Raw genomic sequence first — 45,726 nt, 5'->3', positions numbered from 1 at the left:
ACCCCATATGAATATGTCTGCAAAATATGGTCCGAGCAGCCAAAACGGTTTATCAGAGAACCGCACCATCAAAACGAGGGACTAAACACCTAGATGCCTTGCTGAGAGCGGTCCAGCGGTTCGCGGGAGAACCCCTCAAGTTGCCGAAGGTTGACCCAACCGTTCGAAGCATCAATCTTGCTGAGCAAGCAGATGGTTCGATGAAATTGTCGCTTGTCCGCCCGATCCGGTCGCTCAGCTTCTCGTTCACGCTCACGCTGGAGAGTTGACCATCGACACGCAGGGTCGCGGGAAAGTCGACATAAGGCGCCCCTTCCGGTCTGTTGGCTCGATTGGGACGGCAGCTTTGTGCGACGAGCGACCGAACGTTTAAAGATAATTCGGCGACTTTACATACCTTCGCATGGATACCGGCCTTCGCCGGTATGACGAGAGTGGGGTAAGCGGCGGCGATTTAATAAAAATCGTCACCCCGGCGCAGGCCGGGGTCCATGCGACCTGCCCGGTTATAGAAACGGATAAAGATCACTCCATTCCGGGTTCGCTTCATTGATGAGCCGCAGCTTCCAAGCGCGGTTCCATTCTTTCAGCGCCTTTTCACGGGCGATCGCTTCGCGAAAATCGTCGTGCTCTTCGTACCAGACGAGCATTTTCACATTATACCGCTTTGTGAAGCCGGGGACGTGGCCTTCGCGGTGTTCGTGCACGCGCCGCGCGAGATCGTTCGTGACGCCGATATAGAGCGTGCCGCCCTTGCGGCTCGCCATGATATACACCCAGCCGCGTGGCTTCACGGGCGTATGGGCCCCGGCCTTCGCCGGGGTGACGGTGGGGAGGTTGGCGTCCTTCCGGCGAAGCGATCGCGCATTGGCGCTTTGGCCTGCCGGGGTGACGGTGGGGAGGTTGGCGTCCCTCTGGCGAAGCGGTCGCGCATTGGCGCTTCGGCGCGCCGGAGCGGCGGCGGGGCGTGTTTCGCCCTCCCCCTCACCCCGTCCAAACCTCGCGGAACAGCCGGTCGAAATTGCCTCCGATCACCTTTTCAATCACACGCGCGGGGTATTTCGCGCGGTCCATTTCGGCGGCGATGATTTCGATGCGGCGGGCGCTGTTGAGATCGGGGACGGCGATCGGCCCGTCGGCCTCTCCCGGGGCGCCGATGCCCGCCTTCCGCCGCGCCTCTGCGGTCTGGCGGACGATGTCCATATAGGCGGGGGAGATGTCGACGGGGGTGATGCTCTGGTCGGTGCCGATGCCGACGTGATCCTCTCCGCACAGGCGAATCGCGTGGGTGAGGTGCTTCATGAACAGCGCGCGCGAGGCCGAGACGGGATCGCGGCCGAGGAAGGGCATCAGATAGATGCCGACCACGCCGCCGGTTTCCGCCACGGCGCGGAGCGCGGCGTCGGGCTGGTTGCGCTGGCTCGCATAGATCGCGCGGGCGCCGGTGTGCGAGCAGGTGATCGGCTTCGATGAGGCCGCAGCGGCGTCCATCACCGTCTGCGGCGTGCCGTGGCCGGTATCGACGAGGATGCCGAGGCTGTTCATGCGCGCCACCGCCTCCCGCCCGAGCGCGGTGAGGCCTTCAGTGTCGGGCAGCGAACCGCCCGCCGCGAGCGGATTGCGATCGTTATAGGTGAGCTGCATGATGCGCACCCACAGCCCCTCGAACGTCTCGATGAGGCTGAGATCCTCGCCGATCATCCCCATGCCCTGAAAGCCGAAAATGATGCCGAGCTTGCCCTGCGCCTTCGCCGCGGCGAGGTCCGCATGGCGCTTCACGAGCAGGAAATGATCGGGGTGCGCCTCGATATGGCGGAGCCACTTCGCGATTTCCTTCACCGTGCCTTCGAAACCGCCGGGCTTGCCCACGGTGAGGTTGACCGCAGTGATGCCCGAAGCGCGTACGTTCGCCAGCTTTTCGGGCGTGAGCACGCCGGGCGGCGGATAGGGCACGTTCCATGTGTCCGGCGAGGCGAGCGCATCGATGACGATCGCGTTCTTGTAGAGCGCGGCGACAGACGGCGGGATGGTGTCGGCGGCAGTGGCGGCGGTGGCGGGGCCGACGCCCGCGAGCGCGGTGAGGCCGAGGCCCGCCGCGCCGGCTCCGAAGGCGCGGCGGCTGATCTCGCTTGTGTCGGTCATGTCCTCGTCTCCGTGTTCTGGGTTGGTGGGGCGGTGCCGAGGGACTCTGCCGCGTGTGAGGGACCGCCCCTCCCCAACCCCTCCCCTGAAGAGGAGGGGCTTTTCAGGGGTTAGCGTTTTGCGACGGCGTGGACGACGTCGACGTAGAACTTCTCCGCCTCCGTGATGCCCGCGACCTTCGTGCCGGGCTTGGGATCGATCACGATGAATTCGTTCGGCGCATGCGCGCCCGCGCCGTAGCCGATGCCCGCCGAGACGATCGGCATCTTCAGGATATCGGTGAACACATAATAGGGCGCGCTACCCGCCAGGCGCGGCATGACGCTGGGCGTGATGCCGTATTTCCGGTACGTGCCGATCACCGCCTGCACCAGCGGTTCCTTCACCGAAGACTGCGCGGGCGGATAGCCCGACAGGCGCGTGAGCTTGATGTCGGTGAAGCCCTTGGCGTCCAGATGCGCGCGGATCAGACGCTCCGACTCGTCGGGCGTCTGGTTCGGCACGAGGCGGGAATCGAACTTCGCGGTGAACTTGTGCGGCAGGATGGTCTTCGTGCCCGGCCCCGAATAACCGCCCCAGATGCCGTCCATATTGAGCGTGGTGTTGAACAGATACTGCGTGATCGCCTCGCGGCCGGTCATGCCGCCGATCCACTTGTCGACGCCGAGCGACTTCTGCATCGCCGCCTCGTTCGCCTCCCACGCCGGGAGGACGCCGTTGATAAGCTCCTGCTCCTCCTGGTTCGGCTGGCGGATCGAATCGTAGAAGCCGGGCACGGTGATGACATTGCCGTCGGGCGAGGTGAGGCTCGCGATCGCCTGCGCGAGACGGAGGCCCGGCGCATCGACGATGGCTTTGAGCGAGCTGTGGATCTCGGCCGTCCTGGGGCCGCCCTGCGCGCCGCCCTGCGCCTCAAGCTCGAAATAGATGTTGCCCTTGACGCCGAGCGACATCTGAACGCCGCCCGCGAGCGTCTGCCCCATCATCGGGAACAGAACGCCGCCGTTCGCCTGCTTCAGACGGTCCGCATATTTGGCGATGAGATCGGGATAATGCGGCGAGCCGAGCTCCTCCTCGCCCTCGGCCAGCAGCATGATGTTCACGGGCAGCTTGCCCTCGGCCTTGATGATGGCTTCGAGCGCGTTGAGGAAGATGCGCTGCGGGCCCTTCTGGTTGGTCGCGCCGCGCGCCATGAGGACGCGGCCGAGCGCGTGATCCTCGAGGATGGTGCCCGCGAAGGCATCGACGTTCCAGCCCACCGGCTCAATCGGCTGCACGTCGTACATCATGTAGACCGCGATCGTGGTCTTCGCGCCCGCGTCGTAATAGCCCCAGACGCCGGGGTGGCGCTTGGTGGGGACAAGCTCCGCCTCCTTGAAGCCGAGCGCCTTCAGGTCTGCGGCCAGCATCTGCGCCATCTCGCTCACGCCGTCGTTCTCCGCGCTGATCGAGCGCTGACGCACCCAGCGCTGCACGTTCTCGATATGCGCGGCCTTGTTGGCATCGATGTAGGCGTAGGCGGCGGCGTGCTTGCCTTTGTAGGGCGCGACCTTGGCGGCGTCGTAGGCCTTCTCCGTGGTGAAGGGAAACTCGGGGCGCTTCACCTCCTGCGCGGTGGCGGAGACGGCGACGGCAGAGAGGGCGGCGGCGAGGAGAAGAGACTTCATGGGGGAAACTCCTTGTTATTCTGCAGAGGCGGCGATGGGCGCCGGGACGGGGGGATCGATGTCGGTGAGGCCGAGTTGCTTCCAGTTGACGATCGCATTGTAGAGCATGCGGAACTCGCCGAGGTTCTGCCAGCGCCACACGGGGTTCGTGGCGAACATCAGGATGCGGCCCTGCCCCTGCGGGATGTTGAGGATCGCGGCGCGGTCCTTCACCCCATCGGCGCCGCGCATGAAGCCGCTCAGCACGCCGTCCTTGCCGCCGGGGAACTGCATCATCACGCGGCCCTTCAGCCGGTCCGGCACGCCGAAGAGCGCGTTCGTCGCCCAGCGCACGGGCATCTCGGCCTCGTCGTAGCCATAGAACACGGGGTTCTTCGGCTGCAGCACCTTCGCCTTCACGATCGGGCCGGGCGCGTAGAAATCGCCCGGCGCGGACGCCGACACGATGTCGTTCACGAGGCCGAACTCGACCGGCACGGCGCTCGCGTCGCCCGTGGTGATGAGCGTGCCGCCCGCCTCCACGAACTTGCGAAGCTCGACCAGACCTTCCAGCCCCATGCCGCCGCGCACGTCTTCGGAAGACCCGTAGTCGCCGAGGAAACGGAAGCGCTCCGTCTTCGTGTAGGGCAGCGGCTTGCCCTTCATCGGGATATCGAAAACGATGTCTTTCGCGCTGCGCCCCTGAGTCGGCAGGATGATGACGTCGTATTTGTCGCGCAGATTGCCCGCGCGGACCTGCTCCTTGAAGATGAGATCGTAGGCGACTTCGTGCTGATCGAAGGCATAGCGCACCCAGCCGACGCGCTGGCTCGATCCCCATGTGCTGAACATGGCGGTGCGCGGCAGAACACTCTCGTGCGCGGCGGGCTTGCCGCCCACAGCGAAGGCTTCGAGACCGAGCGCTTCGACGGCGGGCTTGAGCACGTCATAGGCGCCGCCCTCGACGAGCAGCGAACCGGCCGGAACCGTCTTGCCGCCCGACTTGAATTCAGTCTCGACGACGCGGACCTTCGCATCTTTCAAACGGTAGCGCAGCGTGGTCAGCGCGACCGATCCGTGGTCCAGAACGGCATAGGTGCCGGCGCCCGGCCCGGAAATGCGCCCGCGCGGCGCGACACGGTCGATCGGCGTGGTCGGGATATCGAGCGCGGCCTTGTCGGCAACCTCGACGATATCGACATGCGTCATCATCCCCATCGTCCACGCGGCGTCATCGTAGGTGCCGAGCTTTTCGTCGGGATAATTGTCCTGCTTGCGGAGCAGGATCTTCGCGAGACGGCCGTAGGGCTGATCGAGCTTCACGACGAGCGAGCCCGCCGGATAGCTGCCTTCCTTCACCTTGACGGCGCGATCGGCGCGGCCGACCTCTATGCCCTGCAGGCGCAGCAGGTTCGCCACGAAGGCCACCCGCGTCTCGTCCTTCTGCGCGCCCGGAATGATGTAGGCGTGGGGCGCCTTCGTCTTTCCGTTCTCGATGGAATTGGCGCTTTTCTTGTAGAAGTTTTCAAGAATGACATCGGGATGCTTGGCGGCGAGATCGAGCGCGGTCAGAACGCCGGTCTGCATGTAGTTGGTGTTGTTGCGCATCGACCACACCACCTCCTTGTAGGGAGGGTTGGGGCGATACCAATCCCGCTTCGTCCAGTCGCCGCCGCGCACGGAGGTCTGCACTTCGGGCGCGACATGGCGCAGCATGGTGGTCGCGCCGCCGTTGCCGAAGGTTTCGTACATGCGCAGCAGGCCGTTGTGGTTCGACGACATGAAGGCGAGATAGCCGGGAGTCCACGCATCGACGAAGCCGTGCGTCCACACGCCGGGCATCCCGTATTTGGTGAGCTGCGCCATCTCGTAGTTCGCGAACCAGGGCAATTCCCCGAACAGGATCGGATCGAGATCGGGGTTCTGCGGCGCCTGCCCGCTGTAGGTGTAGAGGAACGGCACCGATTCATGCAGCTCGTGCATCACGGGCGGATGCCATTCGAGATAATAGTTCATCAGATGGCGCGCGCTGACATCGGAAAAGTTAATGTCGCGGTTGTTGTCGTGATAGATGTACTTGCCCCAATAGGGCGGACCGCCGGGCTTGTTGCGGTCGTCGGTCTCGTCGATGAGATTGCGGTAGTACCAATCGACGTAGCGATCGCGGCCGTCCGCTTCCAGAACGGGGCTGAGCGCGACGACGAGGTTGTCGCGGATACCGCGGATCATGTCGCCGTCGTCGGTGAGCAGGCGGTAGGCAAGTTCCATCAGCATCTCGGGCGGGCCGGTCTCGGCGCTGTGGAGGCCTGCAGACACGTGATAGATCGGCCGGGTCGCGGCGATCACGCCCGGCGCGTCGGCAGCCGGAAGGCGGCGGGGATCGGCCAGTAGCGCGAGATTCTGCTTGTAGGTCTCGAGCTTCGCCAGATTCTCCTCCGAGGAGATCATCACGACGATATTGGGGCGCCCCTCCTCGCTTTTGCCGATTTCGAGGATCTTGACGCGCGGCGACGCGGCGGCGAGCGCGCGGTAATAGCCGATGATCTGGTCGTAATAATGCAACACCCTGGGCGCACCGATATGATTGCCCAGATGCTGTTTCGGGGACGGAATTGTTGCCGAAACCGGCAGGTGATCCACAAGCGGACTGCTGAATTCCGGCTTCGTGGTCCACGCCTTCACCGATTTCGCGAAGTCCGCATCCATCGGCTGCGCCGCCGCCGCAGTGCCGAGTAGCGCCGCAACCGCGATGCTGAAAGACATCTTAAGCATATCTACCCCCATTTTTACGCCACGCCGCCGATACGCATACGGCAACTGCTGAAGCGCCGCATCTTCCGTTCAACACCTGATGCACAATAGCATCAGGATTTCATCATTTTATCGAAACGCGCAACAATCATCTTGCCACACGCGTGAGCCCGACTCAGAAGAGCATTCAGCAGCAGCGAAGTCCACAACTTCACTGTCAAAAAGCATAGGACCATTGCCTGAACGGGGGCACGGCCGAAACAGGGGGTTGCCAGAACAGACTCAAGAAGGACCGCAATGCCGGTCCGATCGATGCCATTCATCCGCATGACCGCAGCCGGAAGCCAACAGGCCGGCGCGTAAACAGGAGAGAAAACGTGAACAGGACTTTCGGAACATCCATTCTTCTCGCCGCCACCGCGCTTGCCGGTGTGAGCACCGCCGCCGTCGCCCAGGAATCGACCGGCGACGAAATCATCATCACCGCGCTGAAGCGCGACACCAACCTGCAGGACACGCCGATTTCGATCTCCGCGATCACCGGCGATTCGATTGCGAATTCGGGCGTGCAGAGCATCGCCGACCTGAATTCGAGCGTGCCCAGCCTGTCGTTCGTCGACGGCGGCCCCTCGCAGCGCCGTGTCGTGATCCGCGGCATCCAGGCCTCGGGCGAGCCGACGGTCGGCACCTATTACGATGAAACCCCGGTGACGGGCGTGATGGGCGCAGGCAACGACGCCGGCGGCTCCACGCCGGAGCTTCGCCTGTTCGACGTCGAGCGTGTCGAAGTGCTGCGCGGCCCGCAGGGCACGCTGTACGGTTCGGGTTCGATGGGCGGCACGCTGCGCGTGATCTACCGCAAGCCCGGCAACGAATTCGAAGGGGCGGTGGATACCAGCCTTTCCGCAACGCAGAACGGCGGCGCCAACTTCGAAGGCAGCGCCATGCTGAACGTGCCGATCGTGCAGGACAAGGTCGCCGTGCGCGCCACCGGCTTCTATCGCAACGCAGACGGCTACATCGACAACACGACGCTCGGCATCAAGGACATCAACGAGCAGAAGAACTACGGCGGACGCCTGCTTCTCCGTCTGACGCCGACCGAAGCGCTCACCATCGATGCCGCCGCCTACATCAACCGTTCGCGCACGGATACGCCGTCGTGGACGCTCTCGTCGGGCAAGTATAATTCGGACGCGCTGACGCGCCAGCCGATGCGCGACGACGTGGAACTGTACAGCCTCACCGCCAACTATGATTTCGGCGGCGTGGTGCTGACGGCGGCCGGTTCCTACATGGAACGCGACCTTTCCACGGTGAGCGACGTGTCGCGGTTCATCCGTTCGACGCGGACGGCCGCAGGTTGCGGCGCCCGCCTCAACGGCGGCGCGGCAAACCCCTGCACCGGCCAGCAGCTGACGGACTATTACGCACTCGTCGACGGCCAGTCGTCCTCCGCGCTGTTCCCGCAGCAGACCATGGAAGCCTGGACCGCCGAGCTGCGCCTCAGCTCCGACGGCTCGGGACCGTTCAACTGGACCGTGGGCGGCTTCTTCTCCGACCGCGACGTTCATGTCGAAAACCCGCAGGTGAACACGGACCCGGTGACGGGCGCGGTCATCTATCCGCTGCAGATCGCGACGTCGCGCTACATCAACGACAGCCTTCGTCAGGTCGCGGTGTTCGGACAGTTCTCGTATGACGTGACCGACCGCCTGAACCTGACGGTGGGCGGCCGCTATTTCCGTTACGACAAGGATATCAACGGCGAGACGACGCTCGGCTCGATCCTGGTCGGCGCGGTGGTGCGCCCGCTCTCGTTCGTGGACTCGAGCGAGGACGGCACGGCGTTCAAGTTCAACGCATCCTACAAGATCACCGACGACGTTCTCTTCTACGCCGAAGCCTCGCAGGGTTTCCGCCCCGGCGGCGCGAACCAGGTGATCGGCCTTGCGCAGGAACTGACGCCCTACCAGTCGGACAGCCTGTGGAACTATGAGGCGGGCCTGAAGACGACGTTGCTCGATCGCAAGCTCACGCTCAACGTGGACGTGTTCCAGATCGACTGGTCGGACATGCAGATCACCACGCGTACGCCCAACGGCGCATTCGCCTACATCGGCAACGCGGGCTCGGCGCGCATCCGCGGTCTCGAGCTGGAAGGCTCGCTGCGTCCGGTTGACGGCCTTTCGATCTCGGGCAACCTCGCCTACCTCGACGCCAAGCTGACCGAAGACCAGCCGAACGCCGGAACCGCCGTTGCGCCCGCCGCCGGTTTCGACGGCGACCGCATCCCGTTCGTGCCGAAGTTCACGGCCGGACTTTCGATGCAGTATGTGTGGGGCATGACGGAAAGCCTGAACGGCTTCTTCCGCGTCGACGCCAACCATGTCGGCGGTTCGTGGTCGGACTTCCGCCCGGCCTATATCTACACGCGTTACATCGACGACTACGAGCTGGCGAACGTGCGCGTGGGCATCGAGGAAGCCGACAACGCCTGGGGCGTCTATGTGTTCGTGAACAACCTGTTCAACGACACGGCGATCACACGCTCCACCTCCAGCGCGATCGCGCAGAACCGGACGCTGGTGAACAGCGCCGCGCCGCGCACCATCGGCCTGAACCTGCGCACCAAGTTCTAAACGAACGGGTCTGCAAAAATTCGGGCGGCAACCCTTCGGGGATGCCGCCCTTTTTTTGTCTTCGTAACCCTGAACTTGTTTCAGCACCGTCGTATGGATGCTGAAACGAGTTCAGCATGACGAAGAGGTGCGCCGGCCTATGCCGTGGCGAGCAGGGTTTCGATCGGCTGGAATTCCTCGTCGAGCCCGAACATGCGAGGGCCGAGGACTTCGAGGCTTTCCGGGCGGCGCAGCATCGGATCGGCGCTGTAGCCGAGCACCTTCACGCGCTGGCCGTAGGTGAGCATTTCGCCCGTCAGCGGCTCGCCGGATTCGCGATCGAGGATGCTGATGAGGTCGGGGACGATCGTGATCGTCTTGCCGTTCAAACGGCAGACGAGGAATTCGTTCTGAATCTCCACGACGCATTCATCGGTTGAATCCTGAAGGCCGGTCATCGTCACGCGGCCGAAGTGCCAGCCGTCGCGCGTGTCGTGCGTCACGTCGGTGATCTTGCCGTCGAAAAGGATGCGCGCGGTGCGATTGTCCCAGCTGTTGAGATAATCGATCAGGCTTTCGAAGATGTCGCGCGACTCCTCGCGCGCGGTGCGGATGGCGCGGCCGATTTCCAGCGTCTGCGTGATCGTGCGCTGGACGGCGAAGGATTTCGCCTGCTTGCCCGTCATCGGATACAGCGCGCCGAACGACATGGCGCCCATCGCGCCGGTGACGACGCGGCACAGGTCTTCGGCCATGCGATCGTCGACCGCTTCGATGGTGACGACATTGCCGGAATCATCCATCACGATGCCCGGTGTCGCCTTGCAGCCGTAGATGCTGAACGTCGTCATCTCGATGTGCGGCACGGCGCGGCCGACACCATCCGCATCGAGCACGGGAATGCCGCTGATCGCGCCGAGCGCGAGCGGGAACATCGAATTCGCGCCGCCGATTTCCGCGCTGATGAGCGCATCGACGCGGCGGCCGTAAAACGCCTCCGCGCGCGCGAGAATGCGGTGCAGCGTCTTTTCGCTGACGAGATGCTCGACGATCACCGAGGGTGCGCCGATGCCCGCGATGGAGAGCACGAAGGCGTCGTCCGGAATCTCGTCGCACGAGAGAACCTTCGGGTAGCGGCCGTTCTTGATCTGCGCGCGGACGAACAGTTCGCCCACATAGGGATCGCCGCCGCCGCCGGTGCCGAGCAGCACGGCGCCGCGCGCCATATCCTGAATGTCCTGAACGCTATCGACAATGAACATGATATGCCTTTCGAAAAAGCGTGGGATCAGGCGAGCGCCGCAAGCGGGCCGACAGCGCGGACCCTGATCTGGACAGAGCCGGATTTCATGTGCGTCATCGGCAGTTCGACGATCTCGACGATTTCGACTTCGCCTTCGAGCGCGCCTGCCGCGATCGCTGCGTCGGTGGCTTCCTTGCGCGCCTGTTCGAGCGCGGCCTCACGGCCCATCGCGCCGACATCATAGAGCTTGTCGACGCGACCGCTGACGAGCGCAATCGCGGCGCCGACCGCGTTCGCAACCTCGGCGTGCGCGGGCCTCAGCACCTCCGACGTGCCCTTCAGCGCGCGCGAAACGAGAATGCTGCCGCCGCCCACGAGCACGAGCGGAAGCGCGTGGTTGCTCGTCTTGATCTGGTCGATGGCGTCTTCGATCTGCCGGTGCAGATTGTCGAGCGCGGCCTCGACGGTTTCATCGGGAAGATGCGCGACCTTCGCGGGATCGCCGATTTCCGCCTGCCCGGCGCGCACGGCGATATCGCTCGCGGTCAGCGTTTCGCCGCCGAAGATGAGACCTTCCTCGGCAAGTCGGAAGCCCACGGAGTCGGGGCCGACCGTCCAGCCGCCCTCGCCCCTGCGGACGAGGCTGCCGCCGCCGATGCCGATCGAGAGCACGTCGGGCATTCGGAAATTGGTGCGGACGCCGCCGATGTAATTCGCCGCCGTCGTCTCGCGCGGGAAGCCGCGCAGCAGGAAGCCGATATCCGTCGTGGTGCCGCCGATGTCGGCGACGACGGCCTCGTCGAGCCCGGTGAGGAACGCCGCGCCGCGAATGCTGTTCGTGGGGCCGGCCGAGCAGGTGAGGATCGGAAACGCCGACGCGGTTTCGGTGGTGATGAGCGTGCCGTCGTTCTGGCTGATGTAGATCGGCGCGTTGATTTCAAGGTCGGCGATGGCTGTTTGCAGCGAGCCGATGACCTTTTCCGAAAGTTCGGCAAGCGTCGCGTTGATGACGGCGGCGTTCTCGCGATCGATGAGGCCGAGCCCGCCGACCTTCGAGGAAATCGTGATGCGCGCATCGGGCATGACCGACTGCACGACGGCGGCGGCTTTCTCTTCGATGTCCGGGCGGATCGGCGCGAAGTTCGCGGAGATGGCGACCGCCTTCAGGCCCTTGGAGCGGGCATCCTCGGCCGCTGCGCGCAGCGCATCTTCGTCGAGCGGCGCATAATCCTTGCCCGTGTAGAGCGCGCCGCCGCCGACCATGTAGATATGCGAGCCCGTGACCTCGACGAGATCGTCCGGCCAGCCCGCGAGCGGCGGGACGCCGTCCGCCTTGGGGAGCGAAACACGGAAGATGGCGACGGGCGCAAGCCCCTTGCGCTGAACGAAGGCGTTCACGAACTGCGTCGTGCCGATCATCACCGCCTCGATCGAAGCGCGGTGTTCGGGCGCCTTGTCGAGGATCATGCGCACGGCATTGACGACACCGCTGCGCACGTCCGCCGTCGTGAAGCTCTTGGCCGTCGCCAGCACCTCGCGCCCCCGCATCAGCACCGCATCGGTGTTGGTGCCGCCGACGTCGATGCCCAGCCTGTATCCGCTGCCGCTCATGTCAACCTTTCAAGATGGAATTGGGCGGCGGGCGCGCACGGCGCCCGCCGACACCGTCAGAACTTCAGCTTGGCTTCCACGCCGTAGGTACGCGGCGTGCCGGGATAGCCGATGGCGACATCGAGGCCCGAATATTTCGGCTGGAAGAATTCCGAATAGTACTTCTCTTTGAAGATGTTCCGCGCATAGGCGTAGAGGCCGTAGTTGCCGAACTCGACGCCGATACGGGTGTTGAGAAGGTCATACGGATTCTGCACCGATGCGTTGTCCGCATCCCAGTATTTCTTGCCGATGTGCTGGTATTCGATGCGAACGAAGCCCTCGACATTCTCGCTGAGATCGGCGCGGTACTGGAGCGAGCTGTTGATCGAAATCGGCACCGTACGGGGCGACTTGTTGCCGACGTCCGACGCGAACAGGCTGCGCTTGATTTCGCTGTCCGTCGTGCCGACGCCGACACTCCAGTCCAGACCCGGGGCGAGCTTCGCCATCGCCTCGATCTCGAAGCCCTTGATCTGGACCTTGTCGATCGTGTCGATGACCTGCGACGCGGTTGCGGCCTCCACATAGAAGTACTGATAGTTCTTCACGTTGGTGAGATAGGCGGCGCCGTTCAGCGTCAGCTTGCGATCGAACCACTGCGTCTTGAAACCGATCTCGAAGTTGTCGAGCGTTTCGGCATCGAACTCGGTGACGCCGACGTTGGGCGCATTGAGACCGCCCGAACGGAAGCCCGTGCTGTACGTCGCATAGGCAAGGCGCCCGTCTTCCGGCTTCCAGGTCAGCGTGACCTTGGGCTGCGCGCGGTCGAACGAGATCTTGCGGATCGCTCCGGTCACGACATTGGTCTGCTCGCGCTCGTCCTTGTCGTAGCGGATACCGCCCGTCAGCGTCAGCGTGGGGCTGAGATCATAATCGACCTGCGCGAACGCCGCGTAGGCGTTGTTGTCGTTCGTCTCGTTGTTGTTGGCGATGAGCAGCGCCGGATTGTCGAACTGATCGGTGCCGTCGAGATCGATGAAGCCGCGCGTCACCAGACCGCGATCCGTGTGCAGATAATAGACCCCCGCCAGCCAGCGGAACGCCTGATCGCTCGCCGAGACGAGGCGCAGTTCCTGGCTGAACGTCTTGATCTTCGCGTTCTGGCCCTGACCGGCCTGGAAGCCGAGACCGAAGATGCCGCCGGGCGAATCCACCGGGTTGCGGAAATCGAGATCGGCGCGGTTGGTCTGCTTGAAATTCGAATACGCGCTGATGCCGGTGAGCGTCGCGAAGCCGAAATCATAGTCGAACTTGCCCGTGAGATCGACGCTGTCGCCCTTCGCGTAGGCCGGGAAGTTGAACTGCGGGTTCACGAAGTCGCGCGGGATGCCGGAGAACACCGCCGCATAGCTGTTGGAGCCGCCGCGGAACTTGCCGTATTCGGCGCGCAGATCGAAGGTCAGCAGATCGGTCGGCTTCAGGATCATGCGGCCGCGAATCGAATAATCGTGATCGATGTAATCGACGTTATCGCCGCGGAAATCATTCTTGATGAGGCCGTCAGACGAAGTGTAGCTGCCCGATACGCGCAGCAAGACCTTATCCTCCACAAGCGCGCCAGAGATGCCTGCGGACGCATCGAACGTGTCGCCGTTGGCATAGCCCATGTTCACGAAGCCTTCGAGCTCGTTGCTCGGCGCCTTCGTCACCACGTTGATCGCGCCGCCGACCGCGTTGCGGCCGTAAAGCGCGCCCTGAGGGCCTTTCAGCACCTCGATGCGCTCGATGTCGAACAATGTGACGCCGAGCTGCTTCTGGTTCGTCTGCGGCACGCCGTCGAGCACGAACGCGATGGGCGGATCGGCGTTGTTGATCTGCGTGAGCCCGCGCATGGTGATGAAGTTGCTGCGGTACGTGTCGCCGCGATCGTAGGTGATGTTGGGCACCTGCGCGATGATGTCTGCGGTGGACTTGATGCCCGCATCCTCGACAGCCTGGGCTGTGAACGCCGTGACCTGGATCGGCACGTTGCGGAGCGGCTCGGCGCGCTGCTGCGCCGTGATGATGATTTCGTCGCTGTCGGCGACGTCCTGAGCCAGTGCGGCACCCGGCAGAATTGCCAGCGCCGCCGAGGCCAGAAAGACTGTTCTCAGGTTGCGGTTCGTCATTACCCTTACCCCTTTTTTTCGGTTTCCCTGCCTTTCCATAATCGCGCGGGCAGCAAGGCGGTGCGAGTGCCGAGACGGGTAGTAGGGAGCGCTGTCGGGTGGCAGCGGCGGCCTATTTTTCCTGTGCGCGCGCCACCGCACCCTTGCGGCTGGAAACGCCCAGCTTGGCGTAAACCTTTTTCAGGTGAAACTTGATCGTGTTCTCGGTGAGCCCGAGCCGCCGGGCGATCAGCTTGTTCGAAGCCCCGTCGGCGAGATGCGCGACGATTTCCGATTCCCGCTCGTTCAGCGCGTCGGGCGACAGATATTGCGGCTTGGCCTTCAGCGCCCGGAGGATGGTTTCCGCGTGCTGCTGCTCAAGCGGGGGCGCCGCCCCGAGGATCCGCTCGACAACGACGCGGACGGGACTTCCTTCCTCGACGAAGGGAGACAGGATTTCCTCCGCAAAGGCGTGGTGCACCGCCGCCGCCATCGCCTCGTCCGCGCCGGCCTCGTCGCCGAGACGATCACGCACGAGCGCGAGCAGAACATATCCCTTCACCATCGTGACGAGACGTTCCCCCGTGCGCCCTTCCTCGATCATCGTGCGGGCGCCGTCCCCCGCCGCAGCCACGCGCCCGCGCGCAAGATCAACAAGCACGCGTGCCTGCAAGACAAGGTCGCGCGTCCGCCAGGGCACATGATCCGCATCGACCGGAAGCGTGCGCGCAATGGCTTCGGCGCCGTCGATCCCGCCGCCGCGCAGCCGGTAGATCGCCTCCAGCGCCTTGAGCAGATCCCCGACACAGAGCAAGCCCTGATTATCGAGCCGCGTCCGCAATTCGGCAATCAGCCGAAGCGCAGCCGGAAGCCCGCTGCGGCGCCACGCGACATCGGCGATCACCGGCCAGGAAATCGCATATTGATCGTACCAGGCCTCGCCCGCGCCGAACTGATCGAAGGCGACGCGCACGAGATCCGCCGCGCTTTCGCGGTAGTGCCGCAGATAATCGATCGCCGCGATCGCCATGCGCGCGGTCGCCGTGACCGTTGGTTCTATACCGCCCGTGCCCCGGCGGCGAAGCGTGGCCGCCGCAAATTCGGACGCCGCCCTGAGCGACCCGTGCGCGAAGGCGACAAGCACGTCGTGCGTCATCAGATGCTGTTCGGCAAAAGGCAGGATCCCGAGCGCCTGATACGTGTCTCGCGTTCGGATCACCGATTGGCGCGCCGCGTGCAGATCGCCCCGCATCTGGTACATCACGATCATCGTGTTTTCGCACCAGGCCCAGAAAAGCGGCGCGTCCGGTGCGAGCGCCCGAACCGCTTCCACCTCTGCTTCACGTGTAGGTTTGGTGCCGTTGATGTAGCATTCGAACAGCAGATCGAGCGCGCGGCCTTCGAGTTCGAGTTGCTTGCCGCAGCCGCTGGGATCATCGAGGAAGCCGCCGGTGCTCTGCCCGATCCGGTGCAGCCAGTTGCTCGCCTCTCCGAAATGCCCTGCCTTGAAGTGCGCGAGCGCCGCCATCAGTTGCAGGCGCGGCAGGGCTTCGAGAACCTCGGGCGGCGTTTCGCGCAGGATCGCGCGAAGCTCGCCCGCGCCGTAAGCGAGAAAGATCGAAATGAACGGGATGCCGCCAAGCGTTTCCACCATTGTCGCGCGGTCGCCGGCAAGATCGTAGTGACGCACGGACGCCGCGTAGCGCTGCTGCCGCCAAAGCCAGTCCGCCGCGCGCCTGTGCAGCCGTGCGGCATGATCGGGGCTGCGACTGAGGCGCGCCTGCGCATAATCCGACAGCAGCGGATGCAGCCGCCACGCCGGTTCGCCTTCGTATTCCGTGCGCTGCACGAGCGTCGGCAATTCCGCCTCCACCTCTTCGAGCAGCGCCGCGCTGTCGCGCCGATCGCGCACATGATCGGCGAGGCTGGCCTCGACATAGTCGAACGGCGCGAGGTCGGTGAGCAGCGTCTGGAAATGCTCCGGGAGCATTCCGAACACCTGCTCGGCGAGATAATCGGCGACTTCATCGACCTGACCGCTGAAACGCGGCATGCGCACGGAATCGCCCATCCGGCCGCGCCAGAGGCGATACAGCTGGACGGCGACGGGCCAGCCTTCGGTCTGCTCGGCGATCGCGGCGAGTTCGGGTGCGTCGGCGGGCAGACCGAGCGCTGCGGCGAGTTCCGCGTCGCTCAGCCGAAGCTCGGCGGGATCGATGATGCGGACGATGCCCTGCGTGCGCAGCACCGAGACGGCAAGCGACGGCTTGCGCCGCGTCGCCAGCACGAGGTGGACCCGGTCCGGCAGCGCGTCCGCCATTTCCTCGACCAGCCGCGCCACGCCCGGATGATCCACGCGGTCGAAATCGTCGATGATGAGAACGATCGGGCGCGGATCGCGATCGAGCTGCAGCAGGATCGCATCGAGCATGATCGCGAGCGGGCTGTCCCCGGTTTTGGGGCGCATGGCGTCGCCCATCTCGATCCCGGCGGCGGAGAGCGCGCGGGCGATCATCTCCAGAAACACATCGGGTTCGCGATCGAGATCGGACGCGGTGTACCACGCCGCCGCGATGCCCTGCGCGCTGAGGCGGTGCCACCACTGGCCGAGCGCCGTGCTCTTGCCGTAACCGCGCGGGCCCACGACGATCGTGAGCTTGCCGGCGCGCGCGACATCGAGCGAGCGCAGCACGAGCGCGCGCTCGGCAAGGTGCGCGCGCTGAACCGGCGGTCGAAGGCGGCGGCGGCTTGCCCGTTCGCGCGCGCCGGTCGGTTCCGTCTCGCGAGGTTCCACCACTTCGTTCAAACGCGGTCCCTTAAGTATGATCTTTTCCGGTTCCCATCAGCAGCGCGCCGAGCAGGCAGACACCGCCCGCGACAAGCCCGAACGCCGTCCAGTCGGCCCCCGCCACCAGCGGCGCCGCAAACACCGGACCGATCGCACTGCCGAGCATGAGAAACGCGGGCGCCGCACCTGCGTGCCGGGCATCGCCCAGCGCACCGGCGCGCGCTATCACATACGGCAAACCAAAGCCCGGCAGCAACACCAGCAGCGCAGACGCCGCAGCGAACAGCCACAGACCCTGCGTATGCGCGATGAGCAGGGCATCCGCCGCCAGGACCAGGCTGAACCCGAGCACGGGCACGCGCAGCCCTGCCCGATCCCCAAGCAGCCTGGAAAGCACGGGGCCGACCATCATCACGAAGGCGCACACCGCCATGATGCGCCCGACCAGCTGCATATCGAAGCCCTTTGCGGCGCCGAGCGAGAAGAGCGAGTTCCACGCCATGCTCTGCCCCACGAAGACCGCCGCGAGGCCGATGAGCATCCAGACAGCGCGCGGGATCGGCCGAAAACCCGCAGCGGCGCGCCCGACCTCTCCATAAAGACCCGCAGCCATCGCGATGAACGCAGCGAGCACCGTTGCCGCGACCGCGCCGAAAATCGCCGCCGCGCCCACGATTTCGACAAGCGGCGGCAGCGCAAGGTAGAAAAGCGCCGCAAAGCAGGCGAGGCCGATCTGCATCGTGGCGAGCGTCTTCTGCGCATCGGCCCGCTGCGCAGCGAGTGCGGTCGCGGTGGCCAGTATCACGCCGGTCGCGAGGCCCGAAAGCAGGCGCCCGGCGACGAACGCCGCGTCCGGGCCGAGCATGGCGAAGAGGTTTCCCGCGACCGCCACGCCCGCCGCGCCGAGACACAGCGGCCGCGCGCCGATACGCCCGCCCATCGCGGCAGCGCCGAGCGTGCCGATCCCCACGAGTGCGATCTCGCCGGAGGCCACGACTCCGGCGATCGCGCCGCGCGCCTGCGACGCGGCAAGCCAGAGCGGGATCGCCGTCGTTCCCGAGAAGCCCGCGATATTCCCCGCGACGAGGCTGAAGACCGCGCTGTGTTGCCGAGGTTCAGGCAATGGCGTTCCTGCGGATACGGCCGTCGGCGACGATGAGCGCGAGCCGTTCGTGCTGTTCGAGAATGGTGACATCGTCGAGCGGATTGCCGTCGACAAGCAGCAGATCGGCAAACGCGCCGGGCGCGATCGTGCCGAGCCTGCCTTCCATGTTCAGCAGCGCGGCGTTGACCGAGGTTGCCGAACGCAGGATTTCGAGGGAACTCATCACCTCGCGGCGGAGCGCGAACTCCCGCGACTGGCGGTCCATCACCGCGCCCAGCAGATCGGTGCCGAAGCCGATTCTGGCGCCCGCCGCGCGCAGGCGATCGAGCGACGTCAAGGCGAGATCGCCGACCTCTCCCACCTTGGCCAGCGCCGCAGCGGGCAGGCCCATCGACGGACCCACGGCGCGGATCGCATCGATGATGGCGAGCGTGGGAACCGCGAAGGCATCGTGCTCGACGATCGCGGCGACGCCGTCCGCCTCCAGCATCGTCGCGTGCTCGATGGAGCGAACGCCGCTCTTCACGCAGCGGATGGCGGCGGCATTGGTGTGCGCGTGCGCCATCACATAGGCGCGGCGGGTCGCGGCCTCCTCCACCGCGACGCGGATTTCCTCGTCGCAGAACTGATCCATCCAGATCGGGTCGCTGGGCGAGAGAACGCCGCCCGAGACGAACAGCTTGATCTGGTGCGCGCCGCGCCGGAGCTGTTCGCGCACCATCTTGCGCATCTCGTCCGGCCCGTCGACGACGACCGACATCGATCCGCAATAGGCGCAGGCGCAGCCTTCGAAGTGGCTCGGCTCCCGCATGTCGCCGTGCCCGCCCGTCTGGCTGAGCGCGAGACCGGGGTAAAACAGGCGCGGCCCGTTGATGAGCCCCTTCGCGAGGCCCGCCGCCAGCACATGATCGCCGCCCGCCGCGTCGCGGACGGTGGTGAAGCCGCGCTGCAGGGCGTCTTCCATGATCCGGCGCGCGTGAAGCGCACGGAGGCCGGGCGGCATCTTGTCGACGACGGCGGGATTGGCCTCGGCGCCGTAGCAGTGGAAATGCGCGTCGATGAGGCCGGGCATCGCGAAACGGCCGCCGCCGTCAATGCGCTGCGCGTCCGAGCCGGTGACGGGCGTGTCGGAGACTTCGCGGATGGTGTTTCCCTCCACGACGATCGACAGGCCCTCGGCCAGCGCATCGGTCCGGCCGTCGAAGACGGTCACGTTCTCTATGATAAATGTCATGCGTGCAGGTTCCCGTATCTTGCCCGCCGCCGCAAAGGCCGCAGCGGGTAGCGAAGGCGCAATCGGGGTGGCGGATCAATCCAGCGCGATCACCACGTCGGACGCGGGGCGCGCGCAGCAGAGCAGGATGCGTCCCGCCGCAAGCGGTATGGCCGGGGACGGCGAATGCTCCACGCTGCCCGACACCAGCGTGCTTTCGCACGCGCCGCAGCTTCCCGAACGGCAGCCGAAGCCGGGCGCGAGACCGGCGGTTTCGGCGAGTTCCAGAAGGCTCGGGTTGGCGCTCTCCGTCCACTGCGCGATGACACCGCCGAAATCCACGCGCGCCTGCGCAATCACCGGTTCGGGCTGGGCTGCGGGAACGAACGATTCCGAACGAATCTGCCCCGGCGGAACGCCCATCGCGGTCAGCGCATCGCGGACCATCGCCTCGAACGGCGCGGGGCCGCAGACGTAAACGTCGCTGTAAATCCCCGGCAGCTCGATCTCGCGGCCGAAAGGCGATGTCGTGTAGGCGGGCGCGAGAATTTCGCGCAGCCGCTCGGCGCCGAGCCGCCCCGCTTCATGCCCGGCATCGCTTTCGCGCGGCGCGGAGTAAAAGACATGGGCAAGCGCGGCATCCTTCGCCGCCGCTGCGAAAACATGGGTTTCGCCGCTACGCGCCTGATGAATCCAGACGAGCGGGGGCGGGCTATCCCGCCGCGCCCGGTGCGCCTTCAGCATGGCCAGCATCGGCGTGACGCCGATACCGGCGCTGATGAGCACGACCCGCATGAAGCCGTCGCGCTTCAACGTGAAGCGCCCCGACGGGGGCCGCAGCCAGACCGTTCCGCCGCGCGCGCCGATCTCGTGAAGCCGCGCCGACCCCGTCCCGCCCGCGAGGCGCTTCACGGTGAGGCGGTAATGGTCCGGCGCGTCGTCGTGGTCCGACAGCGTCCAGCTGCGAACCGGCGCATCGTCGGCATCGCCGAGGCGCACGGTGACGAACTGCCCGGCAAGCGGCGGTGCGAGCGGAGCATCGCCCAGCGGCGTGAGCGCGAAGGAGGAGACATCGCGCGCTTCCTCGCGCAGCACCGCAACGCGGAACGGCCGCCATCCGCTCCAGCGGCCGGTCTTGAGCCTCGCCGCGTCCTCGAGCCCGGCGATGCGCTTGGCGAGCATCCCGCGCGCCTGCGCGCCTGCGCGCCGAGCCACGGATTGGCGAGCGCTTCGCGCAGCGCCTCCGGGGCGGCGTCCCGCGCCACCAGAAGCCGGGAGAGATCGCCCACCGTCATCGCCGCCGGATCCGGCGATTCGAGCGTCGCGGCGGTTCCCGCGCCGATCCGTCCGGGCGTTTCCACCGCCAGATAGAAGCCGACCTGGCCGCTTTCGATCATCGGCCCCAGCACGCTGTCGGGCTGGCCGAGCCGCCACGCGAACTTGAAGCACGGAATGCGCGGCGAGGTGACGCGAAACACGACGTCGCCCATACGAACGATATCGCCGAGGCGCAGGCTGTTCTCGTCGAAGCCGTTGACGACGATGTTCTCGCCGAAGCGGCACCAGTCCCACTCGGCCCGGTCGACGCCGAAGCGCTCCGCCCACATGTCGTAGTGCTCTGCGGGCGCGGCGAGGACAGCCTCGGTGTGAACCGCCGTCTCGTTGCCGTCCGGCCCCCCGGCCCCGAACCAGAGCCCGCCCTGCGCAGGGCTGCGCACGATCGAGGTGAAGGTCTGCCCTCCCCTCACATCATGCCACGCCGGTTTCGCCGCGCTTACCGCGACCACTCTCCGCTCTATCCCCATATCTGAGAGGATAGCGCGCGCGCTGCGCGCAACAACGGGCATGGAGGGTGATATCGGCCCTGTTTGGGTAGCGGACTAGAGCGGGCAGCGTGATTTCTGAATCACGCTGCCCGCTCTATATCTTTGTTGACGCATCGTTTGTTGCGGAAAACCGGTTCCCACTTTTCCGCACGATGCTCTAGCCGGCGCCGTCGGCAAGATCCATGAAGCGGCGCGCCGCTTCGCGCTCCTCCGCGTCCTCGAAAGCATCGAGATCGGGCGCATCGCCCAGCATGTGCATCAGCGCCCAGAGCGCAAAGCGGTGCCCGGCGTTCGTTTCGAGCCCGAAATCGACGTGCATGCGGTCAAGCCCCGCTTCCAGAGCCGACGGGCTCATCGCGTCGATCTCGGCGCTGCCGAAATAGCGGAACAGAAGGTCGTGAAAATCCATACGCCGAGCGTCAGCGCGACGGCTTGCCGGGCGGGCGCGGGCGGCGCGGCTGTCCCGGACGGGGCGCCCCGCGCGGCGCGGAAGGCGCGGGTTGCTGCGGACGACGCGGTGGCGGCGCGAGATCGGGGTTGAAGACGGTGTAGCCTTCCTTCTGTAACCGCGTGAACGATGCGCGCACGCTCGCCAGAATCGAAGCCTGCAGCCCCTGCGGCAGATCATCGAAGGTGGTGTTCGGGTGAATGGCGTTGAGATCGCGAAGCAGCGTGTTGGGCACGCCGCCCGATGCCGCGCGCAGCGCGGAGACGCCGTCGATCACTGCTGCGATGATGGCCTCGCGCATCACTTCGGCCGCCGGTTTCACCATGAACTGCACTCCTGCCCCAATGTCTTGGACGCGAAGCGCTATACACACGCCCGGTGAGGCACGAAACCGGAATTCTCAAGGCGCCCGCTACCAGCTGTCGCGCCGTTTCCTGAGCGCGAGAAACACATCCGCATCGCTCGGAGGGTCGGCAAGTTCGGGCAGGTTCGCGCGGATCTCCGCGCTTCCCGGCCGCAGGAACGGATTGATCGCGCGCTCCTCGCCGATCGTGGTGAAACGCGGCGCGGCGTCGTCCCGCGATTCGAGTGCGGACGCCAAGGCGCGCGCAGCGGCGTTGCCGGGCTCCACCGCGAGCGTGAAGGTGAGGTTGCGTTTCAGGTAATCGTGCCCCGGATAGACGCGCGTTTCGTCGGCGAGCGGCGCGAACACGCCGCTGATCGTTTCCTGAAGCGTCGGCGCATCGCCGCCGTAGCCGCAATTGCCCACGCCCGCGCCGAACAGCGTGTCGCCGGAAATGACGAACGCCGCGCCGTCTTCCTCGCCGAAGAGCGCAATGCTCGCCATCGTGTGCCCCGGCACCGCGCGCACCGTGATTTCGGCAGTGCCGACCGGGATCGTGTCGCCGTCCACCAGCATGCGATCGAGCCCCTCAAGCGTGCCCGCCGCCGCACGCGGCGCCATGATCGCCGCGCCCGTGCGCGCCTTCATTTCGGCATTCTTGCCCGCATGGTCCCAATGTTCATGCGTATTGACGACGCCGGTGATTTTGACGCCCTGCGCCGCGGCTTCGGCGGTGACGCGCTCCACATCGTAGGGATCGACCGCGACGGCCTCCTTCGCGGTATCGCACACGAGCAGGTAGTTCACATGATCGAAGGCATTGCGCAGGGCAATCGGAACGACGCGCATCACACGTCGCCCGCCGCGACGGCCGCGTGCACGTTCGCGATGAAGAGCCGGTAGTTTTCCTCGGAAATCGCGCGCGCCTCCGCCTCCGGCATATCCACGGGCACGAAGGTCGAGCGCATCAGCAGCACGCAGGCGGAGGGGCCTGCCGGGATGATTTTTGCAAAGCCGCAGTAATCGGCGAAGGGAACGATGTCTCCGGTATCGATGATGCGGAACATCATCTCCATCTCCGCCGCGTCGTAGTGATCGAGGCGTTCCTTCACATAGCCGTCGGCAAGATGCCCCTCGGTCCGCATCGTGCGGACCATGCCGAGGCCCTCCCCCTCGAATTCGATCGAGGAGACGAAGCCTTCTTCGGCGCGCCGCTGCCCCTCCTGGGTTGCAAACAGCGTCCACACCCTGGACGCCGCCGCATCGACCCGAACCGCGCGTTCCACCGTTATCATGGCCGTTCCTTCCCTCCGACACGTTGCCGGTTTTCGCCTTCCAGATCCCATTGCAGCTTCATCTTGTGAACCTTCAGCACCATGCAGGTTTCAATCGCGGCGATATCGGGCTGTCCGTAGCAGTGCGCCGCAAGAAATGCCCGGTAGTGCTCGTGCGACTGGTGATACGTCGCCATGCCCAGATCGAACCGGCCGAGCGTGGAGGTGAGGTAGAAAACCTCCGGCACCGATGTCAGACGCGCGATCACCGCATCGATATCAGCGCCCCCCGCCACCTTGATGAAGGTCTGCGCGTTGAAATTATAGCCGAACGCCTCGGGCATGGCTTCGGCCTGAATCGTGATGACGTTCTCGTCGATAAGCTGGCGCACGCGGTTGCGCACCGTGCCTTCGGAAACGCCGAGCTCCTTCGCGATGGTGGAATAGGGCATGCGCCCATCCTGCTGCAGCAGCGCGATGATCCGGCTGTTGAGCGCATAGACATCGACGGACAAATCCTGGGGCGGCGGCTGGCTTTTGCCCCGCGCGTCGTCGGTCGTCGCCTTGCGCCCTGCCATTTTCCGCGTCTCCCGATCCCGATTGATGCCCTTGGGATACGAAACGCATGACGTAATCGCAACAGAGAAATGGAATTATTGCGATATCCACAGTCTAATGTGATATAGTCTGCGGATATCGTATTGACTCTGCCTATCGACAAAGGATATCGAAACAGCCGTACACAAATGTATCGTTTTTCGAGGATGCCGATGACGACCAGCACCACCGTTCGGATCGCAGACCGCGCCCGGCCCGAAGCCGAAGGCAGCGGCGGCGTTTTCAGCCAGAGCTGGTTTCCGGTCTGCCTGTCTGACGAGGCCGTCGCGGGTGTCGTGAACGGGTTCGATTTCCTCGGCGGGCGCGTCATCGTGATCCGCGACGCAGACGGCAAGGCGCAGGTGCTGAGCGCCTACTGCCCGCACCTCGGCGCCGATCTCTGCACCGGCGAGATGGTGGACGGCGCCGTGCGCTGCCCATTCCATTTCTGGCGCTACGGACCCGACGGGCGCTGCGTTGCAACCGGATCGGGCGATCCCGTGCCGCCGACAGCGAACCTCTTCGCGTTTCCGACGGTTGAAAAGTTCGGCTGCGTGTTTGCCTTCAACGGCACCGAGCCGCTGTTCGAACTGCCCGATTTTCCCGGCGCGCCGGCAAATCTGGTGTGGAAGATCGGCGAATATGATCGGCTGATGCCGTCCGACCCGTGGATCATCTGCTGCAACACGCCCGACATGCAGCACATTCAGGTGGTGCACGGCATCACCTTCGACAACGGCATGCCGCATCAGGATGTGGAATGGACGCCGCATTCGATGGTGTATCATTTCCGCGGCACGATGCGGGACGGCACGGCCATTGCGTTTCGCGTCGGCATCTACGGCACGAACATCTATTGGCAGGATGGCTATGTGGACGGGCGCTGGTTCGGTTTCGTCGCGCCGATGGGGCTGCCGGAGCCGGGCAAATCGCGGCTGTTCTTTGCTGTCGCAGTAGGCGCCGACGATGCCGACCCGGAAGGCACGCAGGCGTTTCTCGATGCGATGTACGAGATGGAAGTCCGCATCGCGACCGAAGACCTGCCGATCATCGAACGCGCCCGTTTCCGCCCCGGCACGCTGACGAAGTCGGACCGCACGCTCGGGCGCTTCCTGCAACATCTGCGCGATTATCCGCGCGCGCATCCATCCGCCGATTTCATCGGCTGACGACGGAGAGACATCATGTCTGGCGATATCACGAACACGGACCTTGACGAGATCCTGGCGCTCTGCCCGCGCCTTTACGATGCGGTCGGCTGGAATGCCGAGAAAGCGCCGGACTGGGACACGTTCCGCGCCTGCTGCCACCCGGACGCAACGCTTGCCGCGCTCAGTTCCGGGGCCGCAAGCCCGATTGCCGTCGAAGCCTTCGTCGCCGCGATGGACGCGCAGCGCCAATCCGGGGCGCTTGCCGATTTCAGCGAGATCGAGATCGCACGGCATGTGGAGGCCTTCGGCAACGTCGCGGGCGTGCGCAGCAGCTTCATCGCCAAGATGAACGGCGAAACGCGCAAGGGCGTGACCTTCGCCCACATCGTTCGCCACGAAGGCCGCTGGGTCATCCTGGGCGCGATATGGGACAATGAAGCCGACGGGAAAACACTACCGGCGAGCCTGATCTGAACAGGCCGTCACATTACAGGGAGCAGAGGGGAACATCATGAGCAGATTCAAGAACACATGCGGTTTCGCATTGATGGTATCGACCGCAGCTTCGGCGCTTTGCGGCACCGCGATCGCGCAGGAAAATCCGGGCGCAAGCAGCGGCGGTTTCGAAGACATCATCGTGACGGCGCGCAAGCGCGAGGAGAATCTGCAGCAGGTTCCCGACACGGTGACGGCGTTTTCAGCCAGCGTGATCGAGGAGCGGCGGCTTGAGCGGATCGACGACTTTCTGGCCGTAACGCCCAACGTCAACATCACCAACGATCAGGACACGGCGACCAACAACATCTCGATCCGCGGGCTCGGCTCCAACCGCAACCAGGCGGCGGCGGTGGCGTTTTCGGTGGACGGCGTGATCCTGCCCGATGCCGACGCCTTCACGATGGACCTGACCGATGTGGAGCGGCTGGAGGTGCTGAAAGGCCCGCAGGGCGCGCTCTACGGCAAGGGCGCCATCGCCGGCGCAATCAACATCACCACGAAACGCCCGACCAACACCTTCGAGGGCGAAGCGAAACTGAGCTACGGCACGGGCGACGCATGGCGCGTGTTCGGCGCGGTAAGCGGCCCGATCGTGCCCGACCTCGTGCTCGCGCGCGTCACGGTTTCGCACCGCGACGGCAACGGCACGATCAAGAACGATTTCGACGGCCGCACGCTCGACCGCAATCGCCAGACGCGCGTTTCGGGCCGTATCATCATCGAGCCGACGGATGATTTCAGCATCGATCTGCGCGCCGCGCACATGGATGAAAAGGGCGGCGCCCTGTGGTTCAGCCTTGTCGACGTGCTCGGCACGACGGGCGGCGAGATCACCGAAGAGATGGCGGCGGTCCGCCCCAATCTCGACGGCCCCTCCTCGACCGACCGCACCGTCACCGATCTCTCGATGTCGCTGAATTACGACACGTCGATCGGCACGTTCACGTCGATCACCGCGTGGGACAAGATCGACGTCGATTTCAGCGAGGATCTCGACATCTCGCCGTTTCCGCTGGTGCCGTTTACCCGGCAGCTTCGCGTGACGGAAAGCTGGAGCCAGGAGCTTCGCCTGACGTCACCGGGCGCGCAGCGGCTGCGCTACATTCTGGGCGCCTATTACCAGCATTCGAAGCGCGATGTGACAACGCTCGCCTCGCTCGATGCCTGCCTTTTCGCAGGCACCTGCATCACGCCCGACGGATTTGAATCCTCGGGCCTCATCATCGACGCGACGCTCGCCGACACGCGGCTCACCTTCAACCAGTATGCCGTGTTCGGACAGCTGAACTACGACCTTCTCGACACACTCGAACTGACGGCGGCGCTGCGCTACGATACCAACGAGGCGAAGCAGGACGATTATCTGGCGTCAGCGACCGACAAGGCGACGTTCTCGAAACTGCAGCCGAAGGTTTCGCTCGCCTACAAGCCGTCGGATGAGCTGACGCTGTATGCGACCTATTCGCAGGGGTTCAAGAGCGGCAGCTTCAACCCGATCGCCGCAGGTGCCGCCTTCCCGCGCGTCATCGGCAAGGAAACCTCGCGCAATTACGAGATCGGCACCAAGACCTCTTGGCTCGACCGGCGCGTGATCCTGAACGTCGCGGCCTTCTATACCCAGCATCTCAATCCGCAGATCTTCCAGCTCGATGCCGCCACATTCACGCAAGGCTCGCTGAACGCGCGCAAGGCGGCGATCAAGGGCTTCGAGTTCGAGCTTGCCGCGCGCCCGGTGAAGGGCTTGGATCTCAATGCCGCGTTCGGCTACATCGACACCAAGATCAAGGATTTCGACGGCACAACCGACGCCTATGTCGGCCAGCAGCTGCCGAACGCGCCGAAGTACACGCTGAACCTCGGCGCGCAGTACACGCTCGACCTGTCCGACGACATGGCCGCGCGGGCGCGGGTGGATTTCAACGCAAAGGGTCGCCAGTCCTTCCAGGATTTCCAGCTTCCCGCCACACCCGACGCCTATCTGTTCCAGAAGGCCTATTCGACGGTCGATGCGCAGATCGGCGTTGAAGGCGAACGCTGGGGGCTCACCGTGTTCGGCAGGAACCTGTTCAAGACGCACTATGCGACATCGGCCTTCTCGCGCTACATCTTCGCCGCCGGGCTGGTGCCGCTGGGCAGCGACGCCATCCAGCCCGATCCAGGCCGGACGTTCGGCGTCGAAGCGCGGGTGAAATTCTGAAAAGGGCTCCGGCATGATCGACAGGCAGACATTTCACCTGCGTCCCGAAGGCGAGAAGGCGTTCGGCTACGCGCAGGCGGTGCGGAGCGGCGGCACGCTCCACATCTCCGGCTCGCTCAGCGTCGATGATGCGTTCGCGCCGGAATTTCCCGGCGACATGGCCGCGCAGATCGGCAGCGTGTACGCGGGCATAACGCGCACGCTCGATGCCTTCGGCGCGACGATGGCGAACGTGGTGAAGGAGAACATCTACGTTACCGACATGGACGCCTTCATCGCCGCGAACGGCGCGCGGATAGCCCGCTATGGGGGGCTCGATCTCCCCGCCACAACGGCGGTGGAAGTGCGCAGGCTGGCGTTCCCCGAATGCATGATCGAGATCGAAATCACGGCGGCGCTGCCGACACCATGACCGGAGGCCACAGCATCGCCTGTAGCGGCAAGGTTCGCGTTGCAGCGGACGCAGACACCGTGTGGGGGCTGATCGGCGATCTCCGCAGCATGGCGATCATGGAGGGCGTGGTCGAGCGGCTGGAGGTCGACGGGGACGGGGAAGGCGCGATCCGCAGGCTGTTCCTGCCCGGCGGCGCGGTCGTCACCGAAGCCATCGTCCGCTACAATCGCGCGGCGCGGTCCTACACCTATCGCATCATCGCGCGCGGTCCCCTGCCCTTCGACAATTATGTCGGAACCGCAAGCGTGACGCCGGACGGGGACGCCTGCGTCCTGACATGGGAAGCCCGCGCGGACCCGCTCATCGAACCGGCCGACGTGCGCGCCGCAATCCAGGCGAACATCGACCATGTGCTGCGCGTCGTTTCGGCGCGCTTCGCCCCGGGAGCCTGAGCGCTTGCCGGACGTCTGGACGATAGAAAACGCGCCCCGTTTCGAACGGCTCGAAACGAACACGGCAGCCGACGTCGCCATCATCGGCGCCGGATACTCCGGGCTCGTCGCCGCGCTCGACCTCCTCGCACGCGGCGTATCGGTCGTCGTGGTCGATGCCGCCGCGCCCGGCAGCGGCGCCTCCGGCCGCAACGCCGGGCATTTCGCCCCGATGATGCTCGGCAGCAAGAAAAACCCCGACGACGTGATGAAGGCGCTGGGGCCAGTGCGCGGCGAACGATGGAACCGGCGCGTTGCGGGTTCCGGCCGGACGCTTGGGGATTTCACCGCCGCCATCGCCTGCGACCTGAGGCCCGGCTATCTCTGCGTCTCCCGCACCGCCGCAAGCCTCGACCGCGCGCGGACGAAATTCGCCGCGTGGGAACGGTACGGGGGAGTTTTTACCGCGCTGGATGCCGACGAAACCGCAAGCCGGGTCGGCACCGATCGTTATGCAGGCGGCATCCTGCTGCCCGAGGGCGGCACGCTGCACCCTCTGAAATTCGTGCTCGGACTTGCGGCATTCGTGAGGGCCGGCGGCGGGTCCATCCATGGCGAAACACCCGCAACCGCAATTGAACGACACGGGCATGCGTGGCGCGTGCGCACGCCGCGCGGACACATCGATGCAGCCCATGTTCTGCTGGCGACGGGCGCGAGCGCGCCGCTCTTTCCTGAGATGGCAGGGACCGTCTATCCGGTGGGATGCAGCATCGCCGCAACCGCGCCGCTTTCCGTTTCGCCGATGCCGGGAACGCACGCCTTCATCGATCTCGATGATCCGGCGATTTTCTCGCCCGCGACGGACGCCGAACAGCGCCTTGTCGTCAGCGCGCTTTCGGAAACCCGGCACCCCGCATTGCCCGCCGCCGCGAGACCCGCCGAGCGTCGCCTGGCCCGAACCTATCCGCAGTTCGCGCCGCGCTTCGAAAGCCTTTCATCGGGCACGATCGGCGTGACCCCCGATGGCCTGCCGCGACTCTTCCGTCTCGGCGACACTCTCCACGCGCTTGCCGGTTGCAACGGCTTCGGACTTACGCTCGGCATCGCAGCCGCGCGCGAGGCCGCCGCAATGATCGGCGGCACCCCAGAGGATGATCTTGCGCTGCCGATCCTCGACCCGGCGGCGCTGCCCGGCCACAAAATGCTGCCCTGGTTCATGCGCGCGGTTGCGGTGCCGCTGATGAACAGATTGGGCTAACCGGCGGCTTCGGCCTTCCGCATCATCTGCCGCGCTATGATCGTCTGCTGGATCTGCGAGGTGCCCTCGTAGATGCGGAGCAGGCGGACGTCGCGGTAGAAGCGTTCGACCTTGTATTCGGCCATGTAGCCCGCACCGCCGTGAATCTGCACGGCGCGGTCGGCGATGCGGCCGACGGCTTCGGAAGCGTGGAGCTTGAGCGCCGAACATTCGAGGCTCACCGCCTCGCCTGCATCGAACTTCGCGGCGACCGATTGCATCAGGGCTTCCGTGGTGAGCATGTCCACCTTCATGTCGGCGAGCATGCCTTGCACGAGCTGGAAGTTCGCGATGCGCTCTCCGAATTGCGTCCGCTCCATCGCGTAGGCGAGACTCATGGCGATGAGCCTGTCGCACATGCCGAGCGCGACGGCGGAAATGTGGATGCGGCCGCGATCCAGCACCTTCATCGCGGTTTTGAAACCGCGCCCCGGCACGCCGCCGATGATGTTCGCCGCCGGAACCACGACATCGTCGAGGATCACGTCGGTCGTCACCGAGCCTTTCTGGCCCATTTTCCTGTCGGGCTTGCCGAGCGTGATACCCGGCGTATCGGCGGGAAGGATGAACGCGGAAATGCCCGCTGCGCCCTTCACCGGCTCGGTGCGCGCCATCAGCGTGAAGACGTTCGCGCGCGTCGCGTTGGTGATGTAGCGCTTGGTGCCGGTGATGCGGTAGGTGTCGCCGTCGCGCACGGCGGCTGTTCGCAGCGAGGCGGCATCGGAGCCTGCCTCGGGCTCGGTGAGGCAGAAGCTCGCGATCGCCTCTCCGCTTGCGAACTTCGGCAGCCATTCGCGTTTCTGCGCCTCCGTGCCGTCGATGACGATACCCTGGCTGCCGATGCCGAGCGTGGTGCCGATCACCGAACGGAACACGACGGAGGCGCGTGTCAGCTCGCGGATGAGTGCGGCTTCCTCGGACATGGTGCAGCCGAGCCCGCCGTAGTCCTCGGGGACGGAAATGCCGAACAGGCCCATCTCGCGCATTTCGTTCACGATCGCATCGGGAACGGCGTCAGCCTCTTCGACCGCATCCTCCGCCGGGATCAGGCGTTCGTCGACGAAACGGCGGATGGTCGAGCGGAACAGCTCGAACGTCTCTGCATCCATTGCGCTCACTCCTTCAGAGCGCGGTCTATGGCATGGCGCGGAGCCGGAGGCGAGCTGTCAGTCCGCCCAGTAGAGCCGCTCGGGATTGGCGACGAGGAGCTTGTGCTGGAGTTCCTGCGTCACTGCGATGCGGGGGAGGACGTCGACGAGGGTGCCGTCGTCGGGGACGCGGTGCTCCATGTTGGGGTGCGGCCAGTCGGTGCCCCAGAGTATGCGGTCGGGGTAGCGCTCCACGATGGGGCGGACGATGTTTATGAAGTTATCGAAGGGAGGTCCGTCGAGCGACAGGCGCTCGGCGCCGGAGACCTTGGCCCAGATGTTGGGGTGGGTGTCGAGCAGCGCCTTGAAGGCGGTGATGTCTACGCCTTCCGGGCCCTGCGTGAGGTCCGGGCGGCCGAGGTGATCGACGACGATGGTGGTGGGAATGGCTTCGAGGAAGGGGATCAGTTCGGCAAGACTGTCCGCCTCGAAATAGACGACGACGTGCCAGCCGAGCGGGGCGATGCGTTTTGCGACCTCGATGAACTTATCCTTCGGCGCATTGTCGACGAGGCGCTTGAGGAAGTTGAAGCGTATGCCCCGAATGCCGCCCGCGTGCAGGCGCCTGAGTTCATCGAGGCTGATATCGGGATCGACCACGGCGACACCGCGCGCGCGGCCGGCGGATCTGGCGATGGCGCTGAGCGTTGCGGCGTTGTCGGTGCCGTGGCAGCTCGCCTGCACGATGACGTTGCGCGAAAAACCGAGATGGTCGCGGAGCGCGAACAGCATCTCGGGCGTCGCGTCCTCCGGGTGATATTTCGCGAGCGGGCTGAACGGAAACTCCGCCTCGGGGCCGAACACGTGGACGTGCGCATCGACCGCGCCGGGCGGCGGAACCCAGTTCGGCTTCGACGGAAAATCAACCCAGGTCTTGCTGCGCGCCATCAGAACACCATCCCGTCCATCAGCTTGCGCGCCGTGCGCAGCAGCGCGGCGCGCGTGACATGCCCTTTATCGTCGACGTCGAGCACGCAGCTCATTTCGCCGGTCGGGTGCTCGACCGAAATCCGCTTGCGCGCGCCGCCGGGCACTGCGGCGAGCGCGGCGGCGGGGGAGCCTTCGATCAGGCAGGCGGTCGCCACGCTCACCGCGCCGAGCACGCCGATGCCCGCGTGCGCGCGGTGCGGGATGAAGCTGCGGACGGTGATCCCCCCGCCGCCGCGCGGGGGCGCGACGAGCATCATCTTGGGCACCGACTTCGCGGACACGTCGCCGAGGTTCATCATCGGCCCGGCCTTGAGGCGGATCGCTTCGATCCGCGCCTTGAGCGCGGCAGCGGCATCGAGGTCATCCCGGCTTTCGTAGCCGGTGGCGCCCACGTCCGCCGCCTGCATCACGACGCAGGGCATGCCGTTGTCGACAAGGGTGCAGGATACGCCGTCGATCTCGTCCGCCGCGTTTCCGGTGGGCAGCAGCGCGCCGCAGCTCGATCCCGCCGTGTCGCGGAAGGCGAGCGGCACGGGGGCGTGCGCGCCCGGCACACCGTCGATGCGGGCATCGCCTTCGTAGGTTACGGCGCCGCCGGGGGTGCAAACGCTTGCGACGGCGATCTGGCCGGTATTTTCCATGTAGATGGAAACAGGGGTTTCGCCGTCCGCCGCCGCCACCAGCCCGCGCTCGATCGCGAACGGGCCGACACCCGCGAGGATGTTGCCGCAGTTCTGCGCGTCGCTGACGATCGCTTCGTCCACGAACACCTGCAGGAACAGATAATCGACATCCACGCCCGGCCGCGCCGATTTCGACACGACGGCGACCTTGCTGGTGAGCGGATCGGCGCCGCCCATGCCGTCGATCTGGCGCGGATCGGGCGACCCCATGATGCGGAGCAGGAACGCGTCGCGCGCCGCCGGGTCTTGCGGCAAATCGGCGCCAAGGAAATAGCCGCCTTTCGAGGTGCCGCCGCGCATCCACATGCAGCGGACGCCGTCAGACATATTTGAGGCCCATCGCCACGAGCTTTTCGCGCATGGCATAGATATCGAGGCCGAGCTCGCCTGCGGCAAGGCGCTCGCGCTTGGCGATCTCGGCAGCCTCGCGCGCCTGCGCCTTCGCAAGCGTTTCGGCGGCGGACGCGCGCGGCACGACGCAGACGCCGTCGTCGTCCGCAACGATCACGTCTCCGGGCATGATCGCCGCGCCGGCGCAAACGACGGGCACGTTCACCGAGCCGAGCGTCGCCTTCACCGTGCCCTGCGCGAACACCGCCTTCGACCAGACCGGGAAGCCCATTTCGGTGAGATCGCGCACATCGCGCACGCCCGCATCGATGACGAGGCCCCGGCAGCCGCGCGCGATCGCCGAGGTTGCCAGCAGATCGCCGAAATAGCCGTCTTCGCAGGGGCTGGTCGGCGCGAGCACGAGAATGTCGCCGGGGCGCAGCTGTTCGATCGCGACATGCACCATCCAGTTGTCGCCGGGCGGCGCGGAGATCGTCACCGCCGACCCTGCAATGCGCGCGCCCGCGTAGATCGGCCGCAGACCGCTGCCGAGAAGCCCCGTGCGGCCCTGCGCCTCGTGCACCGTGGCGACGCCGCAGCGCGCGAGGCCGTCTATCACGGCGGCGTCGGCGCGCGCGACGGACTGGACGACGATAGCGGACATAGGCCCCTCCATAGTGAGAGAAACGGCATGCGCCCACCGCCGCAAGGCGGCAATTCGGAACTATGCGCCCGCCATAGGCTGATGCTAATCATGATTGCATGCAATACCAGGACTTCAATCTTCGTCATCTGCGCGCGCACGCGATCGTTACCCGCGCGGGCAGCATTTCGGCGGCGGCGCGCAGCATCGGCCTGACGCAGCCCGCAATCACCGAGGCGCTGGCGCGGCTGGAGGCGCGGCTGGGGCTGAGCCTGTTCGACCGCATTCCTTCGGGCATGCTACCGACCACGGCCGGCCATCTGCTCGCGGCGCGCGCCGATGCGGCGCTGGCGCATATCGCGTCGCCGCGCGTGACGATGGCGCAGTTTCGCGCGCTGCTCGCGGTGGCGGAAAGCGGCGGCTACGCGGGGGCGCGCCTTGCGACGGGGCTCGCCGAACCTACGCTGCACCGCGCCGTCCATGACCTGTCGTTGGCGCTGAAGCGCACGCTCGTCGAGCGGCGGGGACGCAGCGTCGTGTTGACGGCGGCGGGCAAACGCACCGTCCGCGCATTCCGGCTGGCGCGCACCGAACTCGTTGCCGCACTTTCGGAACTGGACGCGCTGCATGGCCGCGAAAGCGGACGCATCGCGATCGGTGCCATGCCGCTGTCGCGCGCGCGGCTGCTGCCGAGCGCCATCGCGCTGTTCCACCGCGCCCACCCCGGCATCACCGTCGCGATCATCGAAGGATCGCATACCGAACTGATCGAGCCGCTGCGCGACGGCGAACTCGATCTGATCGTCGGCGCGCTGCGCGAACCCGAACCCGGCGGCGACGTGGCGCAGACGGCGCTGTTCGACGACCATCCGATCGTGGTGTCGCGCGCCGATCATCCGCTGACGAAGGCGAAGCGGCCGGATATCGAAGCGCTCGCCCGCTATCCCTGGACGATCGCCGCGCCGGGAACGCCGCTGCGCACGCAGTGGGAAAGGATGTTCCGCGAGGCGGGCATTGCCGTGCCGGAGGTGCCGGTGGAATGCGGATCGGTGATGACGATCCGGCAGATTCTGCTGGAAAGCGATTTTCTGACGCTGCTGTCGCGCGATCAGGTCGCGGTCGAGCTGGAAGCGGGCTGGTTGGTGAGGCTCTGCGATACGCCGCCGGGCTTCAAGCGCACGATCGGCATGACAACGCGCGTCGGCTGGCGGGCGACGGCGGCGCAGCAGGCCTTCGCGGATACGCTGAAACACTGCGCGGATACATTCTGAATTCGGTAAAACCTATACCCCCTGTTCCGTTCCGATTAGCAGGCCGCAGGCGTGTGTGCGCATATGCCGGGCATGGCTTGCAAGGTTGCCCTTATCGGTTTCGGCGAAGCGGCGCAGGCGTTTGCCGCCGCAGCGAACTGGGGCAGCGCGGCTGCGGCATTCGACATCAGGACCGATGCGGAAAAACGCGCCGACTATGCGAGGGTCGGCGTGACGCCCTGCGCAAGCGCGCGCGATGCGCTCGCCGGAGCGCCTGCCGCGCTCTCGCTGGTGACGGCGGACGCCGCGCTCGCGGTCGCGCGGGAGACTGCACGCGATCTGGGCGCAGGCGCATTCTGGTTCGACATGAACAGCGTCGCGCCTGAAACCAAGCGCGCCGCAGAAGCGGCGATTGCGGCGGCGGGCGGGCGCTATGTCGATGTTGCGGTGATGGCGCCGGTTCATCCGAAACGCACCGCCGTTCCGCTGCTCGTCTCCGGGCCGCATGCGGACGCGGGCGCGTCCGTGCTGGAGGGGCTCGGCTTTCAGGACGTGCGCTGCGTCGGCGCGAAGGTCGGCGACGCTTCGGCGATCAAGATGATCCGATCGGTGATGGTGAAGGGCATCGAGGCGCTGACCGCCGAGTGCGTGCTCGCCGCGCACCGCGCGAACGTGGTGGACGCGGTGCTGTCTTCGCTCGGCGAAGATTGGGCGCAGAAGGCGGACTATAATCTCGACCGGATGCTCGCCCACGGCCTGCGCCGCGCCGCCGAGATGGAGGAAGCGGCGCGCACGCTCGAAGACCTGGGCGTCGCCCCGCTGATGACGCGCGGCACGATCGCCCGCCAGCGCGCGCTCGGTACGCTCGGCATCGCACCGCCCGAGGGGCTTGCCGCAAAGCTCGCGGCGCTGGGCAGCCTGAACGTTCCCGCATGAGCCTCGTGATCGATTGCCACGGCCACTATACGACGGCCCCCGCGCCCCACAACGCATGGCGCGAGGCGCAGAAGGCCGCGTTCAAGGCGGGCAGCGCGCCGCCGCCCTACCCTGATGTTTCCGACGAGGAAATCCGCGAGAGCATCGAGACGAACCAGTTGCGGCTGATCCGCGAACGCGGGGCCGACATGACGCTGTTTTCGCCGCGCGCATCGGCGATGGCGCATCACGTGGGCGACGAGGCCGTGAGCATCGCATGGTCGCGCGCGTGCAACGATCTCATCGGGCGCGTCGCGTATCTTTACCCGGAGACGTTCGTGGGCGTCTGCATGCTGCCGCAGTCGCCCGCCGCCGATCTTGCTGCGTCTGTCGCCGAACTGGAGCGCTGCGTGAACGAACTCGGCTTCGTCGGCTGCAATCTCAATCCCGATCCCGGCGGCGGGCATTTCAAGCACCCGCCGCTCACCGATCGCTACTGGTATCCGATTTACGAGACGATGTGCGACCTCGACGTGCCCGCGATGATCCACGTGTCGGGATCGTGCAATCCGGGGCTGCACGCGACCGGCGCCTATTACATCGCCGCCGACACGATCGCCTTCATGCAATTGATCGAGGGCGATCTGTTTCGCGATTTTCCGGCGCTGCGCTTCATCATTCCGCACGGCGGCGGCGCGGTTCCCTATCACTGGGGCCGCTATCGCGGGCTCGCCGACATGCTGAAGAAGCCGGACCTTTCCGCGCATCTGATGCACAACGTGTTCTTCGATACGTGCGTCTATCACCAGCCGGGCATCGATCTGCTCGCGGACGTGATCGACACGAAGAACATCCTGTTCGGCAGCGAGATGGTGGGCGCGGTGCGCGGCATCGATCCCACCACGGGGCAGTATTTCGACGACACCAAGCGCTATGTCGACGCGCTGCCGATCAGCGATGCGGAGCGCAATGCGATTTTCGAAGGCAATGTGCGCCGCGTGTTCCCGCGCCTCGATACGCTGCTGAAGGGACGCGGGCTTTGACACGCGACATTCACGCCTATCTCGCGCAGTTCGACGACATCCCCGGCACGCGCGTGTTCACCGCCGCGCGGGCGCGCAGGGGCTATCACCTCAACCAGTTCGCGATGAGCCTGATGAAGGCGGAGAATCGCGAACGCTTCAAGGCGGACGAACGCGCCTATCTCGGCGAATGGCCGCTCACCGAAACGCAGAAGGCCGCCGTGCTGGCGCGCGATTACAACGCGATGATCGATGAAGGCGGCAACATCTATTTCCTCGCCAAGATCTTCGCGACCGACGGCAAGAGCTTTCAATATGCGGCGGGATCGATGACGGGCATGTCGCAGGACGATTACGCCGCCATGATGCTCGGCGGCGGCCGCTCGCCCGACGGTGTGCGCTCGATACGGGAAGGACGCTGAACATGGCGCGCATCACCGCCGGAATCGCAACCAGCCACGTTCCCGCGATCGGCGCGGCGATCGATCTGGGCAAGACGGGCGAGGAGTACTGGAAGCCGCTGTTCGCGGGCTACGACTGGGTGAAGCAGTATCAGGCGCGGGAAAAGCCCGATGTCGTCGTGCTCGTTTACAACGATCATGCGTCGGCGTTCGACATGAAGATCATCCCGACGTTCGCGATCGGATGCGCGGACGAATATGCGGTCGCCGACGAAGGCTGGGGGCCGCGCCCGGTGCCGCCGGTGAAGGGCCACGCCGATCTCGCCTGGCATATCGCGCAGTGCTGCATCCTCGACGAATTCGATCTTACGATCATCAACGAGATGGCGGTGGATCACGGGCTTACGGTTCCCATGTCGCTGATGTTCGGAGAGCCGCGCGCATGGCCCGTGAAGGTCGTGCCGATTGCGGTGAACGTCGTCACCTATCCGCCGCCCACGGGCAACCGCTGCTGGCTGCTCGGCGAAGCGATCGCGCGCGCGGTGGAGAGTTTTCCCGAAGACCTGAACGTGCAGATATGGGGCACGGGCGGCATGAGTCATCAGCTTCAAGGGCCGCGCGCGGGGCTTATCAACAAGGACTGGGACCGCGCCTTCCTCGACCGGCTGACCGGCGACCCCGAGGCGCTGCGGCACATGCCGCATATCGAGTATCTGCGCGAGGCGGGATCGGAGGGGATCGAACTCGTCATGTGGCTCATCATGCGCGGCGCGCTCGGGCCGCGCGCGCGCGAACTGCACCGCCACTATCACGTTCCCGCCAGCAACACCGCGGTCGGGCACCTCGTGCTCGAACCCGCCGGAAAGGAGAAACCATGAAGATCGCCCTCGCAGGCGCCGGCGCCTTCGGCGAAAAGCATCTCGACGCGCTGCGGCAGATCGACGGGGTCGAGGTCGTCTCGGTCGTCGGGCGCACGCTGGAGCCGACGCGGGCGGTCGCGGCGAAATACGGCGTGGGGCACGCGACCACCGAACTCGACGAAGCGCTTGCGCTGCCGGGTCTCGACGCCGTGATCCTCGCGACGCCGACGCAGCTTCATGCCAGTCAGGCGATCCAGTGCCTGAAGGCGGGCAAGCATGTGCAGGTGGAAATCCCGCTCTGCGACAGCCTTGCGGACGGCGAAGCCGTGCTGAAGGCGCAGCAGGACACCGGGCTCGTTGCGATGGTGGGCCATACGCGGCGCTTCAACCCGAGCCACCAGTATATCCACAACAAGATCAAGGCGGGCGAGATCGGCGTTCAGCAGATGGACGTGCAGACCTATTTCTTCCGCCGCAAGAACATCAACGCCAAGGGCGACCCGCGCAGCTGGACGGACCACCTGCTGTGGCACCACGCCGCGCACACGGTCGATCTGTTCGCGTATCAGGCGGGGCCGATCGTGCAGGCGAACGCGCTTCAGGGGCCGCGCCACCCCGAACTCGGCATCGCGATGGACATGTCGATCCAGCTGAAAAGCGAAAGCGGCGCGATCTGCACGCTGTCGCTGTCGTTCAACAACGACGGGCCGCTCGGCACGTTTTTCCGCTACATCTGCGACAACGGCACATGGGTCGCGCGCTACGACGATCTCGTGACGGGGCGCGACGAGGTGGTGGACGTGTCGAAGGTGGATGTTTCGATGAACGGCATCGAATTGCAGGACCGCGAATTCGTCGCCGCGATCCGCGAGGGACGCGAACCGAACGCCAGCGTGGCGCAGGTGATGCCGTGCTACCGCGTGCTCGACAGTCTTGAAAAGCAGCTCGCCGCTTAGGGAATATCGGCAGCCCTTGCCTTGGCGGCCTGCCGCGCCGCGAACCACTGCTGCAGCAGCGCCGCCGTGCAGCCGGTCTGCCCGCCCGAGCCGACGGCCGAGCAGCTGTTGGGCATCGACGGGCGGCTCGCCTCGTCGAGCGTGCGCACGCGGGCGGCCCAGGACTGCGAGGGCGGATCGTTCTTCTTCGTTTCGCGCAGGCGCTTGGGGATGCGGTACTGCTCCCCCTCCGGCTCGCGCGCGCACACGACGATCTCGTCGCCGTCGCCGCTGGGGCAGGGCTCGTTGCCGTAGACGGTGACGTTGGTGATGCGATCGGGCACCTCGGCGTGCGCCGGAGATACGTACACGAGGGCAAGGAGCGCTGCGCACAGCAGCCCCTTCACCTTCACCACGCTCATATCGCCGCGTTTCATGTCTCGTCCGCCATCGCGTCGCATCCTTTGCGTCCGTTGATGAGCGGGGGCTGAACGTGCCTGCGGCTACGCTGCGCCCCCCGCGTTCCAGCCGCCGCCGAGCGCCTTGAACAGGTTGATCTGCGCGTCCGCGATACCGGCATCGATGGCGGCAAGCTGCGCCTCGGCTTCGGCGAAGGTCCGCTCCGCATCGATGAGCGCGAGGCTATCCACCTGCCCTTCCCGCTGCTGCGCGCGGACGATGCGCGCGGCCTGCTGCGCGGCATCGCGGGCGGCTTGCAGCGCCGTGCGCCGATCAAGCGCGCCCCCGTAGGCCGAAAGCGCGGTTTCGGTTTCCTCCAGCGAGCGAAGCACCGTGCCGTCGAACGCCGCAAGCGCCGCGCGCGTATCGGCCTCCGCCCCGGCGATGCGCGCGCGGGTACGCTCGTGATCGGTGAACGACCAGCTGATGAGCGGACCGAGCAGCCAGCGCAGCGGCCCGCCGCCGAACACGTCGCCGATGTCCGGCCCGGTCGAGCCGATCGAGGCGCCGAGGCTGACGCGCGGATAGAGATCGGCGGAGACGACACCGATGCGCGCGGTCGCGGCGGCGAGTCGGCGTTCGGCGGCGCGGACGTCGGGACGGCGCGCGAGAAGCCGGGCACCGTCGCCGACCGGGATCGGCGTATCGAGACGGAGCGTGGAGACACGCGCCGCCGCGATCGGCGGAAGGTCGGCGGGGGCGCGCCCGGTGAGCGTGGCGAGACGGAACAGCGCGGCGTCGCGATCGGCGGTGAGCGCCGGAATTTCGGCCTGACGCTGATGACGGAGCGTGGCGATGCGCGCGACATCGAGGCTGGTGGTGAGACCGACCGCGCGCCGCCGATCGGTGACGCGGAGCGAGCGATCGAGGAGGTCCACGATGCGCTGCGCCACGGCGATCTGTTCGGCTGCGGCGGCGGCAGTCGCATAGGCGCGCGTCGTTTCCGCGACAACGGAAACGCGCACCGCTTCAAGGTCCGCCTCGGCCGCGCCGAGATCGCCGCGCGTGGCCTCGATCCCGCGCGAGACGCGACCGAACAGATCGACCTCGTAGGCGACATCGAGCCCGGCATCGATGGACCAATCCTCGCGCGGCGCGCCCGAACCGCGCTGGCTTTCGGGCAGGCGGCCGTAGGCGGCGTTTGCACCGACGCCGACATTCGGCAGGCGATCGGTGCGGACCTCGCGGAGCGCGGCGCGGGCTTTTTCGAGCCGGGCGACCGCGACGCGGACGTCGGTGTTCGCGGTGATGGCGCCCGCGACGAGACCATCAAGCACCGGATCGTCGTAGAGACGCCACCAATCGGCCTTCACCGGGGCGAGCGTATCGACGGCGGACGTGGCCGCGACGAAGGCACCGGCAGATGTCGGGGTATTGGGAGCGGCATAATCGGGGCCGGTCGCGCAGGCGGCGAGCGCGAGCGTGGAAGCGGCCATCAGAAGCGTGCGAAACATGGCATGTGCCTTTCTTATTCGGCGAGTTGCAACGCAGACGGGCGGCGGCGCATCCGCTCGCCGAGGCTGCGGCTGGCGACGTAGAACACCGGCGTGAAGACGAGGCCGAACGCGGTGACGCCGATCATGCCGTAGAACACGGCGGTGCCGAGCGCCTGGCGCAGCTCCCAGCCCGGCCCCGACCCCATCATCAGCGGCAGCACGCCGAGGATGAAGGCGAGACTCGTCATCAGGATCGGACGCAGCCGGGCGCGCGCCGCCTCGACGGCTGCCGCGCGCGGCGCAAGGCCCCGATCTTCGGCCTGCTTGGCGAACTCGACGATCAGGATCGCATTCTTCGCGGCGAGGCCGATGAGCACGATGAGGCCGATCTGCGTGAGAATGTTGTTGTCGAGACCGTGCAGGTTCACGCCCAGCATCGCCGCGAGCAGTGTCATCGGCACGATGAGGATGATCGCGAGCGGCAGCATCAGGCTTTCGAACTGCGCGGCGAGCACGAGGAAGACGAACACCACCGAAAGGCCGAAGATCAGCACCGCGATATTGCCCGCCGCCTTCTGCTGGAAGGCAAGATCGGTCCATTCCGCCGCGAAACCCTGCGGCAGGTCTTCGGCGATCGTTTCCATGCGCGTGAGCGCGTGGCCGGTCGAGGCGCCGGGCGCCGTATCGCCGTCGATTTCGACCGCAGGGAAGAGATTGTAGCGGGTGACACGGTAGGGGCCGGTGCGGTCTTCGAAGGTCGCGACGGCGCCGATCGGAACCATGCCGCCGCCGTTCGATCGCGTCTTCAACTGCGCGATGTCGGAGACGTCGTCGCGGAACGGCGCGTCGGCCTGCGCGGTGACGCGGAAGGTGCGGCCGAGCAGGTTGAAATCGTTGACGTAGGCCGAGCCGAGATAGACCTGCATCGCTTCGAACACGCGCGTTGCGGGCACGCCGAGCATATCGGCCTTGGCACGGTCGATATCGGCGTAGATGCGCGGCGTCGCGGTGTTGAAAAGCGTGCGCACGTTGGCGAGTTCGGTCGCCTGATGCGCCGCGCCGATCACGCCGCCTGCAGCCTGTTCGAGCGGGCCGTAGCCCGCGCCGCGGCGATCCTGCACCATCATGCGCCAGCCGCCGCCGTTGCCGATGCCCTGAATGACGGGCGGCGGAATGACGAACACGAAGGCTTCGTTGAGATCGGCAAGCGCGGCGCGCATGTCGTTTTCGATGGCGCCGCCGGTGCGGCCTCCGGCGCGCTCGGCGAACGGCTTGAAGGTGACGTAGGCGGCAGCGGCGTTGGAGGCCTGTGTTCCCGAGGCACCGTCGAAGCCCGAGAACATCACCGCCGCTTCGGTGCCGGGCACCTCCAGCAGCTTCGCGACGGCCTTCTTCATCACGCGGTCGGTCTGTTCGATCGAGCTTCCCGGCGGAAGCTGGATCGCGGCGAGCGCATAGCCCTGATCCTGCGCGGGGATGAACCCGGCTGGAGTCGCCCAGAACAGCGCGCCCGCCGCAAGCACGAGGCCGCCGTAAACCGCGAACACGCGCTTTGGAGCACCTGCAAGCCGATGCGTGAACGCGCCGTAGCGCTCGCTCAGCCGATCGAAATTGCGGTTGAACCAGGCGCCTGCAAGCCAGGCATGGCGGCGCCAGCCCGATGCGGGCGCGACCTCCGCCTTCGGGCGCAGCAGCAGCGCGGCGAGCGCGGGCGACAGGGTCAGCGACAGCACCAGCGAGATGATCGTCGCGCTGGCGATCGTGACCGCGAACTGGCGGTAGAATTCGCCGGTGATACCGGTGAGGAAGGTCGTCGGCACGAACACGGCGCAGAGCACGAGCACGATCGCGACGAGCGCGGCGGAAACCTCGTCCATCGAGCGGTGCGACGCCTCGCGCGGGGAGAGGCCGAGTTCGAGATTGCGCTCGACGTTTTCGACCACGACGATCGCGTCGTCGACGACGATGCCGATGGCGAGCACGAGCCCGAACATCGAAAGCGTGTTGAGCGAATAGCCGAGGCCCGCAAGCACGGCGAAGGCGCCGATCAGCGATACCGGGATCGCGATGATCGGGATGATCGCCGCGCGCCAGCTTTGCAGGAAGATAAGGATGACGACGACGACGAGCAGCGCCGCCTCGAACAAGGTCGCCTGCACCGCGCCCATCGATTCGCTGATGAATTCGGTGGGGTTCCAGATGATCCGGTATTCGAGCCCCTGCGGAAAGCTCTTTGCCGCGTCGGCGAGTTCGGCCTTGATCCCTTCGGCGGCGGCGAGCGCATTCGTGCCGGGGCGCTGGGTGATCCCCAGGATGATCGAATCCTGGCCCGAGAGATAGGCGTTGACGCCGTAATCCTCCGCGCCGAGTTCGACGCGCGCGATATCGCGCACGCGGGTGATCGCGCCTGAGGCATCGGTGCGCACGATGATGTCGGCGAATTCATCGGCGGTCTTGAAACGGCCCTGCGTTTCGACGCTGAGCTGCTGCGCCGCGCCGGTATCGAACGGCGGCTGGCCGATCGTTCCCGCCGCGACCTGGACGTTCTGCGCGCGCAGCGCCGAGACGATCTCGCCTGCCGTCAGCCCGAGCGCGGAGGCGCGGCCCGGATCGATCCAGATGCGCATCGCATAATCGCGCGCGCCGAGCACCTGCACGTCGCCGATCCCTTCGACGCGCGTCAGCCGGTCCTTGATCTGCGTGAGCGCGTAATTCGAGACATAGCTGCGGTCGAGCGAGCCGTCGAGCGACAGCACGTTGACCGCCATCAGCCACGACGGCGAAGTCTTGCGCACGACGACGCCCTGACGGCGGACCTCTTCGGGCAGGCTCGGCTCGGCGAGCGCGACGCGGTTCTGCACCAGCACCTGCGCGGCATCGAGATCGGTGCCGAGCTTGAAGGTGACGGTGATCGCAAGCCGCCCGTCGCCGGTCGATTGCGAGGACTGGTAGAGCATGTTGTCGACGCCGTTGATCTGCTGTTCGATCGGCGCGGCGACGGTGTCGGCCACGGTTTCGGCAGACGCGCCGGGGTAGTTGGCGCTCACCGTTACCGTCGGCGGGACGATGTCGGGGAATTGCGAGACCGGCAGGCCGAAATACGCGAAGGCGCCGACGATGGTGATGATGATCGCGATCACGCCCGCGAAGATCGGCCGGCGGATGAAGAAATGACTGAAGCGCATCGGACAATGCCTTTCCTGCCGCCTCCCGCAGCTTACGCGGGAGGCGTGGTCTTCTGTTGGTCGTGGCGGCGGATCAGAGCGCGGCGATGGTCGCCTGCGAGGCCGCGGGTTCGTTTACGGCAGCCGCCGCAGCGGGGGCGGCAGCGGGCGGATCGATCCGCGTGAGACGCTGCGTGACCTTCGCGCCGGGCTGCACCATCTGCAGGCCCTGGACCACGACGCGGTCTTGGGCCGTGATACCGCTGCGGATGCTGCGGAGGCTGCCGATGCGCGGGCCGGGCGAGACTTCGCGCGCGGCGACGGTGCCGTCCTCGGTGACCACGTACACCACCTTGCGCGCCTGATCGGTGCGGACGGCGCTATCCGGTACGAGCAGCGCGCGGGCGGGCGAACCGTCCGTCAGCCGCATGTTGCCGAACATGCCGGGGGTGAGGAAATAGTCCGGATTGGCGACCACCGCGCGGGCGCGGATCGTGCCGGACTGCGCGCTGATGCCGTTGTCGGTGAAATCGACGTGACCTTTCCAGCTATAACCGGTTTCGTCCTGCAGGCGAATCTCCACCTGCTGCGCCGCGCCCGCCTTCTGCCGCTCGCGCTGCGCCTTCAGGAACAGCGCTTCGGAACTGTCGAAGGTGAAATAGATCGGATCGAGCGCGTTGATCGTTGTGAGCAGCGTGCCGCCCCCCGTATCGGCGGTGGACACGATGTTGCCCGCATCGACACGGCGATCGGAGATGCGGCCGGTGACAGGCGCGCGAACCTGCGTGAACTGAACATCGAGCGCGCGCGCGCCGATACGCGCCTCGGCCGCCGCAAGCGACGCGCGGGCGGCGCGGACACGGGCGGCGAGACGATCGAGATCGCTTTGCGAAACGGCCTCGTCGGCAAGCAGGCGGTTGGCGCGGTCGAGATCGGCCTGTGCGAGCGCGACGTCGCTGCGTGCCTGCACGGCGCCGGCGCGGGCTTCGGCAAGCGACGCGGCGAACGGGCGGGCATCGATCGTGAAGAGGAGATCCCCCTTCTGAACGATCGCGCCGTCGGTGAAATGCACCGCCGTCACGGCGCCGGAGACGCGCGGACGCACCTCGACGCTTTGCGACGGCTCGAACCGGCCGACATGGTCCTGCCACTCGGTCACATCGCGCACGAGCGGCGCCGCGACCGTGACGGTGGGCGGCGGCGCCGCCGCGATCGCGGGCGATTCGCGGTTGAGAACACCCACCGCCACGATCGCGATCACCGGGAGCGCGGCCGCCGAAAGGTGCTGCCAGAGCGGGCGCTGTGAGAGGCGGCGCACGCGCGACGGCGCTGCATCCTCGGCCTTGATCTTCGTCATCATGTTCATCGGGAATTCCTTCGGTCGCGGCGGGCGCGTGCATTGGTGATGCTGCCTGCGAGCAGCGCGTAGTGATCGTGACTGAAACCGGCGGCGACAAAGCTGCGGACCGCGGATTCGGCTATCGAATAGCCCTGATGCCACGTGAGCACGGCGACCTTGCGCAGGGCTTCGAGCTTCGAATCGGCGAGCTGCGGATTGGGGCGGCTGCCGAAAAGGGTGCCGAGCGCGACGGCGACGCGGCCGGGGGAATGCAGCGTCGAGAGGGGGTCGCGCTCGGCGAGGGCCACCACCGACCATTCCAGGGCCGAAAACCTGGCCGGTGTGTCGGTGGCGGGGAGCGATGGGGAGGATAGAACAGCCGGTGCCGCAGCGCCGAGCGTGTCCGTGAATGCCGCCGTATTTGGGCAGGACTTCGCCGACACTTTGACCTGTTCCTGGCCTGCCGCCGACGCGCTCGCGGCTTGCGACGGGGGCGTCGCAGT

The 45,726-nt window shown here is 66.1% G+C and carries 39 protein-coding genes; 13 read left to right on the top strand and 26 right to left on the bottom strand.

Going from position 1 to position 45,726, the window contains the following annotated elements; all coding sequences use genetic code 11:
- Positions 1-506: 506 nt before the first annotated feature.
- The 4 genes from GGQ98_RS13300 to GGQ98_RS13285 all read right to left on the bottom strand — a co-directional run bounded on the left by GGQ98_RS13300 (position 507) and on the right by GGQ98_RS13285 (position 6,551).
- Positions 507-794, bottom strand: coding sequence for a GIY-YIG nuclease family protein (locus tag GGQ98_RS13300; RefSeq protein WP_341534213.1), 288 nt, complete (start codon positions 792-794; stop codon positions 507-509).
- A 190-nt stretch (positions 795-984) separates the two neighbouring features.
- Positions 985-2,142 (bottom strand): dipeptidase, encoded by a 1,158-nt coding sequence (locus GGQ98_RS13295; RefSeq protein WP_184070295.1) that lies wholly within the window; start codon positions 2,140-2,142, stop codon positions 985-987.
- A gap of 110 nt (positions 2,143-2,252) precedes the next feature.
- Positions 2,253-3,809 (bottom strand): M20/M25/M40 family metallo-hydrolase, encoded by a 1,557-nt coding sequence (locus tag GGQ98_RS13290; RefSeq protein WP_184070293.1) that lies wholly within the window; start codon positions 3,807-3,809, stop codon positions 2,253-2,255.
- 15 nt (positions 3,810-3,824) lie between these two features.
- Entirely contained in the window at positions 3,825-6,551 is a 2,727-nt protein-coding gene (locus tag GGQ98_RS13285; RefSeq protein ID WP_184070291.1) for a M14 family zinc carboxypeptidase, read from the bottom strand.
- A 365-nt stretch (positions 6,552-6,916) separates the two neighbouring features.
- Here GGQ98_RS13285 and GGQ98_RS13280 point away from each other — a divergent pair, with 365 nt between their 5' ends.
- Entirely contained in the window at positions 6,917-9,181 is a 2,265-nt protein-coding gene (locus GGQ98_RS13280) for a TonB-dependent receptor (protein WP_341534212.1), read from the top strand.
- 137 nt (positions 9,182-9,318) lie between these two features.
- On the opposite strand, the gene GGQ98_RS13275 is transcribed toward GGQ98_RS13280, so the two are convergent.
- The 13 genes from GGQ98_RS13275 to GGQ98_RS13220 all read right to left on the bottom strand — a co-directional run bounded on the left by GGQ98_RS13275 (position 9,319) and on the right by GGQ98_RS13220 (position 23,718).
- Positions 9,319-10,422 (bottom strand): DUF917 domain-containing protein, encoded by a 1,104-nt coding sequence (locus GGQ98_RS13275; RefSeq protein WP_184070289.1) that lies wholly within the window; start codon positions 10,420-10,422, stop codon positions 9,319-9,321.
- A 26-nt stretch (positions 10,423-10,448) separates the two neighbouring features.
- Positions 10,449-12,014, bottom strand: coding sequence for a hydantoinase/oxoprolinase N-terminal domain-containing protein (locus tag GGQ98_RS13270; protein ID WP_184070287.1), 1,566 nt, complete (start codon positions 12,012-12,014; stop codon positions 10,449-10,451).
- Between the two features lie 56 nt (positions 12,015-12,070).
- Positions 12,071-14,164, bottom strand: coding sequence for a TonB-dependent receptor (locus tag GGQ98_RS13265; RefSeq protein WP_243451881.1), 2,094 nt, complete (start codon positions 14,162-14,164; stop codon positions 12,071-12,073).
- 112 nt (positions 14,165-14,276) lie between these two features.
- A complete protein-coding gene (locus GGQ98_RS13260; protein WP_341534215.1) occupies positions 14,277-16,940 on the bottom strand; it encodes a LuxR C-terminal-related transcriptional regulator in 2,664 nt (887 codons plus the stop codon).
- A 19-nt stretch (positions 16,941-16,959) separates the two neighbouring features.
- Complete coding sequence (locus GGQ98_RS13255) at positions 16,960-18,054, bottom strand: MFS transporter (protein WP_184070282.1); 1,095 nt, start codon at positions 18,052-18,054, stop codon at positions 16,960-16,962.
- Entirely contained in the window at positions 18,047-19,270 is a 1,224-nt protein-coding gene (locus GGQ98_RS13250) for a metal-dependent hydrolase family protein (protein WP_184070280.1), read from the bottom strand. Before GGQ98_RS13250 ends, GGQ98_RS13255 begins: the two co-directional genes overlap by 8 nt.
- A 75-nt stretch (positions 19,271-19,345) precedes the next feature.
- Entirely contained in the window at positions 19,346-20,044 is a 699-nt protein-coding gene (locus tag GGQ98_RS13245) for a flavin reductase family protein (RefSeq protein WP_481133352.1), read from the bottom strand.
- Between the two features lie 113 nt (positions 20,045-20,157).
- The gene (locus GGQ98_RS18860) at positions 20,158-21,036 is read right to left on the bottom strand and encodes an MOSC domain-containing protein (protein ID WP_341534211.1); all 879 of its coding nucleotides are present in this window, start codon (positions 21,034-21,036) and stop codon (positions 20,158-20,160) included.
- Between the two features lie 196 nt (positions 21,037-21,232).
- Positions 21,233-21,484, bottom strand: a complete 252-nt coding sequence (locus GGQ98_RS13240) for a hypothetical protein (RefSeq protein WP_184070276.1) — start codon at positions 21,482-21,484, stop codon at positions 21,233-21,235.
- A gap of 10 nt (positions 21,485-21,494) precedes the next feature.
- Positions 21,495-21,848 (bottom strand): hypothetical protein, encoded by a 354-nt coding sequence (locus GGQ98_RS13235; RefSeq protein WP_184070274.1) that lies wholly within the window; start codon positions 21,846-21,848, stop codon positions 21,495-21,497.
- A gap of 87 nt (positions 21,849-21,935) precedes the next feature.
- Entirely contained in the window at positions 21,936-22,715 is a 780-nt protein-coding gene (locus GGQ98_RS13230; RefSeq protein WP_184070272.1) for a hydroxyacylglutathione hydrolase C-terminal domain-containing protein, read from the bottom strand.
- Positions 22,715-23,161, bottom strand: coding sequence for an SRPBCC family protein (locus GGQ98_RS13225; RefSeq protein WP_184070270.1), 447 nt, complete (start codon positions 23,159-23,161; stop codon positions 22,715-22,717). The genes GGQ98_RS13230 and GGQ98_RS13225 overlap by 1 nt, the downstream gene beginning before the upstream one ends.
- A complete protein-coding gene (locus GGQ98_RS13220) occupies positions 23,158-23,718 on the bottom strand; it encodes an Lrp/AsnC family transcriptional regulator (RefSeq protein ID WP_184070268.1) in 561 nt (186 codons plus the stop codon). The genes GGQ98_RS13225 and GGQ98_RS13220 overlap by 4 nt, the downstream gene beginning before the upstream one ends.
- A 192-nt stretch (positions 23,719-23,910) precedes the next feature.
- Here GGQ98_RS13220 and GGQ98_RS13215 point away from each other — a divergent pair, with 192 nt between their 5' ends.
- The 6 genes from GGQ98_RS13215 to GGQ98_RS13190 are packed head-to-tail and all read left to right on the top strand — an operon-like array spanning position 23,911 to position 29,669.
- Positions 23,911-24,906 carry an aromatic ring-hydroxylating oxygenase subunit alpha gene (locus GGQ98_RS13215; RefSeq protein ID WP_184070265.1) on the top strand — a complete coding sequence of 332 codons (996 nt, stop codon included), beginning with the start codon at positions 23,911-23,913 and terminating at the stop codon, positions 24,904-24,906.
- A gap of 15 nt (positions 24,907-24,921) precedes the next feature.
- Complete coding sequence (locus GGQ98_RS13210) at positions 24,922-25,362, top strand: hypothetical protein (protein ID WP_184070263.1); 441 nt, start codon at positions 24,922-24,924, stop codon at positions 25,360-25,362.
- Between the two features lie 37 nt (positions 25,363-25,399).
- Positions 25,400-27,583, top strand: coding sequence for a TonB-dependent receptor (locus tag GGQ98_RS13205; protein ID WP_184070261.1), 2,184 nt, complete (start codon positions 25,400-25,402; stop codon positions 27,581-27,583).
- Positions 27,584-27,596: 13 nt separating this feature from the next.
- Positions 27,597-27,995 carry a RidA family protein gene (locus GGQ98_RS13200; RefSeq protein ID WP_207791408.1) on the top strand — a complete coding sequence of 133 codons (399 nt, stop codon included), beginning with the start codon at positions 27,597-27,599 and terminating at the stop codon, positions 27,993-27,995.
- On the top strand, positions 27,992-28,429 hold the full coding sequence (locus GGQ98_RS13195; protein ID WP_184070259.1) for an SRPBCC family protein: 438 nt from the start codon (positions 27,992-27,994) through the stop codon (positions 28,427-28,429). The genes GGQ98_RS13200 and GGQ98_RS13195 overlap by 4 nt, the downstream gene beginning before the upstream one ends.
- A gap of 4 nt (positions 28,430-28,433) precedes the next feature.
- A complete protein-coding gene (locus GGQ98_RS13190; protein WP_184070257.1) occupies positions 28,434-29,669 on the top strand; it encodes an NAD(P)/FAD-dependent oxidoreductase in 1,236 nt (411 codons plus the stop codon).
- Here GGQ98_RS13190 and GGQ98_RS13185 read toward each other — a convergent pair.
- From GGQ98_RS13185 to ligK, 4 genes are read right to left on the bottom strand one after another with little or no spacing between them, the layout of a single operon-like run.
- On the bottom strand, positions 29,666-30,817 hold the full coding sequence (locus GGQ98_RS13185; RefSeq protein ID WP_184070255.1) for an acyl-CoA dehydrogenase family protein: 1,152 nt from the start codon (positions 30,815-30,817) through the stop codon (positions 29,666-29,668). The genes GGQ98_RS13190 and GGQ98_RS13185 overlap by 4 nt on opposite strands.
- A gap of 57 nt (positions 30,818-30,874) precedes the next feature.
- Positions 30,875-31,744, bottom strand: coding sequence for an amidohydrolase family protein (locus GGQ98_RS13180; RefSeq protein WP_184070253.1), 870 nt, complete (start codon positions 31,742-31,744; stop codon positions 30,875-30,877).
- Positions 31,744-32,796 carry a 4-oxalomesaconate tautomerase gene (locus tag GGQ98_RS13175; protein WP_184070251.1) on the bottom strand — a complete coding sequence of 351 codons (1,053 nt, stop codon included), beginning with the start codon at positions 32,794-32,796 and terminating at the stop codon, positions 31,744-31,746. Before GGQ98_RS13175 ends, GGQ98_RS13180 begins: the two co-directional genes overlap by 1 nt.
- Positions 32,789-33,463: a 4-carboxy-4-hydroxy-2-oxoadipate aldolase/oxaloacetate decarboxylase gene (ligK, locus tag GGQ98_RS13170; protein WP_184070249.1), complete on the bottom strand. Its 675-nt coding sequence runs from the start codon at positions 33,461-33,463 to the stop codon at positions 32,789-32,791. Before ligK ends, GGQ98_RS13175 begins: the two co-directional genes overlap by 8 nt.
- A gap of 98 nt (positions 33,464-33,561) precedes the next feature.
- On the opposite strand from ligK, the gene GGQ98_RS13165 reads away from it, so the two are divergent.
- The 6 genes from GGQ98_RS13165 (at position 33,562) to GGQ98_RS13140 (ending at position 38,846) form a co-directional block, all read left to right on the top strand.
- Positions 33,562-34,713 (top strand): LysR family transcriptional regulator, encoded by a 1,152-nt coding sequence (locus GGQ98_RS13165; RefSeq protein WP_184070247.1) that lies wholly within the window; start codon positions 33,562-33,564, stop codon positions 34,711-34,713.
- Between the two features lie 72 nt (positions 34,714-34,785).
- Positions 34,786-35,628 (top strand): NAD(P)-dependent oxidoreductase, encoded by an 843-nt coding sequence (locus tag GGQ98_RS13160; RefSeq protein ID WP_184070245.1) that lies wholly within the window; start codon positions 34,786-34,788, stop codon positions 35,626-35,628.
- The gene (locus tag GGQ98_RS13155) at positions 35,625-36,650 is read left to right on the top strand and encodes an amidohydrolase family protein (RefSeq protein WP_184070243.1); all 1,026 of its coding nucleotides are present in this window, start codon (positions 35,625-35,627) and stop codon (positions 36,648-36,650) included. The genes GGQ98_RS13160 and GGQ98_RS13155 overlap by 4 nt, the downstream gene beginning before the upstream one ends.
- On the top strand, positions 36,647-37,051 hold the full coding sequence (gene ligA / locus GGQ98_RS13150; protein WP_184070241.1) for a protocatechuate 4,5-dioxygenase subunit alpha: 405 nt from the start codon (positions 36,647-36,649) through the stop codon (positions 37,049-37,051). The genes GGQ98_RS13155 and ligA overlap by 4 nt, the downstream gene beginning before the upstream one ends.
- Positions 37,052-37,053: 2 nt before the next feature.
- Entirely contained in the window at positions 37,054-37,908 is an 855-nt protein-coding gene (locus tag GGQ98_RS13145; protein WP_184070239.1) for a class III extradiol dioxygenase subunit beta, read from the top strand.
- The gene (locus GGQ98_RS13140; protein ID WP_184070237.1) at positions 37,905-38,846 is read left to right on the top strand and encodes a Gfo/Idh/MocA family oxidoreductase; all 942 of its coding nucleotides are present in this window, start codon (positions 37,905-37,907) and stop codon (positions 38,844-38,846) included. The genes GGQ98_RS13145 and GGQ98_RS13140 overlap by 4 nt, the downstream gene beginning before the upstream one ends.
- Here the strand turns inward: GGQ98_RS13140 and GGQ98_RS13135 are convergent.
- The 5 genes from GGQ98_RS13135 to GGQ98_RS13115 all read right to left on the bottom strand — a co-directional run.
- Positions 38,843-39,262 carry a hypothetical protein gene (locus GGQ98_RS13135; RefSeq protein ID WP_243451880.1) on the bottom strand — a complete coding sequence of 140 codons (420 nt, stop codon included), beginning with the start codon at positions 39,260-39,262 and terminating at the stop codon, positions 38,843-38,845. The two genes, GGQ98_RS13140 and GGQ98_RS13135, sit on opposite strands and share 4 nt — an antisense overlap.
- Before the next feature lie 66 nt (positions 39,263-39,328).
- Positions 39,329-40,738: an efflux transporter outer membrane subunit gene (locus GGQ98_RS13130; RefSeq protein ID WP_184070235.1), complete on the bottom strand. Its 1,410-nt coding sequence runs from the start codon at positions 40,736-40,738 to the stop codon at positions 39,329-39,331.
- Between the two features lie 14 nt (positions 40,739-40,752).
- Complete coding sequence (locus tag GGQ98_RS13125) at positions 40,753-43,905, bottom strand: efflux RND transporter permease subunit (RefSeq protein ID WP_184070232.1); 3,153 nt, start codon at positions 43,903-43,905, stop codon at positions 40,753-40,755.
- Between the two features lie 73 nt (positions 43,906-43,978).
- A complete protein-coding gene (locus GGQ98_RS13120) occupies positions 43,979-45,250 on the bottom strand; it encodes an efflux RND transporter periplasmic adaptor subunit (RefSeq protein ID WP_184070231.1) in 1,272 nt (423 codons plus the stop codon).
- A partial coding sequence (locus tag GGQ98_RS13115; protein ID WP_207791407.1) for a hypothetical protein occupies positions 45,247-45,726 on the bottom strand: 480 nt, incomplete at its 5' end. The genes GGQ98_RS13120 and GGQ98_RS13115, both read right to left, overlap by 4 nt.

The organism is Sphingosinicella soli (genome assembly GCF_014199685.1).
Taxonomy (GTDB): domain Bacteria; phylum Pseudomonadota; class Alphaproteobacteria; order Sphingomonadales; family Sphingomonadaceae; genus Sphingosinicella; species Sphingosinicella soli.
Note: the sequence above shows the minus strand (reverse complement) of the source record. Positions and strands in the feature narration are given on the sequence as shown.

What these genes read in the sequence shown, in the direction of transcription:
- GGQ98_RS13175 (WP_184070251.1), bottom strand. Translation starts at nt 32,796, where the DNA reads ATGTCTGACGGCGTCCGCTGCATGTGGATGCGCGGCGGCACCTCGAAA.
- ligK (WP_184070249.1), bottom strand. Translation starts at nt 33,463, where the DNA reads ATGTCCGCTATCGTCGTCCAGTCCGTCGCGCGCGCCGACGCCGCCGTG.
- GGQ98_RS13295 (WP_184070295.1), bottom strand. Translation starts at nt 2,142, where the DNA reads ATGACCGACACAAGCGAGATCAGCCGCCGCGCCTTCGGAGCCGGCGCG.
- GGQ98_RS13140 (WP_184070237.1), top strand. Translation starts at nt 37,905, where the DNA reads ATGAAGATCGCCCTCGCAGGCGCCGGCGCCTTCGGCGAAAAGCATCTC.
- GGQ98_RS13130 (WP_184070235.1), bottom strand. Translation starts at nt 40,738, where the DNA reads ATGTTTCGCACGCTTCTGATGGCCGCTTCCACGCTCGCGCTCGCCGCC.
- GGQ98_RS13195 (WP_184070259.1), top strand. Translation starts at nt 27,992, where the DNA reads ATGACCGGAGGCCACAGCATCGCCTGTAGCGGCAAGGTTCGCGTTGCA.
- GGQ98_RS13120 (WP_184070231.1), bottom strand. Translation starts at nt 45,250, where the DNA reads ATGAACATGATGACGAAGATCAAGGCCGAGGATGCAGCGCCGTCGCGC.
- GGQ98_RS13165 (WP_184070247.1), top strand. Translation starts at nt 33,562, where the DNA reads ATGCAATACCAGGACTTCAATCTTCGTCATCTGCGCGCGCACGCGATC.
- GGQ98_RS13210 (WP_184070263.1), top strand. Translation starts at nt 24,922, where the DNA reads ATGTCTGGCGATATCACGAACACGGACCTTGACGAGATCCTGGCGCTC.
- GGQ98_RS13230 (WP_184070272.1), bottom strand. Translation starts at nt 22,715, where the DNA reads ATGCGCGTCGTTCCGATTGCCCTGCGCAATGCCTTCGATCATGTGAAC.
- GGQ98_RS13235 (WP_184070274.1), bottom strand. Translation starts at nt 21,848, where the DNA reads ATGGTGAAACCGGCGGCCGAAGTGATGCGCGAGGCCATCATCGCAGCA.
- GGQ98_RS13135 (WP_243451880.1), bottom strand. Translation starts at nt 39,262, where the DNA reads ATGAAACGCGGCGATATGAGCGTGGTGAAGGTGAAGGGGCTGCTGTGC.
- GGQ98_RS13145 (WP_184070239.1), top strand. Translation starts at nt 37,054, where the DNA reads ATGGCGCGCATCACCGCCGGAATCGCAACCAGCCACGTTCCCGCGATC.
- GGQ98_RS13200 (WP_207791408.1), top strand. Translation starts at nt 27,597, where the DNA reads ATGATCGACAGGCAGACATTTCACCTGCGTCCCGAAGGCGAGAAGGCG.
- GGQ98_RS13275 (WP_184070289.1), bottom strand. Translation starts at nt 10,422, where the DNA reads ATGTTCATTGTCGATAGCGTTCAGGACATTCAGGATATGGCGCGCGGC.
- GGQ98_RS13160 (WP_184070245.1), top strand. Translation starts at nt 34,786, where the DNA reads ATGGCTTGCAAGGTTGCCCTTATCGGTTTCGGCGAAGCGGCGCAGGCG.
- GGQ98_RS13185 (WP_184070255.1), bottom strand. Translation starts at nt 30,817, where the DNA reads ATGGATGCAGAGACGTTCGAGCTGTTCCGCTCGACCATCCGCCGTTTC.
- GGQ98_RS13270 (WP_184070287.1), bottom strand. Translation starts at nt 12,014, where the DNA reads ATGAGCGGCAGCGGATACAGGCTGGGCATCGACGTCGGCGGCACCAAC.
- GGQ98_RS13285 (WP_184070291.1), bottom strand. Translation starts at nt 6,551, where the DNA reads ATGTCTTTCAGCATCGCGGTTGCGGCGCTACTCGGCACTGCGGCGGCG.
- GGQ98_RS13250 (WP_184070280.1), bottom strand. Translation starts at nt 19,270, where the DNA reads ATGACATTTATCATAGAGAACGTGACCGTCTTCGACGGCCGGACCGAT.
- GGQ98_RS13225 (WP_184070270.1), bottom strand. Translation starts at nt 23,161, where the DNA reads ATGATAACGGTGGAACGCGCGGTTCGGGTCGATGCGGCGGCGTCCAGG.
- GGQ98_RS13290 (WP_184070293.1), bottom strand. Translation starts at nt 3,809, where the DNA reads ATGAAGTCTCTTCTCCTCGCCGCCGCCCTCTCTGCCGTCGCCGTCTCC.
- GGQ98_RS13205 (WP_184070261.1), top strand. Translation starts at nt 25,400, where the DNA reads ATGAGCAGATTCAAGAACACATGCGGTTTCGCATTGATGGTATCGACC.
- GGQ98_RS13125 (WP_184070232.1), bottom strand. Translation starts at nt 43,905, where the DNA reads ATGCGCTTCAGTCATTTCTTCATCCGCCGGCCGATCTTCGCGGGCGTG.
- GGQ98_RS13240 (WP_184070276.1), bottom strand. Translation starts at nt 21,484, where the DNA reads ATGGATTTTCACGACCTTCTGTTCCGCTATTTCGGCAGCGCCGAGATC.
- GGQ98_RS13220 (WP_184070268.1), bottom strand. Translation starts at nt 23,718, where the DNA reads ATGGCAGGGCGCAAGGCGACGACCGACGACGCGCGGGGCAAAAGCCAG.
- GGQ98_RS13265 (WP_243451881.1), bottom strand. Translation starts at nt 14,164, where the DNA reads ATGACGAACCGCAACCTGAGAACAGTCTTTCTGGCCTCGGCGGCGCTG.
- GGQ98_RS13155 (WP_184070243.1), top strand. Translation starts at nt 35,625, where the DNA reads ATGAGCCTCGTGATCGATTGCCACGGCCACTATACGACGGCCCCCGCG.
- GGQ98_RS13180 (WP_184070253.1), bottom strand. Translation starts at nt 31,744, where the DNA reads ATGGCGCGCAGCAAGACCTGGGTTGATTTTCCGTCGAAGCCGAACTGG.
- GGQ98_RS13245 (WP_481133352.1), bottom strand. Translation starts at nt 20,044, where the DNA reads ATGCGGGTCGTGCTCATCAGCGCCGGTATCGGCGTCACGCCGATGCTG.
- GGQ98_RS13215 (WP_184070265.1), top strand. Translation starts at nt 23,911, where the DNA reads ATGACGACCAGCACCACCGTTCGGATCGCAGACCGCGCCCGGCCCGAA.